Here is a 53989-nt window from a genome sequence, read left to right as displayed (position 1 = left end):
CCACCGCCACCGCCGTGCCGGTGCGTGGATTGCGGCCGGTGCGCGGGTCGCGGCGCTTGGTTGAGAAGGCGCCGAAGCCGCGCAGCTCCACCCTGTCGCCGCGCGCCAGGGCGCCGATGATCTCATCGAAGATGGTGGTGACGATCAGCTCCACATCCGGCTGCCGCAGATGCGGGTTGGCGGCAGCGAGCTGCGCGATCAGTTCCGACCTGGTCATCTTGATCCTCGGCGCCCCGACCCCTGGGCGGGGGCAGTCCGGATTCGGACGCCTGCCTGCCCGGAGGTTCTGGTTCTAGGGCGAAGGCTGCCAAAGCGCGCGCACGCGGTCAACGCCAACCCATTCATTCGCAATGCTTTTCGCGAAAAAACCCAGTGCGGCGCCAAAGGTCCGTTCCGCAAAGCCCCTGATTTCGATGTCGCGCACCGGCAGCGCCTCCGGCACCGCGCGGGTCTCGGCCAGCCAGGCACGTGCCTCGGCCTCCCCACCCAGGGCGTCCACCAGGCCGAGGGCCAGCGCCTCCCGCCCCGTGAAGACCCGGCCATCGGCCAGTTCGCGCACCCGCGCCGGGTCCATCCGCCGGCCCTCCGCCACCATCGCGACGAATTGCGCGTGCAGATCCTGCACCACGCGGGCGAGTTCGGCGCGCCCTTCCTCGGTCAGCGGGCGGAACGGGCTGGGCTGGTCCTTGAAGCGGCCGGAGGCAATGGTCTCCGCATTCACGCCGATCCAGGCCAGCAGGCCGGAGGCATCGAAGCTCTGCAGGATCACGCCGATGGAGCCGGTAACGGTGGCGCCGCGGGCGAAGACCCGCTGCGCCGGCAGCGCCACCATGTAGCCGGCCGAGGCCGCCGTGCCGCCCATCACGGCGACCACCGGCTTGGCTTCCGCCATGCGGGTCAGCGCCGCGTGCAGCCCCTCGCCGCCCGCCACGCTGCCGCCGGGGCTGTCGATGGCCACCACCACGGCACGCACGGCGTCGCTGCGCCGCAGGCGGTCCAGCTCCTCGATCAGTTCATGGTCGTCGCCGATGAAGCCGGAGACGTTGAGGCGCGCGACATGGGCGCCGGTCACGCCGGGCAGCAGCCCGCCGGCGCGCTGGTCGCCCAGCGTGAAGGCCAGCACCACGCCGGCCACCGCCAGCACGGCGGCGGCGCGCCACAGGGAAAGCCGGCGCTTCAGCCGGCGGCGATCGAGCAGGAGGTCGGCATCGAGGGGCATGGTGCGATCACTTGGTGGGCGCGCTGGCGCTTGGCCAGGGCGCGATGAAACCGGCGGCGAGATAGGCGGGCACCTTCGCCACCTCCCCCAGCACGCGGGCACGGGCTTCGGGGTGCAGGTGCCAGGCGCCGCGGCGAACGGGGCCGTATTCCACCGGCAGGCAGCGCTTCTCGGGCGCGGGCCAGTGGCGGTGCAGCGTCATCGCATAGCGGCGGCCGGTGCAGAACAGCCCGACGCAGACAATCTTTCCGGAATTCAACAGCCCGGCCTCGGCCAGGATGGGCAGGGAGAGGGTCACATTCTCCCCCGTATGGGTCGCCCGCCGTTCCAGCAGCAATGCTTCACGTGGAACACCCCGGGTGACGATCGCGGCCGCGATGGCGTCGGCCTCGGTGCCCGGGCCGCCCGGCGTGGCGCCGCCGGAGACGAGGAGGCGGGGCACGAGCCCCTCCAGAAACAGCGAAGCGGCCGCCGCCGCCATCTCCGGCACCGCGATGCGGTTGCCGAAGACGAAGGCAAGGTCGGCCGCTTCACGCGGATGATGCAGGCAATGGTCGCGCTCGATCCCGCCGGGATCGAGCGCAGCCAAGGCTGGATTACTCCTCGCCGGTCTGGGCCCGGCGGCGGATCGCCGCACCCAGGATGTCGCCGAGCGAGGCGCCGCTGTCGGTGGTGCCGTATTCACGGACCGCCTCGCGCTCCTCCTCCACTTCCTTGCCCTTGATGGTCAGGGCCAGGCGGCGGCCGGCGCGGTCGACTGCGGTGATCTTCGCATCGACCTTCTCGCCCACGGCGAAGCGGTCGGGGCGCTGGTCGCCACGGTCACGGGCCAGCTCGGCGCGGCGGATGAAGCCGATCAGGACCTCGTCGACCTTCACCTCGATGCCGTTCGGCTCGATCTTCGTCACGGTGCAGGTGACGACATCGCCCTTCTTGATCCGGTCCAGCACTTCGGCGGCCGGATCGGCCTCGAGCTGCTTGACGCCAAGCGAGATGCGCTCCTTCTCGACGTCGACATCAAGCACCTTGGCCTTGACGGTCGAGCCCTTCTCGAAGCTGGCCATCGCCTGCTCGCCCGGGAGATCCCAGGAGAGGTCGGACATGTGGACCATGCCATCCAGATCCGGACCCAGGCCGACGAACAGCCCGAACTCGGTGATGTTGCGGATCTCGCCCTCGATGACGGTGCCCGGGGGATTCGCTTCCGCGAACAGCTCCCACGGATTGCCCTGCGCCTGCTTGAGGCCCAGCGAAATCCGGCGCTTCGGACCGTCCACGTCCAGGATCATCACGTCGACTTCCTGCGAAGTGGCGACGATCTTGCCCGGATGGACGTTCTTCTTGGTCCAGGACATCTCGGACACGTGCACGAGGCCCTCGACGCCCGGCTCCAGCTCCACGAAGGCGCCGTAGTCGGTGATGTTCGTCACGCGGCCGCTGAACTTGCCACCCACCGGGTACTTGATGGCGACACCTTCCCAGGGGTCGGACATCAGCTGCTTCATGCCGAGGCTGATGCGCTGCGTCTCCGGGTTGAACCGGATGACCTGCACCTTCACGGCCTGGCCGATGGTCAGGGCCTCGCTCGGGTGGTTGATGCGGCGCCAGGCGATGTCGGTGACATGCAGCAGGCCGTCCACGCCGCCGAGGTCCACGAAGGCACCGTAGTCGGTGATGTTCTTGACCACGCCGTCGAGAACCATGCCTTCCTTGAGGCCCTGGATCAGCTCGGAACGCTGCTCCGCCCGGGTCTCCTCGAGCACCGCACGGCGGCTGACGACGATGTTGCCGCGGGCGCGGTCCATCTTGAGGATCTGGAAGGGCTGCGGGCTGCCCATCAGCGGAGTCACGTCGCGCACCGGGCGGATGTCCACCTGGCTGCCCGGCAGGAAGGCCACGGCGCCGCCGAGGTCGACGGTGAAGCCGCCCTTCACGCGCCCGAAGATCACGCCGTTGACGCGCTGCTGCGCGGTGAACGACTTCTCCAGGTTGGTCCAGGCTTCCTCGCGGCGGGCCTTCTCACGCGACAGGATGATCGCGCCGTCGCGGTCCTCGTAGCGTTCGACGAACAGCTCGATGATGTCGCCGACCTTGATTTCCGGCTTCTGGCCCTGCGGGGCGAATTCCTTGAGGGGGACGCGGCCCTCGGACTTCAGGCCGACATCGACGACCGCGAAGTCGTCATCGATGCGGATGACCTTCCCGGAGATGACGGATCCGTGGAAGGAGGTGTTCTCACCCAGCGTGGCGTCGAGGAGGGCGGCGAAATCTTCGCCCGGATCAGCGAAGGCGGTGGCGCTTGCCATGTAACGGTTGTTTCCCGATCAGATGCCCCGATCGTGGGGCATGGGGTGTGCGCCCCCGCGGCCCGGGATCATCCCGGTCGCGGACACGACGTGGCCGGAATGCAGCGCCGGCCGTCCCTCGGGATCGGTTCCGGATGCACAGCCGACCCTCGGCTTGCGAACGACATGACGGAGCGTCCATTCCGGCCCCGGCTTGGCGGTGGCCTGCGGTGCGGGGCAAGCGCCCCGGATTCCGCCACCATTCCCCCGGGCAAGGGCACCGCCACCGTTTCGGGCGCGCGGATCACGGGGCAGCGGGTAGGCCCGTCCACCCTGTCGAGTCAAGCGGATTCCAAGCCCTACAAGGACGGGAGGCGCGCACGAACCAGGGAAAGCGCGGCCTGGAATGCCGCTTCCGCATCCAGCGCGGTGGTGTCCAGCCAGCAGGCATCCTCCGCCGGTTTCAGTGGCGCCACGCTGCGCGCGCTGTCCTGTGCGTCACGCGCACGCAACTCGGCCTCCACCTGCGCCAGCTTCGCCGCTTGGCCGCGACCGCGCATCTCCAGCCAGCGGCGGCGGGCGCGTTCCTCCGGGCTGGCACTGACGAACAGCTTCACGGGCGCTTCCGGGAAGACCACCGTGCCGATGTCGCGTCCATCCAGCACCGCGCCGTGGCGGCGGCCGAAATCGCGCTGCCAGTCCAGCAGCGCCGCGCGCACGGCCGGGATGGCGGCGACCGCGCTGGCCGCCATATCCGCCGCCGGGCCACGCAGGTCGCCGCGGGACAGGTCGGCGGCGGTCAGGGCCTGGGCCTGCTCGGTGGCCGCGGCCGCATCGGCCGGGTCGGCGCCGGCATCCAGCAGCCGCCGGCCGACGGCGCGGTACAGCAGGCCGGTATCCAGGTAGGGCAGCCCCAGCTCCGCCGCCAGGCGGCGGGCCAGCGTTCCCTTGCCGGCCGCGGCCGGCCCATCCACCGCAATGACCAGAAGATCGGTCATGCCACGCCTGCCGGTGCGCCGATCAGCGCGCGGAGGCCTGGGAAGGCGGCCTCCATGCAGCCGCCGTCGTCGATCCGCACCGGCCGGCGCGTGGCCAGGCCGAGCACCAGGGCGGACAGGGCAATGCAAGCGTTCATCTGTGTCTCCACCAGGCCGCCGCCCTCGGGCGGGGCTCCGGTACCATGCACCAGCAGATCATTCCCCTCCATCTCATGCCCTATTCCATTGGCGGCGAGCAGCGCGGCGATCGGGGCCGGGTGTTCCACTCCGCGCAGCCGCGTGGTGCCGCGCGCACAGGCGGCGGCGACGGCCAGCAGCGGGATATCCGCCTCGCGGCAGGTGCCCGTCGGCAGGTCGATGGCGGAGAGCGTCGAGGCACGGACCAGGAGATCGGCGACCACCTGTCCGACCGCCTTCGATGGGCCTTGCTCAAGGATCTGCGCGCCCATGGCGCGCAGCGCCGCGAAGATGGCGCTGCGTAGCGGGTCCAGGCCAACCTGGCGGAGGGTGAGGACCGAGCCCGGCACCAGCAGCGCCGCCACGGCCAGGAAGGCGGCGGCAGCGGGATCGCCGGGCACCGCGACGCTGCCGGCGACCAGCTCCGGCTGGCCATCCAGTTCCACCAGCTGGCCCTCGCCCTCGGGCGAGACCCGCACGGTGGCGCCGAAATGCCGCAGCAGGTGTTCCGCATGGCCGGGGGTGGCCACCGCCTCCCACACCCGGGTGGTGCCGCGGGCGCAGAGCCCGGCCAGCAGGCAGGCGGCCTTCAAATCGGCGGCCTTCAATTCGGCGGAAGGCAGCGTCAGGCGGCAATCCAGTGGCAGGGGTTCCGCCATGCCTTCCACCACCAGCGGCGGCCGGCCGCCGGCGCGGCTGGCGAAGCGGGCGCCGGTGCCGGCGAGCGGGTCCGTCAGCCACCGCATCGGCTGCTGCCGCAGGGCCGCATCGCCGGTCACCACGGCCAGCATGGGGTGCCCGGCGAGCAGCCCGCAGAACAGCGGCGCGGCGCCGTCGGCATGGCCCAGGTCCAGCACATCCGCCGGCTCGACCAGCCCGCCGATGCCGCGCCCGGCGACGCGCCAGGACCCGTCGCCCGCCTTTTCAACCCGGGCGCCCAGCGCCCGCAGCGCGGCGGCGCTGCGCAGCACGTCCGGGGCTTCCAGCAGGCCGGTGATGGTGGTGGTGCCCGCGGCCAGCGCGCCCAGGATCAGCGCCAGGTGGCTGATCGCGCGGTCCCCCGGCACCGCCACGGCGCCCGACAATGGCGCCGCCGCGCGCGGCGGCTTCGGGGCGGTTTCGGATGGGGCCTGCATGACGCGGCGTTTGACATGCAGGGCGGTAAGTGGCAATCGCGCGCACCCTTTACGCCCCGGCTGCTCGCGGACCTCTGCGTGTCGCCGTGGCCTGGCACGAGGCTCTTCTTCCCCATGGCGAAGCCCGAACTTGGACTGAAGCGCGTCTGCGTGTCCTGCGGCACGAAGTTCTATGACCTGACGCGTCAGCCTGCGATCTGCCCGAAATGCGGCACCGAACAGCCGGCCGAGCAGCCGCGCCTGAAGCGCGCCGCGCCGCTGCCGGATGAGCGTGTGAAGAAGCGTGCCGCGGTGTCCGAGAGCGAGGTCGAGGACGGCGTCGAGGTCGAGGCCGATGACGGCGACGAGGCGATCGAGGACGCCGAGGAGCTGGAAGACGCGGACGAGGAACTGGGCGACGACCTGGTTGTCGAGAGCGACCGCGAAGAGGAAGTCTGAGAGCATCCCCGGGCCGGGCGGACTCGCCCGGCCCGGGGATGCCGCGTAGCAGCGGGCCGGAGGCCGCTCTCAGCGAGCGGCCAGGGCCAGGCCCGAAACCGCCCCCACCGGGTCCGTTTCTGTCGGAAAGCTGAAGCTGAACCGCGTTTCCTCCACGCCGGAGGCGACGCGGAGTGTGCCGCCATGCGCCCGGGCGATCTCCGCCGCGATGAACAGCCCGAGACCCAGCCCTTCTGGCCCCAGCCCTTCCGGCCCCAGCCCTTCCGGCCCCGGCCTCTGCCGGGACTGCGCGACGCGGGCGCGGAAATAGGGCTGGAACAGCTTGTCCAGCGCCGCCGGCGGTATCGGCTCGCCGGCATTGCTGACCTCCAGCGTGAATTTGCCGCCGCCGGAGCAGGCCTGCAGCCGGATCGGCGCCGCGCCGGAGCCATGCTCGATGGCGTTGGCCAGCAGGTTGCTGCACAGCTGCATGATCCGGTCCACGTCGCAGCGCACCGGCTCGCACAGTTCGATCTGCGCCTCCACGTGGCGGTTCGGCGCGCCGGATGCGGCCTCCGCGACCACCTGGCGCAGACCGGCCTCCAGGCCCTCCCCACTGCCGCGGGCCACGGGGATGCCGCTGCGCAGCCGGGATTGGGCCAGGTCCATCATGTCGCCGACCAGCCTGGCCATGCGGCGCACGCTGCGCTGGGCGTGGTGGATCAGGGCGAGCGGCTTCTCCTCCAGCCCGGTGCGCGCCAGCAGCCGCATGCTGGCATCGACCGAAGCCAGCGGGCTTCGCAGGTCGTGGCTCAGCACGGCGATGAACTGTTCCCGCAGCACCGCTTCCTTCCGCTCCTCGCCAAGCTCCGCCTGGCTGCTGGCGAGGCGTTCCTGCGACTCGATCTGGAAGCCGATCATCTCCGCGAACAGGCGGAACATGCCGATCGTCGCCGGCGTGTTCAGCAGGCGCGGGGCGGGGTCGATGGCGCAGAGCGTGCCGAAGAAGCGCCCGTCGGGCAGCAGGATGGGCACGGAGATGTAGCTGCGGAAGCCGTACAGCGCCGGCGTGTGGTGGCCCCGGAAGACGGAATCGGCGACGGCGTCATCAATCACCACCGTGCGGCCGTGCTGGCGGATCTCGTGGCAGATGGTGGTTTCCGCCTTCAACTCGTCGCCCGGCATCAGGCCGAAGCGGATGCTGTCGCGGGTCCGGCAGGTGATCCAGCGGTCTTCCGTCACCCGCGCCACGGCGGCGAAGCCCATGCCTGTGGCTTCGCAGACCACGTCGAGGATGCGCGGTACCGCCGGCAGCGCCGAGATGATGTCGATATCCGTCTGGAAGGGGTGGCGCATGAGCCAATCCGAAAGGGTTTTCCAGGATAGCGGCACTCGCGCCGCCACGCGGGGCGGATGGCGGCGAATTAACCCGCCGGCCATGCGGCCATGGCGCCCAGCGCCTGGATGCGTCAGCGTTTCCGGCGCAGCCTCTGCCAGAGCATCAGCGCGGCGTCGTAGGGCAGCGCCGGCACTTCCCGCATCCGCCAGAACCAGCGCCGCCTTTCGCCGGTCTCGGCGGGGCCGGCCGGGGGCGGCACCGCCCGTGCCGGCACGCCGGCCAGGCGGAACAGCAGCAGGCTGCGCGGCAGGTGGTAGCGATGCGTCGCCACCCGCACCTCCCCCACATGGCCGATGCGCCGCAGCAGCGCGACGCAGGCCAGCACCGAGGAGAAGGTATCGGTGCCGGTCGGTTCCTGGTGGATCCGGTCCTCCGGCACGCCGGCCTGCATCAGCATGGCGGCCATGGCCACGCATTCGGCCGGCGGATGGCGGCCGATGGCGCCGGTCGGGATGTAGATGGCCGGCGGCATCTGCCGCTCGCCCCAGGCGCGGGCCGCCTGCACGCGGGCGCGCAGCGCCGGGCTCGGCGTGCCGTCCGGCCGCACCGCGGCGCCCAGGATGACGATGGCGGCTGGCATGTTGGGCTGCTGCCTCAGGCGGAGGCCGCGATCAGCAGCCGGTTCATCCGCTCCATCGCCTGCACCAGCGCATCGCGGTCGCGCAGCGCCTGGTCGCGGCTGGCGCCGGCCGCGACAACGCCGTCCAGGATCTCGCCCCAGCCGGTGCGTCCATCGATGCGCGCCAGCAGCGCGGCCGCCAGACGAGGCAGCGGCACCGCCACGCGCAGCCCGTCGAAGGTCACCGGCAGGACGCCATCCGGCCGCAGGGCGCGGGCCAGGGTGGGGCCGTCCAGTTCCCGCAGCACCGGGATGGTGGCGTCGTCCTGCCAGGGGCGGGGCGGCACCGGCTCCGCCGCGCGGGTCAGGTAGGCGATGTGGATGCCCATGTTGCCACAGATCGCCTCCGCCAGCGCGGCGCGGGCGACCGGGTCCAGGCCCCGCGCCCGGGCGCGCAGCTTCGGGTCGGCCAGGTAGCTGTCCGGGTCGTAGCGCAGCGGCTCCACCAGGCATTCGATGCGCAGGCCGGCGCCGGCGACCAGCTCGGCCAGTTGCGGCACGGAATAGGCACGGTCGCGCGGGTTCAGCAGCAGGTCGTAGAGCCCGGCATCGCCGCCCTTGATGTGGTCGTCGATCCAGGGGTTCTTCCGCAGCCAGGCCGTCTCCGGCACCTGTTTCCACAGCCGCTTGGCGATCTCCACCCGATCCGGGGGCGCGTCCTCGGGCGGGGCCAGCAGGCGCAGCGCGTCCTGCAGCATGTAGACGCCGGTGCGGCCATGCGGCGCATAGACCATGATGCCCAGCCCGCCGCCCGGCGCCAGCACCGATGCCAGCGCCGCCAGCCCCGCCGCCGGGTCCGGCAGGTGGTGCAGCACGCCGCAGCAGTCGATGTAGTCGAATGGCCCGAGGCCGGAGCCCGGCAGGTCGAGCAGCGAACCATCCTCGAAGCGGATATTCTCCAGCCCCCGCGCCGCCGCGCGCGCCTGGGCCACCCGCTTCGCCTGGGCGGAACGGTCCAGCCAGGTGACCCGCCCCGGCCTTCCGAGGCTTTGCATCTGCTGCGCCAGCATGATGGTGCCGTCGCCGGACCCGCCGCCGGCCATCAGCACGCGCAGCGCCTGCCCGGCAGGTCGCCGGCCGCCGAAGATCCAGTGGTCGATCTCCCGCAGGTGTGAGGGGCTGCCGATCACCAGGCGCTTCGCCTCGTCCCGCGCATCGCGCGCGGGATAGGGATAGGCCTCGTACTGGGCGGCGAGTTGGGTGTCGGCGGCGTCGCGTGCGGTCATCGCGTCCTGCATAGAGCATGCGCGGGCCGCGCGGAACGCAAGCTAGCGTAACCCGGGGCGCGGGTCCGGGGGCGTCATGCCGGGTTGCCGCAGCGGATGCCGCGCCGTATCTATCAGGGCATGGTCCGTATCGCTCTTCCCCTTCTCGCCGCGCTGGTCATCCCCGTTGCCGCGGAGGCGCAGCGCGCGCAGCCGCAGCGCCTGGGCACACATCAGGCCTGGACGGCGGCGACGCATCAGGAAGGCGGCCAGAAGGTCTGCTACGCCTTCACCCGCGCCCAGCGTGGCGAAGGCGCGGCGGCGCAGGCACGCCAGAACGTCACCCTGACCGTGACGCACCGCCCGGCGGGGCGCGACCAGGTTGCCGTGTCCCTCGGCACGCCGCTGCCGCGCCAGGCGACGGTGGAGATGACGGTCGGCAGCAACGAATTCCGCAGCTACGGCACGGTGCAGTCCAGCGCCTTCTTCCAGAGCAGCCCCGGCCTGATCAGCGCCTTCCGCGGCGGGCTGGAAGCGGTGGTGCAGAGCCCGGGCCCGGGCCGCGCCGCCGTGACCGATACCTTCTCCCTGTCCGGCTTCACCGCGGCCTATGAGGCGATCTCCCGCGAATGCCCGGCCGGGCGCCGCTGATACTGTGAACCAGACCGCCCCCCAGCCGGCGGGATCAGACCTGTCCGAGGGTGAGCGCGCACGCATCCTGGCCAAGGCCGCGATCTTCGCCCCGCCCCCCGCCACCCTGGCCGATGGCCGCCGCGACCTGGTGGGCCTGACGCGCGAGGAACTGGCGGCGGAGATGGTGGCGATCGGCGAGAAGCCGTTCCGCGCCAAGCAGCTCTGGCACTGGATCTACCACCAGGGCGTCACCGATTTTTCGCAGATGCCGTCCATTGCCAAGCCGATGCAGGGCAGGCTGGCGGAGCGCTTCGTGGTGGGGCGGCCGGAGGCGACGGCGGTGCAGACCAGCACCGACGGCACCCGCAAGTTCCTGTTCCGCTACCGCGACGGCCAGCAGGTCGAGACCGTCTACATCCCCTCGATGGATGAGGATCGTGGCGCCGTCTGCATCTCCACCCAGGTCGGCTGCACCCTTTCCTGCACCTTCTGCCACACCGGCACGCAGAAGCTGGTGCGCAACCTGGGCGCGGCCGAGATCGTCGGCCAGTTCATGGCAGCGCGGGACAGCTACGCCGAATGGCCGAGCCCGAAGGACGGCACGGCGCGGCATCTGTCCAACATCGTCGTCATGGGCATGGGCGAGCCGCTCTATAACTACGAGAACACCGCCAAGGCGATGCGCATCGTCATGGACAATGAGGGCATCGCCCTGTCCCGCCGGCGCATCACGCTGTCCACCTCCGGCGTCGTGCCGATGATGGACAAATGCGGGGCGGAGCTGAACGTGAACCTCGCGGTCAGCCTGCACGCCGTGACCAACGAGCTGCGCGACCAGATCGTGCCGCTGAACCGGAAATACCCGATCGAGGAGCTGATGGCGGCCTGCCGGCGCTATCCCGGCGCCTCCAACGCGCGGCGGATCACCTTCGAATACGTCATGCTGCGCGGCGTGAATGACAGCCCGGCCGAGGCGCGGGAGCTGGTGCGGCTGTTGAAGGGCCTGCCGGCCAAGGTGAACCTGATCCCGTTCAACCCCTGGCCCGGCAGCCCCTACAAGACCAGCACCGGCGACGCGGTGCGCGCCTTCGCCGAGATTGTGGAAGCCGCCGGCTATTCCAGCCCGGTGCGCCGCCCGCGCGGCCGGGACATCTCGGCCGCCTGCGGGCAGTTGAAGACGGATAGCGAGCGGGCGCGTCGCGTGAAGGCCGACGCGGCGTGACCATCCCGCCGCGGATTCGGGCCTGAGCACCGCTCCGCGGCAGGGCGCGGCGCCCGCCATCAATCCCCCCATCTGGCTGATGGCGCTGGCCGCCTTCACCATCGGCTGCGGCATGCGGATGCTGGACCCGCTGCTGCCCATGCTGGCACGCGAATTCAACGTCGGCCTCGGCGCGGTGGCGCCGCTGATCGGCGGCTTCGCGCTGGCCTATGGGGTCGGCCAGCTGGTCATGGGGCCGCTCGGCGACCGCTTCGGCAAGATGCCGATCGTGGCTGTCTCCATGGCGCTGTATGCCGGCACCCAGGTCGCCGCCGCCTTCGCCGGGGAACTTGGCACGCTGCTGACGGTGCGGGTGCTGGGTGGCTTTGCCTGTGCGGCCGTGATCCCCCTGCTGATGGCGCATATCGGCGACCAGGTGGCCTATGAGCACCGCCAGGCGATGATCGGCCAGCTGCTGACCGGCATGGTGGTGTCGCAGCTTCTGGCCGCGCCGCTTTCCGGCGCGGTGGCCGAATATGCCGGCTGGCGCAGCGCCTTCCTCGCGCTGGGCGTGATGACGGCGGGGATGACGGTGTTCTTCGCGCTGCGCCTCGGCCCGGCGCTGTGGCGCGCGCCGGAGGGGGCGGGCCGCACCATCGGGCTGTCCGGCTTCCTGCGCATCCTGGAACGCAAGCCGGGGCGGCGGCTGCTGCTGGCGGCCGCCACCAACGGCTTCCTGCTGTTCGGCGGCGCCTTCCCCTTCCTGGCGTCCCTGCTGATCGAGCGCTTCGAATTGTCGGCGGCCGGCGCCGGGGCGGTGGCGGCCAGCTTCGGGCTTGGCTCGCTCCTCTACACCCAGAACGCCGCGCGGCTGCTGCGCTGGCTGGGGGAGCGGCGGCTGGTGCTGTGGGGTGGCATCGGCATCGCCGTGGCTCTGTGCGTCTTCGCCCTGGCCACGGCCTGGTGGATGGTGGCGGTGGCGCAATGCGCGGTGGGGCTGCTGTTCTTCATGCTGCACGGCGTGCTGCAGGCGCGCGCGACGGAGGCGCTGCCGGAAGCCCGCGGCACCGCGGTGGCCGCCTTCGCCATGGCGCTGTTCCTGGGGCAGAGCCTGGGGTCGGTGGTGTTCGGCGGCATCATCGTCGCCGCCGGCTTCACCGTGGCCTTCCTGCTGGCAGCATGCGGGGTGGTGGCGATGGCGATTTGGATCCGCGCCGCGCTCATTCCGCCGGGGTGAGGGCCGGGATCGCCATGCCGGCCAGCTCCGCCGCCACCAGCGATTCCATCGCCAGCTCCAGCCCCTCCAGCGCCGCGGCGCCATCGGCGCCGTCCATCACGCGATGGTCGAAAGACAGGAACACCTCCACCCCGCCATCGGCGCCGATCGGACCGTAGGACAGGAAGCAGGGCAGCACGCTGACGCTGTCCACGATCGCCGCCTGGCGGCTGCCGAGCGAGGAAACGGCGAAGGTGCCACCATAGCGCAGCAGCGGCGTGCCGCTGGCCAGCGCCCAGCGCAGCATCAGCCGGCGCAGCGGCCAGGGCAGGCGGGCGAAGCGCAGCAGGCGGTGGAAGTGGCGCCATTCCGTGGGCGGCGCCGTCTTGGCGTGGTGCAGCTGCGCCGCCAGCCGCGCCAGGGGCGTGGCATGCGGTTCGGTGAAGCGCGCCAGGGCAAGCGTCGCCTGCCCTTCATGCTCGCGCTCCAGCACGATGCAGCCGATGGCGTGCGGAGCCTCCAGCAGCACCGGGCGGGGCAGGGTCGCGTGCAGGCGGCGCAGCGCCGGCTGGCTCTCCGCCGCCAGGGCGAAGGCCTTGGTGAACAGGATGGTCCAGGGTGGCCGCGGCGCCGGCAGCGCCGCCCGCGCCGCCAGGGCGCGTGGGATGGCGAGCCGCGCCGTCAGCGTGCAGCGCGGCACGCGCAGCGACGCCCAGGACAGATCCGCGATCATCTGCCGCCCGGGCGGAAGTCGCAGGCGCCGCGGCTTCACGGTGCTGCTCTCGACCTCACCGGCCTAACCACACCGGCCTAACCACACCGGCCCACCCACACCGGCCCAACCACATCGCCCCAACCTCATCGGGCAACCCGCGCCTGCCACCAGCCGCGCAGGCGCTGCGCGGTCTCGGCGTTGACGGCGCCATCCGGCATACGGCCGGCGGCAATGGCGGCCACCTGGCGGACCGTGTCCATCGCCTGGTGCTCCGCGGCCTCCGGCGTCAGCCCGCCGATATGCGGGGTGGCCACCACATTGGGCCGCGCGGCCAGCGCCGGGTCCGGCCGCTGGTCCGGTGCGCTGCCGACATCCATGGCGGCGCCGCGCAGGCGCCCGCCATCCAGCGCGGCGGCCAGCGCCGCCTCATCCACCAATTCGCCGCGCGACAGGTTCACCAGGAAGGCGCCGTCCTTCAGCGCGGCGAAGGCGGCGGGGCCGACGATATGGCGGGTTTCCGGCGTGGAGACGGCCAGGGGGACCAGGAAATCCGCCTCGGCCAGAAGCTGCTGCAGCGGCACGGCCTGCACGCCCTCCGTCGCCCCGGGCGGGTTGTAGGGGTCGTGCACCAGCACCCGCATCCGGAAGGCCAGCGCCAGCGCTGCCAGCCGCCGCGCGATGCGGCCCCAGCCGATGACGCCCAGCGTCTTCTCGGACAGTTGCGTGCCCATGCGGGACCCGGGCGGATGGCCCTGGTGATAGGCGCCGGCCAGCGGCGAAACCCCGCGCGCCAGGTCAATCATCATGCCGATGGCGAGTTCCGCGACGCTGTCCACGAAGCCCGGCGTTGCCTGCGTCACCAGCACCCCGGCGACGGAGGCGGCGGGGACATCGATGGTGGAGATGTCCACCGCCACCCGCAGGAAGGCCAGCAGGTCCGGCGCATTGGCAAATGTCTCCGCGGTGCCGGCGGTGGCGCGGTCCGCCACGATGCAGTGGCAGCCGGCGGCGGCACGTGCCAGGGCGGCGCCGGACAGCGGCGTGTCGCCGGTGTGCAGCGTCACCTCCGCCACCTGGCGGAGCGCGGCCAAGGGGGCGTCGGCGTAGTAGCCGCCGCGCATTTCCGGCGTATGCGTCAGGAATACCCGCAGCACGATGTTCCGTTCCTCCGTTCAGCCAAGACTTCGGGCCCGCCAAGACTTCCGGCGTCCGGTCTTGTGGCTGTAGCCTATGCGGCATGGATCATGCCGAGAAAATTCTCTTTACCGCAGCCACGGCCCCGCCGCGTCTGGCGGTGCCGCCCGGCGCGGTGGATTGCCACCACCATGTCTACGACGTGGCGGCGCCGGTGGTGCCGGGTGGCCGTGAACATGGCAGCGCCACGCTGGAAGACCATGCCAGGCTGCTGGCGCGGCTCGGCGTGCAGCGGCAGGTGCTGGTGCAGCCTTCCAGCTATGGCCTGGACAACAGCCTGCATCTGGCGGCGCTGCGCGAGGCCGGCCCGGACCGCGCCCGCATGGTGGCGGTTGTGCGGCCCGATTTCGAGCCTGCGGCGGCGCGGGAAATGGCGGCGGCCGGCGTGGTCGGCGCGCGGGCCAACCTGGTGCAGGGCATCCCCCTGGGGCTGGCGGATGTCGCGCCGCTGGCCCGGCGCATGGCGGATCTCGGCTGGCACATGCAGGTTTTCGCCAGCGCCGGTCAGATCGCCGAACTCGCGCCGGTGCTGCGCGCCGCGCCCTGCCCGGTGGTGTTCGACCATTTCGCGCAGCTGCCGCTGGTGGATTGGGCGGCGCATCCGGCCTGGGGCGTGGTGATGGACCTGGTGCAGGCCGGGCGTGGCTGGGTGAAGCTGTCCTCCCCCTATAGCCTGGACCAGGCGCGGCCGCAGGCGGTGGCGCCGCTTGCGCGTGCATTGGCGGCGGCGGCGCCGGAGCGGATGGTCTGGGGTACCAACTGGCCACATCCCAACGCCACCACCATCCCGGACGATTCCGCGCTGCTCGACCTGCTGGCCGACTGGGCACCGGATGCTGCGCAGCGGCGGGCGATCCTGGTGGACAACCCGGCGCGGCTCTACGGCTTCGCCTGAGCCGGGCCGATCCAGTTCAGCTGCGGAACGCGCAGTTCCGCCACCAGCCCAGCCGGTGCCCAGTCCAGCGCCAGCGTGCCGCCCAGCCGGCGGATCTGGGAATGGATCACGGCCATGCCGGTTCCCCGGCGCTGCGGCGGTGCCGAGATCGGTGGCCCAGCCTCTTCCACCCAGTGCAGCACCACCTCCGCCCCCCGCGCGGCCGCGTCGATTCGCACCTGGCCCGCGGCCGTGGCGAAGGCGCCGTGCTTGGCGGCATTGGTTGCCATTTCGTACAAAATCATCGCCACGGGCTGCACCGCGCTGGCCGTGAGGTCCGGCACTTGGTCGGCGTCCACGATGATGTGGTCGCGATAGGCGGCGAGTTCGGAGGCGATCAGCAGCGCGAAGGCGGCGGAGTTCTGCGCCGCCTGGTCCACCAGCGACTGGGTGCGGGCCAGGGACAGGATGCGGCTTTCCAGCCGCTGCTTGTAGTCCGGTACGTCCTGCGCCTGGGTCAGCCGCAGCAGGGACTGCACGACGGACAGCGTGTTGTTGGCGCGGTGATTCACCTCCCGCACCAGCAGGCAGCGGCGGGCCTCGGCCTCGGCCTGCTCTGTCACGTCGCGCAGCATGCCGACGATGTGGGTGCGCGCGCCGGGCGGGCCGAACATGCGGCCGAGGAACTCGATCCAGCGGATCGCGCGATCCGTCTGGCGGATGATGCGGACGCGCTCGCAATAGATGTCGCGATCCCGCTCGCCCCGCAGATCGGACTCGAAGGTGGCGCGTGCGACCTCCAGATCCTCGGGGTGGTAGCATTCCCAGAAGCCGGTGCGCCGCACCGGCATCTGCGGCGGCACCGGCAGGCCGAACATGGCGAAGGCGTTGGGGGTGACCACCACCAGCCCACTGGCCATGCTGGATTCGAAGAAGGCGATGCCGAAATTTTCCATCGCCAGCCGCGCGCGTTCGCGCCCGGCCTCGGAGCCCAGGTCGAAGCCGATCATTCGGGCGCCGTCTGTTGCAGCCTGGTGCCTTCCCCGCCACTTCACGATTTAGTGTATCATCCTGTCCAGTTCCGGGCCAAGGACAGTGCGGCCAGCCCAACTGCCATGGCCGGTAGCAGGCGGCCGCGCAGCAGCCAGAAGGCCAGGCCACCCCCGGCCAGCCCCGCCAGCCGCGCCGCCAGCGGCACGGTGGCCAGCAGCCCGGCCGGCGCCGCGATGGCGAGGGTGACGAAGGCGGCCAGCGTGGCGACGGAAACGGCGGAGGCCCAGGCGATGCCCGGATGGTCCGGCCGCAACGCTCCACCCAGCAGCAGCCCGAGCCCGCGCAGCGCCACGCCAATGCCGATGGTGAGCGCCAGCGCCCAATCCGCCTGGCTCATCCGCGAGGCAGGCGAGCAGGGCGGCGAAGCCACAGGAAGGCGAGGCTGCCGCCCAGCAGCCCGGCCAGCGGCAGACCCCAGGCGCCACCCACCACATAGGCCAGCGGCGCCGCCAGCACGCCCGCCAGCAGTGCCGGTGCAACGCCGGGCCGCGCCGCATCGGCGGCCAGCAGCAGGGCGAAATACAGCGGGTTGGCGAATAGCAACGCGGCGCGGAAGGCGGGCGGCAGCAGCGGCGCGGCCAGGTGCCCGGCGGCCGTCGTCAGCATGGCGGCGGACCAGGTCGCCACGGCGAAGCCCATGAACCAGGGCAGCCGCGCCGCCTCCGGCAGGGATGGCAGCACCCGCATGCCGGCGGCCCAGGGGGTGATGGCGATGAAGGGCAGCGCCCACCAGCGCCGGCCGGCCCGCCCGAGCAGCGGCGCGATGGCCACCGCCATCGGCAGGAAGCGTGCATTGGCGGCGGTCGCGGCGATGGTGGCCGGCATCGCGGCGCCGCCCCCCGCCGCCACCTGCAGCAGGACGAGTTGCCCGGCCATGCCATAGACCGCGCCGGTGCACAGCAGGGCCCAGGGCAGGCTCAACCCGGCTTCCGCCACCGCGGCGCCGAAGGCCAGGAAGGTGGCGCCCATGGCCAGCGCCGGGGCGCCGAGCGCCTGTGCGAATCCCTGCCGTGAAGCGCCCGCTGCCATGCCGGCACAGTGGCGCGTCAGGCCCTCCAGGTCACCCCATGAAGCGGGCGTCGCGCTGCGTGGCCAGTTCCTGATAGGCCGCCTTCACCGCCACCTTGCCGTGCAGCCGCTCCAGCCGGCGAACCGTGAAGTGGCCCTCGGCGATGCCGCGGAAATGCTCGAGGAAGGCGATGTTCACCGCGGCGCCGGCCGCCGCGCCGATCACCGGCGCCGCCTGGGCCGAGAGCTTCAACGCCACCGGCCCGCCGAAGCGTGCCGCGATGGTGCCGAGGAAGCCGGGCAGCAGCGCGCCGGCCATGCCCTTGCCGACGGCGCCTTTCAGCGCCTCCGCCAGTGCCAGGCGCACGGCGAAATAGCCGGATTCGGCGGCGTCATCCCGCTTGTCCCGGCCGCCGAGGGCGAAGACCTTCAGGCATTCCGCGGCGATCAGCGGGTCGCCCAGTGTTTCTCCATTCGCTTCCGCGACGGCCGCGATCTGGCGCAGCAGCAGCGTGGTGGAAACCGGCAGTTCCACCAGCGTGCCGGGCAGCCCGAAGGCGCCCCCCGCCGCGCCGGCCGCCGCGGCCAGTCCGCGATGGAACCAGGTGGCGGAAAGGGGCGTGGGATTGGCCGAGGGCTGCGCCTTCAGCGCCGCCTGCATGGCGGAGGCCAAAGCGCGCTTCACCGCGCCATCCAGCATGACCTGGGCGGCGCCGGGCAGCCGGTTCTTCAGCGCCTCGATCGGCGTGCCGATGGCGGCCGAGAAGCGCGCGGCGAGGGACACATCCTCCAGCTGCGCCACGGCGCGCGCCAACTCGGCGCGGGCGTCGGGCGGAAGGATATCGGGGGGCGGGGGGGCGATTGTGACGGACATGGAGGGGGATATGGGGTGTCAGGGCCGCGCTTCGGTATGGGCACGCAGCCAAATCGCGAAGTCACCCTCGGACATGTCACCCGCTGCGACTGACAACACGGTGAGGACGCAGTTTGCGTCATCCGCTGTCAGGTCCAATCCATTGAGTCCGAGAAAAGTCTCGACGGCCACAAATGCGGTGCGCTTGTTGCCATCGACGAAGGGATGGTTGCGGGCGATGCCGTAGCCAAGCGCCGCGGCAAGGGCAGGAAGGTCCGCCGCCTCATAGGCCGCAAGGTTCAGCGGTCGGGCGAGCGCGCTTTCGAGCAGGCCGGGATCCCGGAGGCCTTCCCCACCACCATGTTCCGCGATCTGTTCCTCATGGACGGCGAGGGCGACGTCGAGGGTGATCCAGGTGATGTCCGCCATCACCTGGACCCAATCACTTGGCGAGTTCGCGCAGCACCGCACGCCGGCGGCGCATCACCGCGCGGGCTTCTTCCATCTGCCTTTCGAACTCCGGATCGGCGCGCTTCAGGCGAATGCCGTCCGGGCTGTCCACCACGTGCAGCGTGTCGCCCTCCCGAAGGTCGAGCTTCGAGAGCACGTCCTTCGGCAGGACGACGCCGACCGAATTGCCGATCGCCCGCAGCTTGAGGGTTGCCATGCATGCCTCCATCGTCCGCCAGCGGAGCTGGCGTGTCAACGGAAGTTATAACTCACCGTATCCAGCAATTCCAGCAAATGCATATGCGTTTGCGATATTTTGCCGCCGTCCCCTACAGGATGAACTTCGACAGATCCGCATTCCCCGCCAGCGGCGCCACGCGGGTTCGTACCAGCTCGGCATCCACCGAGATGCTCTCCCCGCCCCGGTCCGAAGCGGTGAAGGAGATCTCGTCCAGCAGCCGCTCCATCACCGTCGCCAGCCGCCTGGCGCCGATGTTTTCGACGGTTGCGTTGATTTCGGCGGCCAGGTCCGCGATCGCGTCCGTCGCGCCCTCGGTGATGTCGAGCGTCACGCCCTCCGTCCCCAGCAGCGCGATGTACTGCTTGACCAGCGAGTGCTCCGGCTCCGTCAGGATCCGCCGGAAATCCTCCCGCGTCAGGGCGGAGAGCTCCACGCGGATCGGCAGGCGGCCCTGCAATTCGGGCAGCAGGTCGCTCGGCTTGGCCTGGTGGAAGGCGCCGGAGGTGATGAACAGGATGTGGTCCGTCTTCACCGGCCCATGCTTGGTGGTGACGGTGGTGCCCTCGATCAGCGGCAGCAGGTCCCGCTGCACGCCTTCGCGGGACACGTCGCCGCCGCGCACGCCGCCTTCGCCGGTACGGGCGCACACCTTGTCGATCTCGTCGATGAAGACGATGCCGTTGTTCTCGGCGTTCGAGATCGCCTCACGGTTCAGCGCCTCCTGGTCCAGCAGCTTGTCGGCCTCGTCCTTGATCAGGTGCTGGCGCGCCTCCGCCACCTGCATCTTGCGCGGCTTCGTCCGCCCGCCGAACATTTTTCCTAACATCTCCTGCATGTTGCCCATCTGCGGGGGCATGCCGGGCATGTCCATCATGCCGATGGCGGCGGGCTGCTCGGCCACCTGCACCTCGATCTCCCGCGTCTCCAGGCTGCCTTCGCGCAGCATGCGGCGGAATTTCTGTCGCGTTTCGCCGGCCGCGCCCTCGCCGACCAGCGCGGTCACCAGCCGCTCCTCCGCGTTCAGCTCGGCCTTCGCCTGCACGGCCTTGCGGGACTGGTCGCGGGTCTGAGTGATCGAAACCTCGATGAGGTCGCGAATGATGCTTTCCACGTCGCGGCCGACATAGCCGACCTCGGTGAACTTCGTGGCCTCCACCTTCAGGAAGGGGGCGTTGGCGAGCCGCGCCAGGCGGCGGGCGATTTCCGTCTTGCCGCAGCCGGTCGGGCCGATCATCAGGATGTTCTTCGGCACCACCTCTTCCCGCAGGCCACTGGGAAGCTGCTGGCGCCGCCAGCGGTTGCGGAGTGCGATGGCCACGGCGCGCTTGGCGTCATTCTGGCCGACGATGTGGCGGTCCAGCTCCGAGACGATTTCCCGGGGGGACAGGTTTACCGTTTCCGTCACGATTCAATCATTTCAAGAACGATGTTGCCATTGGTGTAGACGCAGATGCCGGCGGCGATAGCCATGGACCGCCGCGCGATCTCCTCGGCGGACAGCCCATCTACCGGCAGCAGGGCGCGGGCCGAGGCCAGCGCGTAGTTGCCGCCGGAGCCGATGCCGATGATGGCGTCCTCCGGCTCCAGCACATCGCCCTGGCCGGTCAGCAGCAGGCTGCGCTTGCCGTCGGCGACGGCCAGCAGCGCCTCCAGCCGCCGCAGGTAGCGATCCGTGCGCCAATCCTTGGCGAGCTCAACGCAGGCGCGTTCGAGCTGGTCCGGGAAGCGCTCCAGCTTGGCTTCCAGGCGTTCGAGCAGGGTGAAGGCATCCGCCGTGGCGCCGGCGAAACCGGCCAGGACCTTGCCCTGGGCGATGCGGCGGACCTTGCGGGCATTGCCCTTGACCACGGTCTGCCCGAGCGAGACCTGGCCATCGCCGGCCATGGCGACGCGTCCGTCCTTGCGGACGCAGAGAATGGTGGTGCCGTGCCAGCCCAATGGGTCGTGACCGGATGAATTCGGTGCGTGTGTCGCGTGCATGCCGCCCAGATGGCGCGCGGCATGGCCCGCGGCAAGCGGGGGCGACCGGCGCCTGTTGCAACCCTGCCTCGGCGCCCCCCGCCGAAGCCCCGTGCTGAAGCTGCGCGCCGAAGCCGCGTGCCGAAGGCCCGCGCCGAAGACGTGGACCCCGCCGGCCCTATCGGCTAGTGCAGCGCCCATGACGCGCCAAGCCACAATCGCCCGCGCCACCTCGGAAACGAATATCCGCCTGACGCTGGACCTGGATGGCCGCGGCAGCGCCGATGTCGCGACCGGAGTCGGCTTCTTCGACCACATGCTGAACGCCCTCGCGCGCCATTCGCTGATGGACCTGATGGTGGCGGCGAAGGGCGACCTGCATATCGACGACCACCACACGGTCGAGGATGTGGGCATCGTATTGGGCCAGGCGCTACGCCAGGCGCTGGGCGACAAGCGCGGCATCCGCCGCTACGGCCAATGCCTGCTGCCGATGGATGAGGCGCTGGCCGAAGCCGCGATCGACATCTCCGGCCGCCCCTTCCTGGCCTGGTCCGTGCCCTTCCAGCGTCCCAAGATCGGCACCTTCGACACCGAACTGGTCGAGGAATTCTTTCGCGCCTTCGCCTTCAACGCCGGCATCACCCTGCATGTCACCTTGAAAGCCGGCAGCAACGCGCACCATGTCGCCGAGGCCTGTTTCAAGTCCGTGGCTCGTGCGCTCCGTATGGCGATTGAGGCGGATCCGCGGACACTCGGGGAAATTCCGTCCACCAAGGGCTCCCTGGAGGGCTGAGATGAGGCTCTTCACCGTCCACGCCGAAGCCCCCCCGCCGCCGGGCCCCGAAGGCTGGCCGGAGCCGAAGGCCCGCCCGCCGGTGCTGGTGAAGGAGGGTTTCTCCTTCTGGGCCACCGTGCTCGGCCCGCTCTGGTTCGCCTGGCATCGCCTGTGGTGGGAGGCCGCGGGCTTCCTGGTGCTGACCGTCGCCGCCAGCCTGCTGCTGCCGGAATCGCTCGCCGCCATCGCCGTGCCCGCCCTGCATGTGCTGGCCGGCTTTGAGGCGCGGGACCGGCTGCGTGCCCGCCTGGCCCGCGGTGGCCAGCCCATGGCGGCCGTGGTGGCGGCACCGGATGCCGAGATCGCCTGGTTCCGCCTGATGCAGCAGCGGCCCGACCTGATCCGGACGGCGCCATGAAGATCGCGATCGTCGATCCAGGCTCGGGCAACCTCGCCTCCGTGCTGCGGGCGCTGGAGCGGGTGATTGCCGAATCCGGCCGGCAGGCGCAGGCCGTCGTGACCACGGATGCCGCCGAGGTGCGGGACGCCGACCGTATCGTGCTGCCCGGCCAGGGCGCCTTCGCCGCCTGCCGACGGGGCCTCGACGCCTTGCCGGGCATGGTAGACGCCCTGCAGGACGCGGTGATCGAGTCGGGAAAACCCTTCCTCGGTATCTGCGTCGGCATGCAGCTGATGGCCGAGCGCGGCCTGGAGCATGGCACCACCCCCGGCCTCGGCTGGATCAGGGGCGAGATCGCGCCGATGGACCCGCGCGGGCCGGATGGCGCCGCGCTGCCGCTGCCGCAGATGGGCTGGAACGGGCTGGAGCTGGCGCAGCCCTCGCATCCGTTGCTGGAGGGGCTGCGCCCCGGCCTGCATGCCTATTTCGTGCATTCCTACGCGCTGGCCGGCGGCGACCCGGCGCAGCTTCTGGCCAGCACGACCTATGGTGGCCCGGTCGCCGCCATCGTCGGGCGGGACAACATGGCCGGCACGCAGTTCCATGTGGAGAAAAGCAGCCTGGTCGGGCTGCGCATCCTGGCCAATTTCCTGCGCTGGAAGCCGGAGACGGCGGCATGAGCACGCTGCGCGCCGGCAAGCCCGCCATGGCGGTGGAGGTGGCGACCGCGCTCACCCCGCATGACCTGGCCGATCTGTGCGAGGCGACCAACGCCGCCATCATCGAGGGTGGCGGCTTCGGCTGGGTGACAAGCCAGGATCGCGCCGCGCTGGCGCGGCATTTCAAGGGCGTGCTGCTGGTGCCGGACCGCACCCTGTTCATCGCCCGGCTCGACGGCACCGTGGTCGGCAGCGCGCAGCTGGTCCGCCCACCCCGCAACAACGAGGCGCAGGCCTTCGCCGCCCAGCTGACCCATGCCTACATCGCCCCCTATGCGCGTGGCTTCGGCCTGGCGCGCATGCTGGTGGACAGGGTGGAGGAACAGGCCGCCGCCACCGGGCTGCGCGTGCTGAACCTGGACGTGCGGGAGACGCAGGAAAGCGCCATCGCGCTGTTCGAGGCGCTGGGCTACACGCGCTGGGGCACCCACCCGGCCTATGCGCGGGTCGATGGCCGCACCGTCGCCGGGCATTTCTACCACAAGCTGCTGGAGCCCGGCCGCGGCCGCTCCACGGGCAGCCTGATCGGCGCCAGATAAGGGACTTCCCATGGGACTGACATTGTACCCGGCCATCGACCTGAAGGCCGGGCAGGTGGTTCGGCTGAAGCGCGGCGACATGGCGCAGGCCACCATCTACAATGCGGACCCGGCGGCGCAGGCCGCGGATTTCGCCCGTGCCGGCTTCGGCTGGGTGCATGTGGTGGACCTTGACGGTGCCTTCGCCGGCAAGCCCGCCAATGCCAGCGCGGTGCAGGCCATCATCGCGGCGGTGCCGGGGCTTTCGGTACAGCTGGGCGGCGGCATCCGGGACATGGCGACGGCGGAAGCCTGGCTCTCGGCCGGCGTCACCCGCATCATCCTGGGTTCGGCCGCGGTGAAGGACCCGGATTTCGCCCGCGCCGCCTGCCGCGCCTTTCCGGGCCGCGTCGCGCTCGGCATCGATGCGCGGGACGGCTTCGTGGCGACCGAGGGCTGGGCCGAGACCAGCGGCACCACCGCGACGGACCTCGCCACCAGCTTCGCCGATAGCGGCGCCTGCGCCATCATCTACACCGACATCGCCCGCGACGGCATGCTGACCGGCGTGAATGTAGCGGCGACGGCGGCGCTGGCGCGCGCGGTGCCGATTCCGGTCATCGCCTCGGGCGGCGTGGCGTCCACCGACGACATCGTGGCGCTGAAGGCGGATGGCGTGGTGGCCGGCGCCATCCTGGGGCGGGCGCTGTATGATGGCCGGGTGGACCCGGCCGTGGCGCTGCAACTGGCGATCTAGCGCGGCGTGCTGGTCACGGCGCTGGAACTGGCCTGGGCGGGTTGCGCCGTGCTCGCCGCCTGGCTCGGCGTCCGGCTCGGCCTGCGCCTGCTGCGGCGGCAGCCGCCCTGGACGGGCGATGCGGGTCCGGCGGCGCTGCTGCGGAACCCGGACGTGCAGGGCCTGCTGGGCTTCGGCCTCGCCGCCTGGCTGCTGGCGGAACTGCTGCACCGCATCACCATGACTTGACCGCAGCGCCCTCGCGCCGCAATCACAGGTCTCGCGCCGCCGCAGCCACCGGCCGGTGCGGCAAGCGACATGTCGGGAATTTGTCCCCCGTCCCCCTCCGGAGTGCTGCCGGTGCTGGCCCTGCGTGTGATCCCCTGCCTGGACGTGAAGGACGGCCGCGTCGTCAAGGGCGTCAATTTCCTCGAACTGCGTGATGCCGGCGACCCGGTCGAGCAGGCCCGCATCTACGACCGGGAAGGCGCGGATGAGGTCACCTTCCTCGACATCGGCGCCTCGCATGAGGGGCGGGACACCATCCTCGATGTCGTCTCCCGTACCGCGGCGCAGGTGTTCATCCCGCTGACCGTCGGCGGCGGTGTCCGCAGCGTGGAGGATATGCGCCGCCTTCTGCTGGCCGGGGCCGACAAGATCTCCATCAATTCCTCCGCCGTCGCCGATCCGGCGCTGGTGACGCGGGGCGCGGAGGCCTTCGGCAGCCAGGCGATCGTCGTCGCGGTGGATGCGCGGGGCGACGGCAAGGGCGGCTGGGAGGTCTTCACCCATGGCGGCCGCCGCGGCACCGGCATCGATGCGGTGCAATGGTGCCGGCAGGCGGAGCAGCGCGGCGCCGGGGAGATCCTGCTGACCTCGATGGACCGCGACGGCACCCGGGCCGGCTTCGACCTGGACCTGCTGCGCGCGGTGCGGGCGGCGGTGCGGCTGCCCCTCGTCGCCTCCGGCGGGGTGGGGGAGGCGCAGCATTTCGTCGATGGCGCACGGGCCGGTGCAACCGGGCTGCTGGCGGCCAGTGTTTTTCATTACGGCCAGATGCGGATCGGCGAGGCGAAGGCGGCACTGGAAGCCGCCGGGCTGCCCGTGCGGCCCCTGGCGGAGGCGGTTTGATGGTCAAGACGGTGAAGCGGCAGGCAGCGCGGCCGGCGGCGAAGGGTAGCAAGGCCAAGGGCGTGAAGCCCAAGGATGCCAAGGCCAAGCCGGCCCCGAAGGCGGAGGCCAAGCCGAAGGTGGACCCGAAGCTGCAGCCCAAGGCGGAGCCGAAGTTGAAGCCCAAGGCGGAGCCGAAGCTGAAAGCCGACAAGGCGCGGCGCAAATCCGCCCGCCTTGCCGCCACGCTGCCGCTGCCCCAGTCCATCCCGGCGCCGCAGATGCTGGCCCGGCCGCGTGCGATGGCCGCCGGCGCCGGCGCGCTGGAGCCGTTCCGGGTGGCGGGCGCCGAGGCCGCGATCCTGGATGCGCTGTGGCAGACGGTGGAAGCCCGCCGCGCCGCCGGCGATGTCGCCATCTCCCACTCCGCCCGGCTGCTGGCGCGCGGCACCGCCAAGGTGGCGCAGAAGCTGGGCGAGGAGGCGGTGGAGTGCGTCATCGAGGCGACGCTGGGCAACCGCGCCGCCACCGTGCTGGAAAGCGCCGATCTGCTGTATCACTTGGTCGTCGTCTGGGTGGATGCGGGGATCGCACCGGAGGAGGTCTGGGCCGAACTGGCCCGCCGCCAGGGCATCTCCGGCATCGCGGAAAAGGCGGCGCGGCCGAAGTCGCTGGTGCGGGCGGCGAACACCACCAAGCTGCCGTGACGCGCCGCCGCTACTGCACCGCGTCGCGGATGTCGTTGTTCCGCCAGGGCGCCGGCAGGTTGCGCTGGGGGCAGAAGCGGGCGGCATAGGCGAAGCCGCTGGGGCTGATCCGGCGGAAGCGGGTGCGGCCCGTGACTTCGTAGATCACCGTCACGGCCTCGGAATCCTCGGGCACGCCCAGCGCGCCGCAGGCCTGCGTCACGCTGTAGCGGCTGGGCCCGGCGGGGGTGATGGAGCGGAATTCGCAGAAGTCGCGCGCGCCGCCGATGCCGTTGCGGCGCAGCAGCAGCAGCGTGGCGTTGGAGGCGCGGCTGCAGGGTGTGTCCGCGCTGACATAGAAGCCGCGCTGCAGCGGCAGGCCGCCCGATCCCGGTTCGGCGCCCGGCGCCGGATTGGCCTGCGGCGGCTGGCTGGCCTGCGGCGGCTGGCTGGCCTGCGGCGCCGGGCTGGCCTGCGCCGGCTGGCTGGCCTGTGGTGGCTCGGCCCGTGCGTTCCGCTTGGCGCCGCCCTCGGCGACCGGCTGCTTTCCCTGCGCCAGGGCCGCCCCCTGCGCCAGCACCACCCCCTGCGCCAGCACCACCAGGGCGCTGAGCAGGGTGAGGCCCCGGATCAAGCTCAGGATCATCCGTCGCGACATGGCGGCAAGCTCCAATGGGGAGACGCAACCTATCCGGCGACGACGCACGGCCGCACCTCACGACCCGGCGCGCGGCGTGGCGCGGCTGCTTGCGCCGGCGCCGCCGCCTCGCCAGAACAGGGGCACGAAGCCTCGGGAGCCTGACGGAAATGCGCGTGACCGGCCTGCCGCCCTACGACCCCGCCAATATCTTCGCCCGCATCCTGCGCGGCGAGATTCCGGCCAAGGCGGTGCATGAGGATGACTTCGCGCTCGCCTTCCACGACATCAACCCGCAGGCGCCGGTGCATGTGCTGGTGATCCCCAAGGGGGCCTATGTCAGCCAGGCGGATTTCGCCGCGAATGCCAGCGATGCGGAGATTGCGGGCTTCTGGCGTGCCGTCGGGACCGTCGCCAAGGCGTTGGGGCTGGAGGAGAAGGGCTACCGCATCCTGTCCAACATGGGCGAGGATGCCGGGCAGGAGGTGCCGCATTTCCATGTCCATATCTTTGCCGGCAGGCGCCTCGGCCGCATGGTCCCGGCCGCGGCGGGCTGAGGCGTGAGCCTGGCGGAGGCGCGCGCGGCGCTGGTCGCGGTGGGCAGCCTGCCCGATCTCGAAATCGACATCGCCGCGGCGGCGCTGCAGCTCGCGCGGCTGGATGCGCCGGAGCTCGACTGGCGGGCCGGCGCCGAGCACCTCACCGCCTTGGCGCGGGAGGCAGTGCAGGCCGCCGCCGCGGACCGGGACGCCGATGCCGGCGATGTCGCCCGCCGCCGCGCGGTGCTGGCCGAGGTGATCCATGGCCGCTTCGGCTATGGCGGCGATGGCGACACCTATGACGACCTGGCCAATGCCAATCTGCTGCGGGTGATGGATCGTCGCCGCGGCCTGCCCGTGGCGCTCGGCATCCTCTGGCTGCACGCGGCGGAAGCGGCGGGGTGGGAGGCGCATGGCGTGGATTTCCCGGGCCATTTCCTGATTGCGCTGGCCGGCCGGGGCAAGGTGGTGGTGGATGTCTTCGCCGGCGGCCAGGCGATGGAGGCGCGGGAGCTGCGCGCCACCCTGAAGCGCTTCGCGGGCGAGCAGGCGGAACTCGGCCCAGCCACCCTGGCGCCGATGGACAAGCGCGCCGTGCTGCTGCGGCTGCAGAACAACATCAAGGTGCGCCGCCTGCGTGACGGCGACCTGCCCGGCGCGGTGGCCTGTACCGAGGACATGCTGCGCATCGCCCCCGATGCCGCGCCGCTATGGCGGGAGGCCGGGCTGATGCACCAGCGCCTGGACCGGATCGGTGCGGCCATCGCGGCGCTGGAGCGATTCCTGGAACTGGTGCCGCAGGGGCTGCAGGCCACGCGGGTGCGCGGCCTGCTGGAGGAGCTGCGCCAGCGCCTGAATTGAGGGCGCCTGCTCAGGCGGGCGCGCAGCTGGTGAAGGTCACCCGCAGCGTCGTGCCGTCCCGCGTCGAGCCGCCCGGCGTCATGGTCTGGATCGAGGCCTGGCCGCCGGCCGGGATCACGCCGGAGCTGATGGGGCCGGATTTGCGGCTGTTGTTGCCCGACAGCTCCACATTGGCGGTGATGCGGACCGGGTGCTGGCCGTCGTTGCGGACGGTCAGGAAGATGTTGCTCAGCCCCAGGCTGCCGGAATGGGTGGCCAGCGGCGTCCGCAGGCGGCAGCCATTCATGGTGTTGCCGGCGGAGAGCAGGGTCGGGCCCTGCCAGGTGTAGGCGGCCTGGGCGGAGGCCATGCCAGGCGCGAGGGTGGCGAGGCTGCCGATCAGCAGGCCGGTCATCGTGATCTTACGCATGATCTGGTTTCTTCCTCGGTGGTCAGGGTTGCCTTGCCTGCACAGTCTGTCCGGTCGCTGCGGCACGGTCGATGTAGCAGTTTCGATCGCGAACATAGGGGCTGCCTGGGTCCGCGGCGGCAGGCCGATCCGGGCGGGCGCCGTCAGCCCAGCAGATGCAGGTCGGCGGCGGTGCTGGCGGCGAGCCGGGCGGTATCGTCGTCCAGGATCAGGCCCGTCGCGCTGACGCCCGGCAGGCGCAGCAGGAAGCCCTCATCCGCCTCCGCCAGCGCATCGCGCAGCACGCGCAGCTTGACCGTCTGGCTGGTCTCGCCGGCCGCGAAGACCAGCCGGCCGCCCGGCAGCACCCCGCCGAGGAAATCCGCCGCATCGGCCGGGTTGGCGCCGCTGCCGGCGGCGGACCAGGTGAGGCTGGAAGCGGCCGAGGCGTCGCCCAGCCGCGTGACCGTGAAGACATGGACGCTGACGCCGACGCCGGTGCCTTCCGCAAGCGCGGTGCTGGTTGGCGTGATCCGGTAGCCGGTGTCGTCGTCGATCAGCGTGATGGCGCCGCCACCCGTATCCGGCGACAGGACGGCGCCGGTATCGAGGTTCCGCAATTGCAGGGTGAAGCTTTCATCCGCCTCCACCTCCCGGTCGCGGAGGGTGCGGATCCTGACCGACTGGCTGGCTTCGCCCGGGGCGAAGACGAAGATGCCCGAAGGCATCACGCCGTTCTGGAAATCCGCGGCCTCCACCGGTGCCGCGCCATGTCCCGCCGCGCTCCAGGCGATGCGGGCGGGCTGGTCCAGCCCCGCATCGCGCGTCAGGGTCGCGGTATGCACTACCACGCCGTTGCCCGTGCCCTCCCGCACCGCGGCGGACAGCGCCAGGTCGAAGCGGGGCACCGGGGCCGCCGGCTGCGGCTCGTCATTGCGGATGGTTGCGGTGGCCGTGGCGCCGGGCAGGCCATTGCCGGGGGCCAGGGTGACGGCGAAGCCCTCATCGGCCTCCGCCACCAGGTCGCGCAGCACCCGTACCTTCAGCGTCTGCTCCGACTGGCCGGCGGCGAAAAGGATGCGCCCGCCGGGCAGCACGCCATTCTGGAAATCCGCCGCATCCGCCGGATTGGCGCCATGGCCCCGCGCCGACCAGGCGATCTCGTCGGCCTCGGAAAGGTCGCCCTGGCGGGTCACGGTGAAGACATGCACGCTGACACCCGAGCCGGAACCCTCGGCCAGGGCGCTGGTGGCCGGGCTGATCGTGTAGGTCGTGGCCGGCGTGTCGTCGTCGGTGATCCAGAGCCAGGCCTGGTCCATCTCGACGCCGGTATCGAGGTCCTGCAGCACGAGCTGATACGTCTCGTCCTGCTCCGGCGTCGCATCCCGCAGGGTGCGGATCGTCACGGTCCTGCTGGTCTCGCCCGGCGCGAAGACGACGACGCCGGAGGGCAGGATACCGTTCAGGAAGTCGGCGGCATCGGCCAGATGCGGGGCGCTGCCGCCCAGCACGGACCATCCGACCCGGCTTTGCGTGTCGAGTGGCGATTCACGCGTCAGGGTGATGCGCCGCGCAACCACGCCGGACCCCGTGCCTTCGCGGAGGGCGTCGCCGAAATCGGCCGTGACCCGCGCGGGCTGCCTGTCGTCGTTGAGGACCGTGCCCAGGACCACGCCATCCTGGATCGTGCTGCCGGCGGGCGCCTCGCCGAGGCTGAGGAGGAACTGCTCATCCGCCTCCCACACCCGGTCCTGGCGGATGCCGAGCGTGATGGGCTTCCAGGTTTCGCCCGGCGCGAAGGTGACGCTGCCGGAGGGCAGCACGCCGGCCTCGAAATCCCCGGCGTCGAGGGAGGGGTAGTCATGGGACCAGGGCGCGAGGGTCCAGGTGACGGTCTGCGTGGCGGAGGCGTCGCCCCCGCGCCGGATGCCGAAGCGGGGCGCGTCGCCGCCGCCATTGCCTTCCCGAATCATCGTATCGCCGACCAGGCTGAAGCTGGGCGGCGGCGCATCGTCATTGGCGATGATGGCCTCGCGGATCACCTCGCCCCGGTGCACGCCGGTCGGCAGGGACCACAGCCAGATGGCCACGGTCTCGTCCGGCTCATGGTCCCGGTCGGCCCGCACCTGCACCGTGACGCGCTGCGTCGTTTCACCCGGCGCGAAGCTCAGGATGCCCTCGGGCGCCACGCCGCCCACGAAATCTGCGGCGTCGAGGCTGCCGATCGTGGTCCATGGTACCGTCACCGCCCGGTCCAGCCCGCCGCTGCGCTGGATGGTGAAGCTGATCGCCGTCACGCCATCCGCGCTGCCCTCCGGCTGCCGGGGAACGTCCGGGAAGACGTCCAGCAGGATCGCGTTGGCATCGTCATCGAAGATGGTGCCCTGGACCGTGGCGTTCAGCAGCAGGAAGCCGGGGGTCAGGTCGCTGAGCGTGACCGTGAAGGTCTCATCCGCCTCGACCGCGATGTCGGCCTTGATCCGCAGCGTGATGATCCTGCTGCTCTCGCCAGCGGCGAAGCGGACCGTGCCGAAGGTGCTTTCGAAATCGCCGGCATCGGCGGGGTTGTCGCCGCGGCCGGTGATCCGCCAGGTGGCGGCGACGCTGCCACTGAGGTCGCCGCTGCGGTCGACGGTGACGTGGAAATCGGTCCAGCCGTAGTCGCCCTCGCTCCGCTGCGTCGGCACCGGATTGACGGTCAGCGCCTTTGGCGGGCCGTTGAAGCCATCCGCATGGAGATCCTCGGTCGCGATGACCTCGTAGCTGCCCCCGCCCCCGCCGAGATAGCCGATGGCGAGGTAGTGGGTGCCGGTGTAGCTCGGCAGGAAGTCCAGGATCGTGTCGATGCCGCCGCTCAGGCCGTAATCATCGGAATCGAAGGACAGCAGCAGGTATCCAGACGAATCGAAGATGGCGAGCTCGGTCGCTGCGTTGCCGAAGGAGCGGAAATCATAGGCCGCGCCAAGCTCCAGCCGCACGTGCATCATGTCGAAGCCCATCGTGGCGTTGATGGCATCGCGCGCCACGGCCTCCCCCTCATGGGTGGACTGCCAGGGGGTGGGGCTGAAGGTCAGGAAGGTGTTGGTGGTATCGAAGGCGGCCCGCGCCGACAGGGCCTGGAGGGGTGTCCAGTAGGGATTGCGTTGCGACACGACCGAACCGTTCCCGGAAATTTACGAAATGATAACGGGCTCGTTCGACGGCGGCAATCCAGACGGATGCCGACTAAAGGTTTGATTTTATTGTGTAAAGTGCATCAGGCCAGGGCGGCCCCGGCCGATTGATGCGCCGCCCGCAGATCGGCTACGAAGGCGACGAAGCCATCCGCCTGCGCCTGTGGATCCGGTAGCCGCAGCAGGTAGCTGGGATGGACGGTGACGAAGACCGGGTGGCCCGTGAGGCCCGTCACCACCTGCCCCCGCGTCTTCAGCACCGGCAGCTTCTTGCCCGTCAGCGCCGCCAGCGCCGAGGCACCCAGCGAGACCACCAGCTGTGGCGCCACCGCCGCCACCTCCCGCGCCAGGAAGGGGCGGTAATAGGTGATGTCGCCGGCATCCGGCGACTGGTGGATGCGGCGCTTGCCGGTGGGGGTGAATTTGAAGTGCTTCACGGCATTGGTCAGGTAGGCGTCCCGCCGCTCCACCCCCGCCTGCGCCAGGGCGCGGTCCAGCAGCCGCCCGGCGGGGCCGACAAAGGGGCGGCCGGCGATATCCTCCTCGTCGCCCGGCTGTTCGCCGACGAACATCAGGCTGGCGCCGAGCGGGCCCTCGCCGAAGACCGGCTGGGTGGCGCGGGCGGCGAATTCGGGCAGGTCGGGCCGGGAAAGCAGTTCCTCCCGCAGCGCGGCCAGGGCGAGAGCGGGATCTGAAGGGGCGTCGATCGGGGTTGGCATGTCCCGGGCAACGTGCGGCGGCGCGGAAAGATGCCCGGCGTCCCGAGGGAAGGCCTGCAGGTGGCGGGGCTTCTGCGGGCGGGGATTGGGGGCCGCGGCGGCGCGTTCCACCATCTCCGCCACCCGCCGAGGGGCTTCCGCCATCAGGCGCGGGATCTCCGCCGCCTCGGGCAGGTTGCGCCAGTATTTGCGCGGCATCTCGGCGCGCATGGCGCCTGGCTTCAGCCGTGCCGGGTTGAAGATGCTGGCGTAGTAGGCACGCCACAGCGGCTCCATCGCATCATCCGGCGGCACATCCGCCCGCCGGCCGCCGGGGCCGAAGGACAGTGCCCGCCCGTCCCAGGCGACGCTGCGGCGCGGCGTGACGATGGACCAGCGCAGGCTGGCGAAGCGGCGGAGGAAGAACTCCGCTTCCGCCTCCTCGATGTGATGGTCGGGTTCGAACCAGGCGATGTGGCGCGGGCCGTCCTCGGCCTGGACCTCCCGGAAGCGGACGAAGGCGTGCATCTTGTGGGCGTCGCGGCGCACCGCCTTGGCCAGGGTGGACAGGCGGATCACCGCCGGGTCCGTCGCCGCCTGCATCAGGTGGCGCTCGCCATGCACCAGGCGCCAGAGCAGGCCGTACAGCAGCGCGAAGCGCTCCGGGTCGCTGTGGCGGATGGCGATCTCCGCCTGGTCGAGGAAGGCGCGCGGCACGCTGAAGGGCGCGGCCGATGGCGGTGGCGCCGGTGCCTGCGCCAGCAGGCCGGGCAATTCGCCCGCCACCACCCATTCGGCCTGCTCCGGGCGGATATCGGCCGCCACCAGCCCGCGCGCCGCCTGCCGCCAGGCAGGGAAATCCGCGGGGCCGGGCAGCGTCACCGCCACTCCGGGCCGCTGGGCCAGCGCCGGCATCAGAACAGCGTCATCTGCACGGGGCGCGCGGCGGCCGCGAAGGCGGTGGCGGGCAGCAGGCGGCTGCGCAGCCCGGCCCCATCCAGCCCGCGCGGCACATGGTCCGCCAGCACCACGAAGGGCAGCACCTTGGCCAGGCTGACGCGCAGCCGGGCGAGGTCCGCGGCGCGCAGGCGGGTGTGGCGTCGCGCGGCGATCAGGCGATCCACCGTCTTCGCCCCCAGCCCCGGCACGCGCAGCAGCGCCTCCCGCGGCGCCGTGTTCAGGTCCACCGGGAAATTTGCCCGGGATTGCAGTGCCCAGGCCGTCTTTGGATCCAGCTCGAGATCAAGCATGCCGCCCTGGCCGCCGGCCATCACCTCCTCCCGCGAGAAGCCGTAGAAGCGCAGCAGCCAATCCGCCTGGTACAGCCGGTGTTCCCGCACCAGTGGCGGCGCCGTGGGCGGCAGCAGGCGGGAAGCGTCGGGAATGGGCGAGTAGGCGGAGTAGTAGACCCGCCGCATGCGGTAGCCGGCGTAGAGGTCGGTGGCCGTGCCCAGGATGGCGCCGTCATCCGCCCCATCGGCGCCGACGATCATCTGCGTGCTCTGCCCCGCCGGCGCGAATTTTTTCGGGGAGGCCCGCCGGGCGGTCCTGGCCTCGTCCTGCGCGACCTCGATGCGCGTCCGCAGCCCGGCCATGGCGTGGCGGATCCGGCGAAAGTCCTTCTCCGGCGCCAGGGATTCCAGGCCGGCGATGGTAGGCAGCTCCATGTTGATGGACAGCCGGTCGGCATAGAGCCCGGCCTCCGCCAGCAATTCCGGCGACGCATCCGGGATGGTCTTCAGATGGATGTAGCCGCGGAAGCCGTGCTCCAGCCGCAGCACGCGGGCCACGCGCACCACCTGCTCCATCGTGTAGTCCGGCGAGCGGATGATGCCCGAGGACAGGAACAGCCCCTCGATGGTGTTGCGCCGGTAGAAGCCCAGCGTGAGCTGCACCACCTCCTCCACCGTGAAGCGGGCGCGCTGCGTGTTGGAGGAAGCGCGGTTGATGCAATAGGCGCAGTCGAAGACGCAGGCATTGGTCAGCAGCAGCTTGAGCAGCGAGATGCAGCGCCCGTCCGGCGCATAGGCATGGCAGATGCCGCTGCCCTCGGTGCTGCCCAGCCCGCCCTTCAGGCTGTTGCGCTTCGTGGTGCCGGAGGAGGCGCAGGAGGCATCGTATTTCGCCGCATCGGCCAGGATCTCAAGCTTTCGGAGCAACTCCATGGGGCAACTCCATCAGCCATACATCCTGATCGGATTTAGTTCATGTTATGTTCTTTTGGCGATACCGCAAGCGGGCGGCTGATCGCGTTTTTGTGAACAACGCTTCCTGCGGCGGTGGAAAGGTTCGCCTGTGCGTCCGCCCCGGGCCGCGTCAATATACGAAAATGTCTCTACCCCCGGATCGTGATGAGGTCGAAGCGCTCCCGCGAACGGGTGGTGGGCGCGGCCTCGCCTCAATCCTGACGGCGCTGCGGCAATTGGCGGTGGAAGCGCTGGATTCTGGCCACCCGCTTGCCGCCGCGCAGATCGCGGGCACCGCCGATCGGCTGGAGGCGCAGGCCTGGCCGCTGCCGCCGCGCCCCGACTACCCGCCGCGCTGAACCCTTGAACCCCTCGCGGCCTAGGCGCCGCCGCGCCGGATCCCGGCCGCCGCATTGCTGATGTGGTGCTGCATCGCCAGCAGCGGGCGGTTGTCCGCCAGGCTGTAGAGGAAGGCGTTTTCCGCGAAGGCGTCGCGCAGGTAGTGCCCCGTGGGGGGCGGGCAGCCGGCATAGGTCAGGCGCAGGAACTGCACCAGCAGCAGGGACCGCACCATATGCACCGCCACCAGGTCGCGCAGCAGGATGGTCGTTTCCATCTCCCGCTCCAGATGCGTCAGCAGGTTCACGGCGGTGAACCAGGGGCCGTGCCGCAGCAGCCGGATGCGATCCGGGTACAGCAGCAGGTGCCCGCCCATGCCGTGCAGCCGGGCGATCGGCGGCGCGGCGCCCGGCTCCTCCGCCACCGCTCAGCTCCCGAGCGGCGCCACCTGGCATTCCAGGCGGCCGCGCCCGGCCCATTCGCCGACCAGCAGCCCGCCGGCGGCGGGCACCGGCAGCATGCCCGTCTGGCTGCCGAGGGTGATGATCTCGCCGGCCTTCGGCAGGTGCCCGATGGCGAGGCAGCGGTCGCGCCAGGCGGCCACCAGCTCGGCCAGCGGCATGGCGCGGTGCGGGCCGGCGTGGCGCGCCACCTCGATCCCGTCCACCGTCAGGCGCATCTCCAGCGTCTCGATATCCGCCCAGGTCCAGGCGCCGGTGGCGGGGCTGAAGACGCAGCTTCCATTGGTGACGCAATCCGCCAGCTTCTCCAGGTCGCTCGCCTTGCGCCCGTTGCTGAAGCGGCTCTCGCAGAATTCGAACAGGATCACCGCCTCGGCGATCGTCGGCAGGTCGGCCGGCTGCAGGGCGGCCAGCAGCGTGGCGTCCAGCCCCTGGCGCAGCTGCAGCGCCACTTCCAGCTCCATCGCGCAGCCGATCGGCAGGTGCAGCGTGGCGTCTGCGGCGGGCGCCACCGTGGCGTCGGGCAGCGGGCAGGCGATGGCCTGGTCCCGGGTACGGCCGACCTTCCAGCCGGCGATGTTCCAGCCGAGCGCGGCATATGTCGCGAGCTGGATGGCCTCGGCCTCGGCGATGCTGGTGGGGCCGAGGCCTTCGGGCAGGCCGGGGCAGGGCTGCCGCCGGCCGCGGCGGATATCCGCCAGCAAGGCGGCGGCGCCGGCGATGCGGGAATCGGGGGTTGCGTCGGTCTGGAACATCCTGGCTCTCCTGCCCCGCCTGGTGCGCGCGGATACTGCGGCGGAGGGTAGGGCCAGTCGGGTCGTCCTGCCCATACGCGAGAAAATTGGGCCCGGTCTGCTCAAGCCGGTCTGCTCAAGCCGAGCTGCTCAAGCCGGGCTGTTCAAACCGGGCTGCCGTTCCACACCGGGAAGCTGCCGCTGGCCACCGGCAGGCCGGGGCGGCGCCAGGCGGCGCGCCAGGCGACCTGGTCGAACACCATGCCCATATGGACGAACTGGCCACCGCCGCTCACCTCGATCTCGGCAACCGCGTTGCGCAGGGACGGGGCGATCTGGCCCAGCGCATGCGCGACCAGTTCATGCCGCGGCACGCCAAGGATGGTGCCGGCATCCACGGGGCGGACATCCATGTGCCGGACATCCATGTGCCGGGCATCGGGGGGGAAGCTGGACAGGTCGGCGGGTGCGGCGAAATCGAAGGGCATGGGAAGGCTCCGCTGGGTTCGGGAAGCCGCTGGCCCGTTCTGGGGCGGAGGGTGGCGTTCCTGGCCACTGGCTCTGTCCCCATTAAGCGCACCGGGGATTGAGACGGGGTTAATTCCATGGCCCCTTTCCGCACCCGCCGCGACGGGCCATCTGATGCGACATGAAACGTCGCCTGATCCTCGCGGCCGGCCTTGCCGCGCCCTTCCTGGTCCCTGCCGCCGCCGGCACCGCGCGGGCGCAATCCATCGACCGTACGGCGGTGGCGCGGGTCGAGGCCTATCTCAACACCCTGCGGACGCTGCGGGCGCGCTTCCTGCAGGTGGCGCAGAACGGCGCCTCCGCCCAGGGCACGGCGCTGATCAGCCGCCCCGGCCGGATGCGCTTCGACTACGACCCGCCGGAGCCGCTGCTGCTGGTGGCCTCCGGCGGCCAGGTGCTGATGTATGACCGGGAATTGCGCCAGCCCACCGCGGTGCCGGCTTCCTCCACCCCGCTCGGCCTGCTGCTGACGCCGGAGATCCGGCTTGCCGGCGACATCACCGTGGTTGGTACCGACCGCACCGGTGGCTTCCTGCGTATCGGGCTGTACCGCACGGGGGCGCGGGCGGAGGGGTTGCTGACGCTGGCCTTCGCCGAACAGCCGATGGAATTGCGGCAATGGACCGTGCTGGACGCCCAGGGGCGGGAGACGCGGGTGACGCTGTACGAGGTGGAAACCGGCATCGCGCTGGAGAACCGCCTGTTCGACTTCAACGACCCGCGCTTCCTGGAGGCGGAGGCGGCGCGCCGCTGATCCAGGGTTTACCTGTTTCTGCTGGTCTTTCACCGCCTGCCATGCCATAGGGCCGCCCGGGTTTACCCTGGTGCTGGCCTGATCGGGTCCTGCCGGGAAAGACCTTCGCTGCGATGGCAGCGGAAGCCTTGCGGACCAGCCGCGCCCGGATGGGGCGATGACGGCGCCTCCGGCCACATGGGCGGCCCTACCTATGCCGTCCCCATCGCGTCGTACCCTACGGGGGACAGGTCGCGGTGGGACCCATGCCGCCCGAGTCGCCGCGCATCTCCAGGGCTCGGCCATTCGATCAGTCCCCTGGTTTCCGCCTTCGTCGCGTTCCGACCGCCCGTGCGCGCCGCGCGCGGGTGGCCTTTCGCTGTGGCCCCGCATCCGGCGGGTCCAAGAAGGACGATCCATGTTCGACAAGTATTTCCGCAAGGACATCTCCTGGGGCGGCCAGCTTCTGACGCTGGAGACGGGCAAGATCGCCCGCCAGGCAGATGGCGCCGTGCTGGCCCGCCTGGGCGACACCATCGTGCTCTGCACCGTGGTCGGCGCGCGGTCCGTGAAGCCGGGCCAGGATTTCTTCCCGCTGACGGTGAACTACCAGGAAAAGGCCTTCGCGGCCGGCAAGATCCCGGGCGGCTTCTTCAAGCGCGAGGGCCGTCCCTCCGAGAACGAGACCCTGGTCTCCCGCCTCATCGACCGCCCGCTGCGCCCGCTGTTCCCGGACGGATTCCGCAACGAGGTCCAGGTGGTCGCGACCGTGCTGTCGCATGACCTGGAGAACAACCCGGATGTCGTGGCGCTGGTCGGCTGCTCCGCCGCGCTGACGCTGTCCGGCATTCCCTTCTTCGGCCCGGTCGCGGGCGCCCGCGTCGCCTATATCGATGGCGGCTACGTGCTGAACCCGACCGCCGCCCAGCTGCAGCAGTCGCAGCTCGACCTGATGGTCGCCGGCACCGCCGAGGGCGTGCTGATGGTGGAATCCGAAGCGCAGGAGCTGTCCGAGGACGTCATGCTCGGCGCCGTGGAATTCGGCCACAAGTCGTTCCAGGCGGTGATCCAGGGGATCATCGAGCTGGCCGAGGTGGCCGCCAAGGAGCCTTGGGCGCTGCCCGAGGAAGCCGACAGCGTGAAGACGCTGAAGGCCCGCATCTCCGAGCTCGGCCGCGCGCCGATGGTCGAAGCCTACAAGACCACGGAAAAGCTGGCCCGCCAGACCCAGGTCGGCGCGGTGAAGAAGCAGGTCATCGCGGCGCTGGAGGCCGAGGGCCTTGATGCCGGCGCGGCCAAGGGCCTGATGAAGGCGCTCGAGGCCGATGTGGTCCGCAACGCCATCCTCGACACCGGCATGCGCATCGACGGCCGCGACACCAAGACGGTCCGCCCGATCCTGGCCGAGGTCGGCATCCTGCCGCGCGCCCATGGTTCCGCCCTGTTCACCCGCGGCGAGACGCAGGCGCTATGCGTCGCCACGCTGGGCACCGGGCAGGATGAGCAGATCATCGATGCGCTCGCGGGCGAGTACCGCGAGAACTTCATGCTGCACTACAACTTCCCTCCCTACTCGGTGAACGAGACCGGGCGGATGGGCAGCCCGGGCCGTCGCGAGATCGGGCACGGCAAGCTGGCCTGGCGCGCGCTGCACCCGCTGCTGCCGGAGAAGGACAAGTTCCCCTACACGATGCGGGTGGTGTCCGAGATCACGGAGTCCAACGGTTCGTCCTCGATGGCGACCGTTTGCGGCACCTCGCTCGCGCTGATGGATGCGGGTGCGCCGCTGAAGCGCCCCTGCGCCGGCATCGCCATGGGCCTGATCAAGGAAGACCGCGGCTTCGCCGTGCTGTCCGACATCCTGGGTGACGAAGACCACCTGGGCGACATGGACTTCAAGGTGGCGGGTTCGGAGAACGGCATCACCGCGCTCCAGATGGACATCAAGATCACGTCCATCACCTTCGACATCATGAAGATCGCGCTCGGCCAGGCCAAGGACGGCCGCCTGCACATCCTGGGCGAGATGGCCAAGGGCCTTTCGGGCGCCCGCGGCGATGTGGCCGCGACCGCGCCGCGCATCACCGTGATCAACATCAACAAGGACAAGATCCGTGATGTGATCGGGTCCGGCGGCAAGGTGATCCGCGAGATCACGGAGCAGACCGGCACCAAGATCGACATCGACGACGACGGCACCATCAAGGTGGCGGCGACGACGGTGGAGGCCGCGCAGAAGGCCATCGACCGGATCATGGGCATCGTCGCCGAGCCGGAAGTGGGCAAGATCTACAACGGCAAGGTGGTGAAGACCGCCGAGTTCGGCGCCTTCGTGAACTTCCTCGGCGCCAAGGACGGCCTGGTCCACATCTCCGAACTGCAGAACGAGCGCGTCCAGAAGACCACCGACGTGGTCAAGGACGGCGATGCGGTGAAGGTGAAGGTCATCGGCTTCGACGACCGCGGCAAGGTGAAGCTCTCCATGCGCGTGGTCGACCAGACGACCGGCGCCGACATCTCCGAGCAGGTCGGCGCCCGCCGCCCGCGCGAGGATGGCGAGGGTGGCGGTGGCGGTGGCGAGCGGGCCGAGCGCGCGCCGCGCGGCGACCGTCCGCCGCGGCGTGACGGCGAGCGCAGCTTCCGCCCGCGCAGCAACGAGGGTTGATCTTCTCGCGCCGCGAGCAAGGCTGACACAAAGTAATCCGCAGGGGGGGCCTCCCCCTGCGGCGATGGAAACGCCATATCCCGGTCACGCGCACGTCATCGGCGCGCGCGCGACGGTCCCAAAAATTGCCCGGAGCCTGACATCTTGAAGGCCATCAACCCGATCCGCATGGGTGGCGTGGACGTTCTTCCGCTGGTGGAAGGCGGCAAGGGCGTCGCCGTCTCCAACGGCGCGACCTGTGGCGGCTGGGCCTCCGGCGGTGGCGTCGGCACCTTTTCCGCAGTGAACGCCGACAGCTACGACGCGGATGGCAACCTCATCCGCCAGACCTATTCCGGCCGCACCCGCCGGGAACGGCATGAGGAACTGGTCGCCTACGGCATTGCCGGCGGCATCGCCCAGGCGAAGGAAGCGCATGAGCGTTCCAACGGCCAGGGCCGCATCCACGCCAACATCCTGTGGGAGATGGGCGGGGCGGAGCGCGTTGCCCGGGGCATGCTGGAAGGCGCCCGCGGCCTGATCCATGGCATCACCTGTGGCGCCGGCATGCCGTATCGCCTGGCGGATATCGCCCGCGACTACGGGGTGCACTACTACCCCATCATCTCCTCCGCCCGCGCCTTCTCCGCGCTGTGGAAGCGCGCCTATTCGAAGACCCGGGAATGGCTGGGCGGCGTGGTCTATGAGGACCCCTGGCTGGCCGGCGGCCATAACGGCCTGTCCAATTCCGAGGATCCCAAGCGGCCGGAAGACCCCTTCCCCCGCGTGCTGAAGCTGCGCCAGCAGATGCGCGAATTCGGCCTGGGCGACGTGCCGATCATCATGGCCGGCGGCGTCTGGTGGCTGGAGGAGTGGGAGGACTGGATCGACAATCCCGACCTCGGCCCGATCGCCTTCCAGTTCGGCACCCGCCCGTTGCTGACCAAGGAAAGCCCGATCAGCGAGGCCTGGAAGCAGCGCCTGCTGACGCTGCAGCCGGGCGATGTCTCGCTGCAGCCCTTCTCGCCGACCGGCTTCTATTCCAGCGCGATTCGCAACGAATTCCTGCGCGAGCTGGAAGACCGCAACGAGCGGCAGGTGGCCTACACGATGGAGCCGGTGGGCGACCATATCTCGGAATACGGCGTCGGCCCGCGCAAGCGGCTGGTCTACCTGACGCCGCATGACCGCGCCCGCGTGCATCACTGGGAGGCCGAGGGCTTCATCGAGGCGATGCGCACGCCGGACAACACTCTGATCTTCGTGACCCCGGAAAATTCGCGGGAGATCGTCAAGGACCAGATCGATTGCATGGGCTGCCTCAGCCATTGCCGCTTCTCGAACTGGGCGCAGACGGAGCCGGATTTCTCCACCGGGAAGAAGGCGGACCCGCGCAGCTTCTGCATCCAGAAGACGTTGCAGGACGTGGCGCATGATGGGGCGCTGGACCGCAACCTGATGTTCGCCGGCCACAACGCCTACCGCTTCGCCAGCGACCCGTTCTATTCGAACGGCTTCGTGCCGACGGCGAAGCAGCTGGTCGAGCGGATCATGACCGGTCGCTGAGACCTTTGGGGCGCGCCTGGTTTGCGCGCCCTTCACGTAACGGCCCCGAAGACGGTATCCTGCCGCAAGTCTCGGGGAGACTTCCGCACGCCATGCGAAACCTTCTGCACGCTGCCGATCGCGACCGGCTGATCGCCCATCTCCGCGGCACCCTGCTGCGCGAGGTGACGGTCGATGGCCGTCGCCTGATGGCCCTGGCCGAAGGCGCCGCGGCGGATGGCGGCTTCTGCGCCATGCCGGCCAACGCCCAGGCCGCTGAATTGCTGGCCCAGCCGGACATCCGCGACGCCGACCCGGCCTTCGCCGATGGCGTGCTGGATTTCGTCATGGCCATGGCCGATGCACCCGTGCCCTGCCGTCGCGCCGCCGTGGGCGGAATCGAATTGCTGCGCGACGACCCGCGCGACTTCGAGATCCTGACGCCGTTCCACCGCTTCACCGGCGATCTCTCGGCGGGGCTGCTGCGCCAGCAATTGCGCGGCGATGCCAGCGCGCCCCTGCTGCATACCGGCAACCTCGCGGAATTCCGCCTCGGCCGCTACCGCAACGGCGTGGATGTCGAGGACAACATCCGCGACTGCGCCATCGCCCGGCGCAGCGGCGGCATCGTGCTGAGCCACGAAAGCCGCATCGGCGGCAAGGCCGGATGGCTGCGCCCGCGCCAGGTGGAAGCCGGCACGCTGCGCTACGAATACGAGATCACCGCCGGATCGCCGCTTCTGCGGCTGACCGTGACCTTCACCGCCGCCGCCGGCCAGCGCCTGTCCCGCCTGCGGGTCAGCACGGCGCTGGATCAACTGGGCACCGCGGGGCTGGAGATGGCGGAGGGCCGGCTGGCAGGCCAGCAAGGCTGGCGCGATTTCGCCGCGCCACAGGCCGCCGGGCTGGCGCTGTGGGCGGAGGCCACGCCGGTGCCGCATGTGGCGATCGGCCTTGCTGGCTGGCCGGCAGGCACGCCCACGCTGCACATCCGGCCCCAGGCGCCGGAGCGGGTGATGAGCGTCAAGGCGATCGCCGCGCGCCCCGCCGCGCTGCATTGGCTGATCCTGCGGCACGGCCCGGTCGCCCTGGCGCCCGGCGCGACGCTGGTGCTGCGGGAGGACCGGCTGCTGGCCGCCGGCACCACGGCGGAGGATGCGGCGCGGGTGATGGTCGCCAGCGGCGACCAGGTCGCCGGGCTGGACCTGGACCCGCTGCCGCCGCAAGGCGCCGCGCTGAATGCGGTGGCGACGCAGCTTCTGTTCGCCACGCGCCAGGCCTACCGGGTGATCCTGCCGGCGGAGCGCAAGGCGGTGCTGGAGGGCTGGTTCGACCGCCAGATGGCGGCGCTGCTGGCCGGCAGCCCCGGCGTGCCGGACCTGGCCTGGGCGATCGTCGCGGCGGAAGCCCGGCGGCGTTCCGGCGCCACCGCGCCGGTCGAGGCCCTGGTGCAGCGGCTGCTCGCCCTGCAGGCGGAGGATGGCGCCTTCCCCGGCGACCTCGCCGGCCATGCCACGGCGCTGCTGGCCCTGGCGCGGGTGCTGGCGCAGGACCCTCCGCAGCCGCTCGATGGCCCGATCGGCCGGGCGCTGGCCGCGGTGAAGCCCGGCCCGGCGGAACTGCGGGAAGCCGGCCGGCTGGTGGTGGTGGAAGGGCTGACATTGCAGGGCGGCACGCCCGGGCCGTTGCGCGGCCATGCCGAGACGCTCGGGCTGGTGGCGCGCGCCGCCGGCACCCTGGCGCTGGTCGCGGAACAGCGGCCGGGGGCGCTGCCGGCGGAGGCCGCCGCCCAGGCCCAGGCGCTGCACCGCCAGGCGGTGGCACTGCTCCGCACGCTGGTGCGGCCGCGTGGCACGACGCTGGAGGTGCTGGCCTCCCCGCTCGGCGGCTCGACCCATCCGGCGGCACAGGCGGCGGCGGCGCTGGCGCTGATGGCGCCGGATGCCGCGATCCTGCGGCTGCCGGTTTCGGCATGAGGCTCGCATCGCTGGCCTTGGTGGCGCTGCTGGCGCTGGCGGGCTGCGCCGCGCCGGTGCGCCCGGCGCCGCCTTCGCCGCCGCTGGTCTATCCGCCCGCCGCCGCGGAACGGGTGGTGCGGCTGGCGCTGGGGGAATGGCGCGACTGGGGCGGCGTGGTGCGGGATGCCTGGCCGGATCCCGGGACCAATGCGGCGGACAGCGCGCCGGCCGAATCCAGCCCGGCCAATTTCCCGCGCGTGCTGGCCTATTGGCGCGCGGTCGAGGATGACGAGGGCGCGATCCGCGACAACCGGCCGATCTACGCCGCATCCCTGTCCGGCATGACCACCACCTCGCTCTGGTCGGAGCCGGCCTGGTCGGCGGCGTTCATCTCCTGGGTGTTCCGCGGCGCCGGGGTGGATGCGCGGGAGTTTCCGCCGAATGCCACGCATTCCCTGTACCTGGATGCGCTGATCGCCGATGCCGATGCCTTCCCGGCCACCGCACCGTTTCGGCCGCATGCGCCGGGCGAATACGCACCGCGTCCGGCCGACCTGGTCTGCTTCGACCGCAGCCGCGCGCGCCTCGCCCACTGGTCGGAGCGGCGGGCGGAGGCCGGGGTGCCGCGGCCGATGCATTGCGACATTGTCACCGGCGTGGCACCCGGTGTCGTGGAGGTCGTCGGCGGCAATGTCGGCGACACCGTGACCCTCACCCGCTACCCGGCGGATGCCGCCGGGCTTCTGGCCCCGGCCCCGCCGGGCCGGCTGCCCATCCTGCTCGTGATGGAAAGCCGCCTCGGCCGCCTGCCGCCTTTCGCACCCTGAACGGAATTTCCGCCGACATGACCGATCTGTTCTCCCCGCTGACCATCCGTGGCGTGACGCTGGCCAACCGCATCGGCATCTCGCCAATGTGCCAGTATTGCTGCGACGATGATGGCCGCCCGACCGACTGGCACATGGCGCATCTGCTGCAGCGTGCCCTCGGCGGCGCCGGCCTGGTGATGGTCGAGGCCACCGCGGTGCTGCCGGAAGGCCGGATCACGCCGGGCGATGTCGGGTTGTGGGAGGATGCGCAGATCCCCGCCCATGCGCGCCTGGCCGCCGCCATCGCCCATGCCGGCGCGGTGCCGGCGATCCAGATCGGCCATGCCGGCCGCAAGGCCAGCCGGGCGCCGGCCTGGGTCGATGAGCCGGCCAAGCCGGGCTGGGAGATCGTGTCCTCCAGCAACCTGCCGATGGGCCATTTCGCCGCGCCGCGCCCGATGACCGAGGCCGAGATCGAGGACCTGCCCGCCGCCTTCGCCGCCACCGCCAGGCGCGCGCTTGCCGCCGGCTACAAGGTGATCGAGCTGCACGGCGCGCATGGCTACCTGCTGCACCAGTTCATGTCGCCGATCTCCAACAAGCGCAACGACCGCTGGGGCGGCGATTTCGAGGGCCGCACCCGGCTGCCGCTGGCCGTCGCCAAGGCGGTGCGCGAAGCGGTGGGGGAGGAGGTGCCGCTGCTGCTCCGGATCTCCCACACCGATTGGATCGAGGGCGGCTGGAGCACGGCGGAGAGCGTGGAGCTGGCGAAGCGCATGTCCGCGCTCGGCATCGACATGATCGACGTGTCCTCCGGCGGCATCGATCCGGCCCAGAAGATCGTGCTCGGCCCGGGCTACCAGGTGCCGGGGGCGGAGGCGGTGAAGCAGGGTGCCGGCGTGCTGGTGGCCGCCGTCGGTCTGATCACGGAGCCGGAGCAGGCGCAGGCGATCATCACCGAGGGCCGCGCCGACCTGGTGCTGCTGGCCCGCGCCACGCTGCGCGACCCCTATTGGCCGATGCGCGCCGCCGTGGCGCTGGGCCGGGTGGACGCGATCCGCACCCCGCCGCAATACGACCGCGCCTGGGGCTCCATCGCGCGCATGGCGATGCGCGCCGAGACCGGCGACCCGATGCCGCCGCTGGGCTGACCCGAAAGCCCTCCCCCGCGTTTGCGGGGGAGGTTGGGTGGGGGCTCCGGCGCCCACGACCGCCGAAGAAAGCTGCCAGGCTCGCCTCAATCCACCTTGATGTCGCCGTCCTTGATCACCCGCTCCCACTGGGTGATCTGCGCCAGCAGCTGCGCTGACGCCTCCGCCGCCGTACCGCCCACGGGCTCGAAGCCGAGCTGGGTCAGCCTTGCCCGCATCGCCGCGCTGGTGACGGCGCGCTGCGATGCCTCCGCCAGCCGCGCCACCACGGCCTCCGGCAGCCCCGCCGGGCCGACCAGTGCGTTCAGCAGCGCCGCATCCACCGCCCGGAAACCCGCTTCCGCCATGCTCGGCACCTCCGGCAGCAGGCTGGTCCGCGTGCTGCCGGTGATCGCCAGTGCCCGCAGCCGGCCGGCGCGGACATGTTCCGCCATGGCCGGGATGGTGCCGAAGGCCATGTGGACGCGACCGGCGATGAGGTCCGTGATCATCGGCCCGCCGCCGCGATAGGGCACATGCAGGAAGGTGAAGTCGGCCGCCAGGCGGAACTGCTCGCCCGCCATATGCACCGCCGTGCCGTTGCCGGCGGAGCCGAAGGTCAGCTCGTTCGGCTTCGCCTTGGCATCGCGCACCAGCGCCGCGAGATCCTGCCAGGGGGCGGAGGCCGGCACCACCAGCACCAGCGGCGACCGCACCAGGACCGAGACGAAGCTGAAATCCCGCCTGGTGTCATAGGGCAGCCGGCTGCCGAGCAGGCCGGGATTGACCACGAAGGCGGTGTCGATGACCCCCAGCGTGTGCCCATCCGTCGGCGCCGTGGCGATCGCCTGGGTGCCGGTGACGCTGGCGCCGCCGCCGCGATTCTCCACCGCGAAGGACTGGCCGAGCGACTGCGACAATTCCTGCGCCAGCAGCCGCGCGGTGATGTCCGTGGCGCCGCCGGGCGGATAGGGCACCACCAGCCGCACCGGGCGGCTGGGATAGGTCTGGGCCAAGGCGGGCGCGGCCAGCCCGGTGGCGAGGGCCGCACCCAGCAGGCTGCGGCGGCGAAGCGTGATGGTCATCGGCTGCTTCCTTCCCGTTCTTCTTGTTTCTATTCGCGGCCCAGGGTCCAGCTCTCGGTCAGCCAGGGCGCCAGACGTTCCGGGTCCAGCTCCAGCCCGATGCCCGGCCCCTCCGGCAGCGCCACCATGCCGGCCGAATCCAGCTCCGGCGTGCCGAGCACCGTCAGCAGCGGATTGGGCGTCGCGTCGTATTCGATGAAGGGGTAGGGCGCCGGCCCGCCGCCGCGGCGCGCCGGCAGCAGCGCCGCCATCTGCAAGGCGGCGTGGAAATTGACCAGCGTGCCGAAGACATGCGGCATCACCGGCAGGTCGTAGGCGTCCGCCAGGGCCGCGACGCGGCGAAATCCCGTAAAACCGCCACACACCGTCAGGTCCGGCTGCAACACGGAGAAGGTGCGGGCGGCGAGGAAATCGCGGAAGGCGGCGAGGCTGGCCAGCGCCTCGCCCCCCGCGATGGCGCAGGGCACGGAGCGGGCGACGGTCTGGTAGCCGGGGATGTCCTCGGGCTGCAGCGGCTCCTCGATCCAGAGCAGCCCGGCTTCCTCCATCCGCCGCGCGGATTCGATGGCGGAGCCGACGCCGTAGCCCTGGTTGATGTCGACCATCAGCGCGACATCCTCCCCCACCTGCCGGCGCAGCGCCTTGGTCATCACGCCATCGGCGCGCGGGTCGAAACCGGCGCGGGGCTTGATGGCGCGGAAGCCGCGGCGCAGCAGGGCGTCCACCTGTTCGGGATAGGCGCCGTAGGGGGAGCCACCCTCGGCGATGAAGGGGCCGCTGGCATAGGCCAGCGCGCGGTCGCGCAGCGCCCCGCCCAGCATCGCCGCCACGCTGATGCCCTGGCAACGCGCCGCCGCATCATGCAGCGCCATGTCGATCGCGGAGGCCGCCATCATCGCCGGGCCGCGCCGGTCATAGCCCAGCGTGCCGAGCATCGCGTGGTACAGGCGCCCATAGTCGCGCACCGGTTGGCCCAGCAGCAGCGGCGCCAGCTTCGTCTTGATCAGCGCCGCGGCGGCGAATGGGGAGGCAAAGACCTCGCCCCAGCCGACAACGCCGGATTCCGTCACCACGCGGACCAGCAGGAAGTCGCGGCGGCGGATGAAGGTGGAGGCGTTGCCGAGTGCCGGTGTCGGGCTGAAGCCGGCGTGGAAGCCCTGGATGCTGGCGATCTTCATGCGTTTCCCCGGCGCCTTTTTCGCTGTGTGCCTGGCGGGCAGGCTGCGGCGCGGCGGGTCATGCTGTCAAATAGCGAACCATGCTGACATCATGGCCGGATGGCTATGAACCTCAATCTGCGCGAGCTGCAGGTGTTCCGCGCCGTGATGGAGCAGGGCGGCGTCACCGCGGCCGCCGCATCGCTCGGCATGTCCCAGCCCAGCGCCAGCAAGATGCTGCAGCAGGCGGAGGAACGGCTGGGCTTCGCGCTGTTCGTGCGCCAGCGGAAGCGCCTGGTGCCGACGGCGGAGGCGCATGCGCTGCTGCCGGAGCTGGTCGGCGCCTTCACCGCGCTGGATGACCTCGGCCGGCTGGCGGAGGATCTGCGCGGCGGACGTTCCGGCCTGCTGACGCTGGTCGCGGTGCCGGCGCTGACCACCACGCTGCTGCCGCGCGCCATCGCCCGCTTCCGTCGTAGCCGGCCCGAGGTGGCGCTGGCGCTGCGGGCGGTGACGGCGATCGAGGCGGTGAACCTGGTGGCGGACCACCGCGCCGATCTGGCGCTGATCCTCGGCACCACGGTGGATGGGCGGACGGAGGCGCGCAGCCTGTTCACCTCCGAGATCGGCTGCGCCCTGCCGCCCGGGCACGCGCTGGCGGCGAAGCGGGCGCTGCACCTGGCGGATATCCTGGACCAGCCGCTGATCTCGCTGGGCCCGCAGCAGCCGGTGGGTGCCGTGCTGCACCGTGCGCTGGCAGAGGCCGGGCGCAGCGGGCGGATCGCGATGGAGGTCTCCCAATCCGCCATCGCCTGCGCCCTGGTGCGGGAGGGGGCCGGGGTGGCGGTGCTGGATGGGGTGGGGTTGCAGGAGGCGCGTTCGCAGGGCTTGCCGGTGCGCCGGCTGCTGCCGCGCACGCGGCTCGCCGTCAGCCTGCTGCGGCCACGGCACCGCGCGCCATCCCGGCTGGAACAGGATTTCGTGGCGGTGCTGGATCAGGTGGTGGCGGAGGAGGGGCGCGCGCCGTGACGCGCGCCCTGGCGGTCACGCCCGGCCGGCGGCCTTGTCGGCCTCGTAGCGGGCCTTGGTCTCGGCGTTCGCCGGGTACAGGCCGGGCAGGGCGACGCCCTTGCCGACCTCGACCATGATCCAGGCCTCCAGCCGTTCCTGCTCCACCGCGGCGTCCACCACGGCATCGAGCAGCGCGGCCGGAATCACCACGGCGCCGTCCTGGTCGGCCACCACAATATCGCCCGGCACCACGGTGACGCCGCCGCAGCCGATGGTTTCCTGCCAGCCGACGAAGTTCAGCGCGGCGACGGAGGCCGGCGCCACATAGCCCTGGCAGAACACCGGCAGGCCGGTGCCGATCACGCCGGCGCCGTCGCGCACCATGCCATCCGTCACCAGCCCGGCGACGCCCTTCTTGGCCATGCGGGCGCACAGGATGTCGCCGAAGATGCCGGCGGCGGTGCTGCCCATGGCATCCGCCACCGCGACGGCGCCTTCCGGCATCGCCTCGATCGCCGCGCGGGTGGAGGTGGGGGAGGCCCAGCTATCGACGGTGGCCAGATCCTCGCGCGTCGGCGTGAAGCGGAGCGTGAAGGCGGGGCCGACGATGCGCTTGGTCGGGCCCGGCTCCAGCGGACGGCTGCCGGCGATGTAGCAGAAGCGCACGCCCTTCTTCAGCAGGACCGTGGTCAGGGTGGCGGTGGTCACGCCCATCAGGGCGTCGCGCTGTGCGGGGGTCATTCTCGGGGCGGCTCCGTGCTTCGATGGCGAAGCTTGAAGCGCGATGCGGGCCGCCCGTCCAGGGTGCCCCCCGCCTACGGCATCCGCGCCAGCGCCACGCCCCAGGGCGGCAGCGTGCCCTGCGGATCCGGCAGGATCGCATCGGCCAGCGGATGCGCCCCTTGCAGCAGGGCGGGCGGCACCGGCGCGGCCTGGCCGGAGAGGTTGAACAGGCAGCGCAGCCGGGCACCGCTTGCCGTATCCACCCGGTCGTAGCCGAGCAGCGGCGCCGGCAAATCCAGCGGCACCAGGTCGCCGGTGATCATCGCCGGGTGGCCGTGGCGCAGCTTCAGCAGGGCGCGGGTGAAGTGCAGCGGGCTTTCGGGATCGGCCTCCTGCACGTCGATCGCCAGCGGCAGATGCGCGTCGGGCACCGGCAGCCAGGGCGTGCCGGTCGTGAAGCCGGCATGCGCGGCGTCCCGGCGCCAGGGCATTGGGGTGCGGGACCCGTCGCGGCCGGCGAAATCCGGCCAGAAGGCGATGCCGAAGGGGTCGCGCAGCGCCTCGAAGGGCAATTCCGCCTCGGGCAGGCCCAGCTCCTCCCCCTGGTATAGGCAGATGCTGCCGCGCAGGGTCAGCAGCAGCGCCAGCAGCAGGCGGGTGACGCGCGCATCCGGCACCTGGCCGGGCGCCCAGCGGGTGGCGGTGCGGACCACGTCATGGTTGCTGAAGCACCAGCAGGCCCAGCCATCCGGGTTCGCGGCCGCCTGCACCAAAGCGGTGGCGATCGGGTGATCGAAGACGCCGCGCAGCGGGGCCAGCGTATAGGCCATGTGCAGCAGCCCCGGCCCGGTGGACCGCGCCACGCGGGCATGCGCGCCGGGCTGGGAGGACAGCTCGCCCAGCAGCGCGCGGTCCGGGAAGGCATCCGCCGTGGCGCGGAAATGCCGCAGGATGGTGGGCGTCTCCGGCCCCATCATGTCGAACTGGTGCAGCTGCATGCCGAACAGTTTTGACGGGATTTCCGGCTTCGGCGGCGCGGCGGGATTGTCCCGCAGCTGCGGGTCGCGATGCATGAAGTCCAGCGCGTCGATCCGGAAGCCGTCCACGCCGCGCGACATCCAGAAGCGCATGATCTCCGCCACCGCGTCGCGCGTGGCGGGCTCCGCCAGGTTCAGCGCCGGCTGGTCGGCCAGGAAATGGTGCAGGTAGTATTGCCGGCGCCGCGTCTCCCAGCGCCAGGCCGGGCCGCCGAAGACCGAGAGCCAGTTGTTCGGCGGCGTGCCGTCCGGCCGCGGATCGGCCCAGATGTAGCGATCCGCAAGCGGCCCGGTACGGCGGGCGCGGCTTTCGATGAACCAGGGGTGCTGCACGCTGGTATGGCCGACCACCAGGTCCAGCATCACCTTCAGCCCGCGGGCATGGGCAGCCTCGACCAGCGCATCGAAATCCGCCTGGGTGCCATAGGCCGGGTCGATGGCGCAGTGGTCGGCGATGTCGTAGCCAAAATCGGCCTGCGGCGAGACATAGATGGGCGAGAGCCAGATCGCGTCCACGCCGAGGCTGGCGATGTGGTCGATCCCCGCCAGCAGGCCGCGCAGATCGCCCACGCCGTCGCCATCCGCGTCGCGGAACGACCTCGGGTAGATCTGGTAGATCACCGCGCCCTGCCACCATGAACTCATGCATCCGCTCCAATCTGTTCGGAGTCAGAAAAGCCTGGATCGGGCGCGGGTTGCATCGGCGGGCAACCGGCCACCGGCCTCGGACGTTCCTGGCCCTCCGTAGTGAGGAGCCGCTGGTATGGACGACAAGGACCGTTTGGACGAAGCAAAAGGCGCGGAGGACGCGCTGCGCCCGACCCTGCCGGGTGGTGAGCGCGTGCGGGAAGGCGAGAGCGGCGAGGATGCCGGCGAGAACGATGCCGCCGGCACCGTGGACAACCCGATCCAGCCCGGCGCGACCCAGCCGGGGGAGACGATGGAGCAGGCGCAGCTGCGCGGCGGCCCCATCGATGTCTCGCCCGCCCGTCCCAAGCGGGGCTGAACTCAGGCAGTCGCCAGCACGGCTGCGGCCAGATCCTCGCCGGCCCAGCCGACCGATTTGAACACGGTGATTTCCCGGGCATCGCGGCGTCCGGGATGCGTGCCGCGGCACAGGTCGAACAGGTCGGCGGCCACCTGGGCCTCGGTGATCGCGCCTTCCGCGATGGCCTGCACCACGTCGCCGGCCTCCGCCAGCCCGCCGGCACGGGTGTCCAGCACCAGGGTGGCGCGGGCCAGCAGGGCGCCGTCGCTTTCCCGCATCGTCGGCCGGAAGGCGCCGACCAGGTCCACATGCGTGCCGGGCGAGACCGCCGCGCCGTGCACCAGCGGCGCCTCGGACAGGGTGGCGGCGGAGACGATATCGAAGCCGGCGGGATCGGCACTGGCCGTGGCCACCGCCGGCAGGCCATGCGCCGCCAGCCTCGCGGCCAGCGCCTCCGCCTGCGCCGGCTTACGCGCCCAGATGGCCACATGCTCGATCGGCAGGCGGTCGCACCAGGCTTCCGCCAGCGCGGCGGCCACGCGGCCGGCGCCGAGCACCAGCAGCCGGCGGCTGTCCGGCCGCGCCAGGAAGCGGCCGGCGAGGGTGCTGGCGGCGGCGGTGCGGCGGTCGGTCAGCTCGCCGCCATCCAGCATGGCGAGCGGCTGGCCGGTCTCGGCATCGGACAGCAGGTATACGGCCTGCACCGCCGGCAGGCCGCGGGCGCCGTTGGCAGGCAGCACATGCACGGTCTTCACCCCGGTATGCCGCGCGGTCCAGGCGGGCATCAGCAGCAGCATGCCGGCTTCGGGCAGTGCATGGCGGTGCCGCAGGGGGGCCTGGCAGCCATCACGGAACATCGCATGCAGCGCTGTTTCCAGCCCGGCCCAGGGCAAGGCGCCGCGAACCTGCTCCGCCGTCATGATCCGCATCGCGTTCCTTCTCCCAACCCGACAGTATCTCTGACGCAGCTTGGCGCCGGCGCAGGTTAACCGGAAGATGGACCGTTTGACACGCGCAGGCGCGCCGCCTAGCGAAGCTGAAGGGCGCGCGGAAACGCGCGTTGATCCCCGCCCGGCGCTGGCGCAGCATGAATCCTGGGCGTTCCCCCAGGGGGCATGCCGCCGGAAGAACCGGACGGCTCAGAGGCTTCGTAGTCGAGATTTAGGGAGTTGACGGAATGAAGGCACTTCGCCTGACCCTGGCCGCCGCCATGGGGGCCGCCGCCATCGGGGCCGCCGCGATGATGGTCGCACCCGCGATGGCCCAGGCGCCCGCGACCGGCGCCGCCACCTTGGATGCGATCCGCGCCCGCGGCACGCTGATCTGCGGCGTGAACACCGGCCTGGCCGGCTTCGCACAGCCCGACAGCCAGGGCGTCTGGCGCGGCTTCGACGTGGATTACTGCCGCGCCGTCGCCGTGGCGCTGTGGAACGACCCGGGCAAGGTCCGCTACGTGCCCACCACGGCGCAGAACCGCTTTACCGCGCTGCAGTCCGGCGAGGTGGACCTGCTGGTCCGCAACACGACCTGGACCCTGTCCCGCGACACCTCGCTGGGCTTCGACTTCACCGGCATCAATTTCTACGACGGCCAGGGCTTCATGGTGAAGACCTCCGCCGGCGTCCGCACCGCGCGCGACCTGAACGGCGCGACCATCTGCGTGCAGCCCGGCACCACCACCGAGCAGAACCTGACCGACTGGGCGCGCGCCAACCGCATCCGCTTCACCCCGGTGGTGATCGAGCGGCTTGAGGAAGTGGTCGGCGCCTATGTCTCCGGCCGCTGCGATGCCTATACCACGGACGTCTCCGGCCTGGCCTCCACCCGCTCGGCCCAGCCGCGCCCGGCGGAGCACATGATCCTGCCGGACGTGATCAGCAAGGAACCGCTTGGCCCGGCAGTGCGCCACGGCGACCAGCGCTTCGCCGACCTGGTGAAGTGGATCCATTTCGGCCTGGTGGGTGCCGAGGAACTGGGCATCACGGCCGCCAATGTGCAGCAGGCGGCGCAGTCCGATGCGCGGCCGGACGTGCAGCGCATGCTCGGCCGCAGCGGCGATCTGGGACAGATGCTGAGCGTCGACAACGCGTGGATGGTGAACATCATCCGCACCCTGGGCAATTACGGCGAGATCTTCGAGCGCAACCTGGCGCCGATCGGCCTGCAGCGCGGCCCGAACGCGCTGTGGACCAATGGCGGCCTGCAATACGCGCCGCCGCTGCGCTGACCTTCGAACACCTGACCCGGGCCGGCATGGCCCTGGCCGGGTGAAGCCTGATCCGGGCGGCCCGCGTGCCGCCCGGCCTTCTGGACCAGCGATCCTGCCCGCAGCACCGGGATTGCGTGCCACCGGCCCACCTTTTGCATGGACCTTGGCCTCGACGCCCCTTTTGCACCGGCTGGACCCTGGCTCCGCCACCTTTCGACCCAAAGACCTTACATAGCCGGTGGGAGCCAACCTGCCGGAGCCTATCCGCAACAGGGATGCTGCATGTCCTCCTCGACCGCCGACCCGCGCCTTGCCAAGGCCGGGCCGCCCCGACGCCCGATCCGCCTGTCCTGGTCCGATGAACGCCTGCGCGGCATCGTCTGGCAGGTTCTGGTCGTGGGCATCGTGGGCCTGATCGTCTACTGGCTGTGGTCCAACACGGTCCACAACCTGGCAGTGCGCCGGATCGCCACCGGCTTCGGCTTCCTCGACCGCGAGGCGGGGCTGCCGATCGGCGAGAGCCTGATCGACTACGACCCGACGGACACCTATCGGCGCGCGCTGACGGTCGGCGTGCTCAACACGCTGAAGGTGGCGGTGGTGGGGGTGGTGCTGGC

General features: G+C 71.2%; 58 protein-coding genes (2 of these 58 running past the window's edge). 26 read left to right on the top strand and 32 right to left on the bottom strand.

Translation table 11 applies throughout. The features are described 5' to 3' along the window. The 6 genes from ihfB to HB662_RS08680 form a co-directional block, all read right to left on the bottom strand. Positions 1–217, bottom strand: partial view of an integration host factor subunit beta gene (gene ihfB, locus HB662_RS08705; protein WP_168049231.1) — the 5' portion only. It extends 119 nt beyond the left edge of the window; 217 of the gene's 336 nt are visible here — the first part of the coding sequence; its start codon is at positions 215–217; the stop codon falls past the left edge of the window. Positions 218–292: 75 nt separating this feature from the next. Next, a complete protein-coding gene (gene sppA / locus HB662_RS08700) occupies positions 293–1219 on the bottom strand; it encodes a signal peptide peptidase SppA (protein WP_168049229.1) in 927 nt (308 codons plus the stop codon). A 7-nt stretch (positions 1220–1226) separates the two neighbouring features. Next, complete coding sequence (locus HB662_RS08695) at positions 1227–1808, bottom strand: YdcF family protein (protein WP_168049227.1); 582 nt, start codon at positions 1806–1808, stop codon at positions 1227–1229. A 7-nt stretch (positions 1809–1815) separates the two neighbouring features. Then, positions 1816–3525, bottom strand: coding sequence for a 30S ribosomal protein S1 (gene rpsA, locus HB662_RS08690; RefSeq protein ID WP_168049225.1), 1710 nt, complete (start codon positions 3523–3525; stop codon positions 1816–1818). A 338-nt stretch (positions 3526–3863) separates the two neighbouring features. After that, positions 3864–4502, bottom strand: coding sequence for a (d)CMP kinase (cmk, locus tag HB662_RS08685; RefSeq protein WP_168049223.1), 639 nt, complete (start codon positions 4500–4502; stop codon positions 3864–3866). After that, positions 4499–5815, bottom strand: coding sequence for a 3-phosphoshikimate 1-carboxyvinyltransferase (locus HB662_RS08680; protein WP_168049221.1), 1317 nt, complete (start codon positions 5813–5815; stop codon positions 4499–4501). The genes cmk and HB662_RS08680 overlap by 4 nt, the downstream gene beginning before the upstream one ends. A 114-nt stretch (positions 5816–5929) precedes the next feature. Between HB662_RS08680 and HB662_RS08675 the strand changes: the two genes are divergently transcribed. Then, positions 5930–6253 (top strand): TIGR02300 family protein, encoded by a 324-nt coding sequence (locus HB662_RS08675; RefSeq protein ID WP_168049219.1) that lies wholly within the window; start codon positions 5930–5932, stop codon positions 6251–6253. A 69-nt stretch (positions 6254–6322) separates the two neighbouring features. Here HB662_RS08675 and HB662_RS08670 read toward each other — a convergent pair whose 3' ends face one another. From HB662_RS08670 to HB662_RS08660, 3 genes are all read right to left on the bottom strand, one after another. Next, positions 6323–7588 carry a GAF domain-containing sensor histidine kinase gene (locus HB662_RS08670; protein ID WP_168049217.1) on the bottom strand — a complete coding sequence of 422 codons (1266 nt, stop codon included), beginning with the start codon at positions 7586–7588 and terminating at the stop codon, positions 6323–6325. A 113-nt stretch (positions 7589–7701) separates the two neighbouring features. Next, positions 7702–8211, bottom strand: coding sequence for a YdcF family protein (locus HB662_RS08665; RefSeq protein ID WP_168049215.1), 510 nt, complete (start codon positions 8209–8211; stop codon positions 7702–7704). 14 nt (positions 8212–8225) lie between these two features. After that, the gene (locus HB662_RS08660; protein ID WP_168049213.1) at positions 8226–9476 is read right to left on the bottom strand and encodes a class I SAM-dependent methyltransferase; all 1251 of its coding nucleotides are present in this window, start codon (positions 9474–9476) and stop codon (positions 8226–8228) included. 96 nt (positions 9477–9572) lie between these two features. Between HB662_RS08660 and HB662_RS08655 the strand changes: the two genes are divergently transcribed. The 3 genes from HB662_RS08655 (at position 9573) to HB662_RS08645 (ending at position 12526) form a co-directional block, all read left to right on the top strand. Continuing rightward, positions 9573–10106, top strand: a complete 534-nt coding sequence (locus HB662_RS08655) for an invasion associated locus B family protein (RefSeq protein WP_245185492.1) — start codon at positions 9573–9575, stop codon at positions 10104–10106. A 4-nt stretch (positions 10107–10110) separates the two neighbouring features. After that, on the top strand, positions 10111–11310 hold the full coding sequence (rlmN, locus tag HB662_RS08650; RefSeq protein WP_342449469.1) for a 23S rRNA (adenine(2503)-C(2))-methyltransferase RlmN: 1200 nt from the start codon (positions 10111–10113) through the stop codon (positions 11308–11310). Positions 11311–11389: 79 nt separating this feature from the next. Then, positions 11390–12526, top strand: a complete 1137-nt coding sequence (locus HB662_RS08645) for an MFS transporter (RefSeq protein ID WP_168049209.1) — start codon at positions 11390–11392, stop codon at positions 12524–12526. Here HB662_RS08645 and HB662_RS08640 read toward each other — a convergent pair. Next, on the bottom strand, positions 12510–13238 hold the full coding sequence (locus tag HB662_RS08640) for a 2-oxo acid dehydrogenase subunit E2 (RefSeq protein WP_168049207.1): 729 nt from the start codon (positions 13236–13238) through the stop codon (positions 12510–12512). The two genes, HB662_RS08645 and HB662_RS08640, sit on opposite strands and share 17 nt — an antisense overlap. Positions 13239–13363: 125 nt before the next feature. Next, the gene (locus HB662_RS08635) at positions 13364–14374 is read right to left on the bottom strand and encodes an NAD(P)-dependent oxidoreductase (RefSeq protein WP_342449468.1); all 1011 of its coding nucleotides are present in this window, start codon (positions 14372–14374) and stop codon (positions 13364–13366) included. Positions 14375–14457: 83 nt separating this feature from the next. Here HB662_RS08635 and HB662_RS08630 point away from each other — a divergent pair, with 83 nt between their 5' ends. After that, positions 14458–15309 (top strand): amidohydrolase family protein, encoded by an 852-nt coding sequence (locus tag HB662_RS08630; protein ID WP_168049205.1) that lies wholly within the window; start codon positions 14458–14460, stop codon positions 15307–15309. Here HB662_RS08630 and HB662_RS08625 read toward each other — a convergent pair. The 8 genes from HB662_RS08625 to hslV form a co-directional block, all read right to left on the bottom strand. Continuing rightward, positions 15294–16298, bottom strand: a complete 1005-nt coding sequence (locus HB662_RS08625) for a PAS domain-containing sensor histidine kinase (RefSeq protein ID WP_168049203.1) — start codon at positions 16296–16298, stop codon at positions 15294–15296. The two genes, HB662_RS08630 and HB662_RS08625, sit on opposite strands and share 16 nt — an antisense overlap. Before the next feature lie 56 nt (positions 16299–16354). Next, entirely contained in the window at positions 16355–16678 is a 324-nt protein-coding gene (locus HB662_RS08620; RefSeq protein ID WP_168049201.1) for a hypothetical protein, read from the bottom strand. Then, positions 16675–17310 carry an AzlC family ABC transporter permease gene (locus tag HB662_RS08615; protein ID WP_168049199.1) on the bottom strand — a complete coding sequence of 212 codons (636 nt, stop codon included), beginning with the start codon at positions 17308–17310 and terminating at the stop codon, positions 16675–16677. Before HB662_RS08615 ends, HB662_RS08620 begins: the two co-directional genes overlap by 4 nt. A 91-nt stretch (positions 17311–17401) precedes the next feature. Further along, positions 17402–18223, bottom strand: a complete 822-nt coding sequence (locus HB662_RS08610) for an EcsC family protein (RefSeq protein ID WP_168049197.1) — start codon at positions 18221–18223, stop codon at positions 17402–17404. Between the two features lie 18 nt (positions 18224–18241). Beyond that, positions 18242–18631 carry a type II toxin-antitoxin system death-on-curing family toxin gene (locus HB662_RS08605; protein WP_168049195.1) on the bottom strand — a complete coding sequence of 130 codons (390 nt, stop codon included), beginning with the start codon at positions 18629–18631 and terminating at the stop codon, positions 18242–18244. A 13-nt stretch (positions 18632–18644) separates the two neighbouring features. Beyond that, entirely contained in the window at positions 18645–18869 is a 225-nt protein-coding gene (locus HB662_RS08600; RefSeq protein WP_168049193.1) for an AbrB/MazE/SpoVT family DNA-binding domain-containing protein, read from the bottom strand. A gap of 112 nt (positions 18870–18981) precedes the next feature. Beyond that, positions 18982–20298 (bottom strand): ATP-dependent protease ATPase subunit HslU, encoded by a 1317-nt coding sequence (gene hslU / locus HB662_RS08595; RefSeq protein ID WP_168049191.1) that lies wholly within the window; start codon positions 20296–20298, stop codon positions 18982–18984. After that, positions 20295–20873 carry an ATP-dependent protease subunit HslV gene (hslV, locus tag HB662_RS08590; RefSeq protein WP_168049189.1) on the bottom strand — a complete coding sequence of 193 codons (579 nt, stop codon included), beginning with the start codon at positions 20871–20873 and terminating at the stop codon, positions 20295–20297. The genes hslU and hslV overlap by 4 nt, the downstream gene beginning before the upstream one ends. A 178-nt stretch (positions 20874–21051) precedes the next feature. Here hslV and hisB point away from each other — a divergent pair, with 178 nt between their 5' ends. From hisB to HB662_RS30050, 8 genes are all read left to right on the top strand, one after another. Then, on the top strand, positions 21052–21648 hold the full coding sequence (gene hisB / locus HB662_RS08585) for an imidazoleglycerol-phosphate dehydratase HisB (RefSeq protein WP_168049187.1): 597 nt from the start codon (positions 21052–21054) through the stop codon (positions 21646–21648). A gap of 1 nt (position 21649) precedes the next feature. Beyond that, positions 21650–22048 (top strand): DUF2628 domain-containing protein, encoded by a 399-nt coding sequence (locus tag HB662_RS08580; RefSeq protein ID WP_168049185.1) that lies wholly within the window; start codon positions 21650–21652, stop codon positions 22046–22048. Next, positions 22045–22710, top strand: coding sequence for an imidazole glycerol phosphate synthase subunit HisH (hisH, locus tag HB662_RS08575; RefSeq protein WP_168049183.1), 666 nt, complete (start codon positions 22045–22047; stop codon positions 22708–22710). Before HB662_RS08580 ends, hisH begins: the two co-directional genes overlap by 4 nt. After that, entirely contained in the window at positions 22707–23288 is a 582-nt protein-coding gene (locus HB662_RS08570) for a GNAT family N-acetyltransferase (protein WP_168049181.1), read from the top strand. The genes hisH and HB662_RS08570 overlap by 4 nt, the downstream gene beginning before the upstream one ends. Before the next feature lie 10 nt (positions 23289–23298). Continuing rightward, positions 23299–24024, top strand: coding sequence for a 1-(5-phosphoribosyl)-5-[(5-phosphoribosylamino)methylideneamino]imidazole-4-carboxamide isomerase (hisA, locus tag HB662_RS08565; RefSeq protein ID WP_171970229.1), 726 nt, complete (start codon positions 23299–23301; stop codon positions 24022–24024). A 6-nt stretch (positions 24025–24030) separates the two neighbouring features. Next, a complete protein-coding gene (locus HB662_RS08560) occupies positions 24031–24252 on the top strand; it encodes a hypothetical protein (protein WP_168049179.1) in 222 nt (73 codons plus the stop codon). Positions 24253–24363: 111 nt separating this feature from the next. Next, positions 24364–25134, top strand: coding sequence for an imidazole glycerol phosphate synthase subunit HisF (gene hisF / locus HB662_RS08555; protein ID WP_168049177.1), 771 nt, complete (start codon positions 24364–24366; stop codon positions 25132–25134). After that, the gene (locus HB662_RS30050; protein ID WP_168049175.1) at positions 25134–25820 is read left to right on the top strand and encodes a phosphoribosyl-ATP diphosphatase; all 687 of its coding nucleotides are present in this window, start codon (positions 25134–25136) and stop codon (positions 25818–25820) included. The genes hisF and HB662_RS30050 overlap by 1 nt, the downstream gene beginning before the upstream one ends. Positions 25821–25830: 10 nt before the next feature. Here HB662_RS30050 and HB662_RS08545 read toward each other — a convergent pair whose 3' ends face one another. Further along, entirely contained in the window at positions 25831–26457 is a 627-nt protein-coding gene (locus HB662_RS08545; protein WP_168049173.1) for a hypothetical protein, read from the bottom strand. Positions 26458–26606: 149 nt separating this feature from the next. Here HB662_RS08545 and HB662_RS08540 point away from each other — a divergent pair, with 149 nt between their 5' ends. Together HB662_RS08540 and HB662_RS08535 are read left to right on the top strand one after the other, a co-directional pair. Beyond that, a complete protein-coding gene (locus HB662_RS08540; protein WP_168049171.1) occupies positions 26607–26993 on the top strand; it encodes a histidine triad nucleotide-binding protein in 387 nt (128 codons plus the stop codon). Positions 26994–26996: 3 nt separating this feature from the next. Beyond that, on the top strand, positions 26997–27836 hold the full coding sequence (locus HB662_RS08535) for a transglutaminase family protein (protein ID WP_168049169.1): 840 nt from the start codon (positions 26997–26999) through the stop codon (positions 27834–27836). 10 nt (positions 27837–27846) lie between these two features. Here the strand turns inward: HB662_RS08535 and HB662_RS08530 are convergent, their stop codons facing one another. From HB662_RS08530 to HB662_RS08515, 4 genes are all read right to left on the bottom strand, one after another. Beyond that, a complete protein-coding gene (locus HB662_RS08530) occupies positions 27847–28245 on the bottom strand; it encodes a hypothetical protein (protein WP_168049167.1) in 399 nt (132 codons plus the stop codon). Positions 28246–28388: 143 nt separating this feature from the next. Then, positions 28389–31376 (bottom strand): Calx-beta domain-containing protein, encoded by a 2988-nt coding sequence (locus HB662_RS08525; RefSeq protein ID WP_168049165.1) that lies wholly within the window; start codon positions 31374–31376, stop codon positions 28389–28391. Between the two features lie 104 nt (positions 31377–31480). Continuing rightward, positions 31481–33010, bottom strand: a complete 1530-nt coding sequence (locus HB662_RS08520; RefSeq protein WP_168049163.1) for a UdgX family uracil-DNA binding protein — start codon at positions 33008–33010, stop codon at positions 31481–31483. Further along, positions 33010–34260: a putative DNA modification/repair radical SAM protein gene (locus tag HB662_RS08515; RefSeq protein ID WP_168049161.1), complete on the bottom strand. Its 1251-nt coding sequence runs from the start codon at positions 34258–34260 to the stop codon at positions 33010–33012. Before HB662_RS08515 ends, HB662_RS08520 begins: the two co-directional genes overlap by 1 nt. Positions 34261–34424: 164 nt before the next feature. Between HB662_RS08515 and HB662_RS08510 the strand changes: the two genes are divergently transcribed. Then, positions 34425–34640 (top strand): hypothetical protein, encoded by a 216-nt coding sequence (locus HB662_RS08510; protein WP_168049159.1) that lies wholly within the window; start codon positions 34425–34427, stop codon positions 34638–34640. Positions 34641–34660: 20 nt separating this feature from the next. Here HB662_RS08510 and HB662_RS08505 read toward each other — a convergent pair whose 3' ends face one another. From HB662_RS08505 to HB662_RS08495, 3 genes are all read right to left on the bottom strand, one after another. After that, complete coding sequence (locus HB662_RS08505; protein WP_168049157.1) at positions 34661–35044, bottom strand: hypothetical protein; 384 nt, start codon at positions 35042–35044, stop codon at positions 34661–34663. A gap of 3 nt (positions 35045–35047) precedes the next feature. Continuing rightward, a complete protein-coding gene (locus HB662_RS08500) occupies positions 35048–35836 on the bottom strand; it encodes a hypothetical protein (RefSeq protein ID WP_168049155.1) in 789 nt (262 codons plus the stop codon). 143 nt (positions 35837–35979) lie between these two features. Further along, positions 35980–36303 carry a hypothetical protein gene (locus HB662_RS08495; RefSeq protein ID WP_168049153.1) on the bottom strand — a complete coding sequence of 108 codons (324 nt, stop codon included), beginning with the start codon at positions 36301–36303 and terminating at the stop codon, positions 35980–35982. 161 nt (positions 36304–36464) lie between these two features. Between HB662_RS08495 and HB662_RS08490 the strand changes: the two genes are divergently transcribed. The 6 genes from HB662_RS08490 to HB662_RS08465 all read left to right on the top strand — a co-directional run bounded on the left by HB662_RS08490 (position 36465) and on the right by HB662_RS08465 (position 45183). Next, positions 36465–37097: a LolA family protein gene (locus HB662_RS08490; RefSeq protein ID WP_168049151.1), complete on the top strand. Its 633-nt coding sequence runs from the start codon at positions 36465–36467 to the stop codon at positions 37095–37097. A 397-nt stretch (positions 37098–37494) separates the two neighbouring features. Beyond that, the gene (gene pnp / locus HB662_RS08485; protein WP_168049149.1) at positions 37495–39741 is read left to right on the top strand and encodes a polyribonucleotide nucleotidyltransferase; all 2247 of its coding nucleotides are present in this window, start codon (positions 37495–37497) and stop codon (positions 39739–39741) included. A gap of 144 nt (positions 39742–39885) precedes the next feature. Beyond that, on the top strand, positions 39886–41286 hold the full coding sequence (locus tag HB662_RS08480) for an NAD(P)H-dependent flavin oxidoreductase (protein WP_168049146.1): 1401 nt from the start codon (positions 39886–39888) through the stop codon (positions 41284–41286). A gap of 92 nt (positions 41287–41378) precedes the next feature. After that, positions 41379–43241, top strand: coding sequence for a hypothetical protein (locus HB662_RS08475; RefSeq protein WP_168049143.1), 1863 nt, complete (start codon positions 41379–41381; stop codon positions 43239–43241). After that, positions 43238–44050: a DUF2272 domain-containing protein gene (locus tag HB662_RS08470; RefSeq protein WP_168049141.1), complete on the top strand. Its 813-nt coding sequence runs from the start codon at positions 43238–43240 to the stop codon at positions 44048–44050. Before HB662_RS08475 ends, HB662_RS08470 begins: the two co-directional genes overlap by 4 nt. Before the next feature lie 17 nt (positions 44051–44067). Beyond that, positions 44068–45183, top strand: coding sequence for an NADH:flavin oxidoreductase/NADH oxidase (locus HB662_RS08465; protein ID WP_168049139.1), 1116 nt, complete (start codon positions 44068–44070; stop codon positions 45181–45183). Positions 45184–45269: 86 nt separating this feature from the next. Here HB662_RS08465 and HB662_RS08460 read toward each other — a convergent pair whose 3' ends face one another. Together HB662_RS08460 and HB662_RS08455 are read right to left on the bottom strand one after the other, a co-directional pair. Then, the gene (locus HB662_RS08460) at positions 45270–46247 is read right to left on the bottom strand and encodes a tripartite tricarboxylate transporter substrate binding protein (RefSeq protein ID WP_168049136.1); all 978 of its coding nucleotides are present in this window, start codon (positions 46245–46247) and stop codon (positions 45270–45272) included. A 29-nt stretch (positions 46248–46276) separates the two neighbouring features. Next, positions 46277–47425, bottom strand: a complete 1149-nt coding sequence (locus HB662_RS08455) for a mandelate racemase/muconate lactonizing enzyme family protein (protein WP_168049134.1) — start codon at positions 47423–47425, stop codon at positions 46277–46279. Positions 47426–47524: 99 nt separating this feature from the next. Here HB662_RS08455 and HB662_RS08450 point away from each other — a divergent pair, with 99 nt between their 5' ends. Next, complete coding sequence (locus tag HB662_RS08450) at positions 47525–48433, top strand: LysR substrate-binding domain-containing protein (protein ID WP_168049132.1); 909 nt, start codon at positions 47525–47527, stop codon at positions 48431–48433. Between the two features lie 15 nt (positions 48434–48448). On the opposite strand, the gene HB662_RS08445 is transcribed toward HB662_RS08450, so the two are convergent. Continuing rightward, complete coding sequence (locus tag HB662_RS08445) at positions 48449–49156, bottom strand: ribonuclease activity regulator RraA (protein ID WP_168049130.1); 708 nt, start codon at positions 49154–49156, stop codon at positions 48449–48451. 74 nt (positions 49157–49230) lie between these two features. Further along, positions 49231–50820: an alpha-amylase family glycosyl hydrolase gene (locus HB662_RS08440; RefSeq protein ID WP_168049128.1), complete on the bottom strand. Its 1590-nt coding sequence runs from the start codon at positions 50818–50820 to the stop codon at positions 49231–49233. Positions 50821–50938: 118 nt separating this feature from the next. Here HB662_RS08440 and HB662_RS08435 point away from each other — a divergent pair, with 118 nt between their 5' ends. Continuing rightward, entirely contained in the window at positions 50939–51181 is a 243-nt protein-coding gene (locus HB662_RS08435) for a hypothetical protein (RefSeq protein WP_168047656.1), read from the top strand. Between the two features lie 2 nt (positions 51182–51183). Here the strand turns inward: HB662_RS08435 and lhpI are convergent, their stop codons facing one another. Beyond that, positions 51184–52092, bottom strand: a complete 909-nt coding sequence (gene lhpI, locus HB662_RS08430; protein ID WP_168049126.1) for a bifunctional Delta(1)-pyrroline-2-carboxylate/Delta(1)-piperideine-2-carboxylate reductase — start codon at positions 52090–52092, stop codon at positions 51184–51186. A 248-nt stretch (positions 52093–52340) separates the two neighbouring features. Here lhpI and HB662_RS08425 point away from each other — a divergent pair, with 248 nt between their 5' ends. Next, the gene (locus HB662_RS08425; RefSeq protein ID WP_168049124.1) at positions 52341–53390 is read left to right on the top strand and encodes an amino acid ABC transporter substrate-binding protein; all 1050 of its coding nucleotides are present in this window, start codon (positions 52341–52343) and stop codon (positions 53388–53390) included. A gap of 264 nt (positions 53391–53654) precedes the next feature. Then, positions 53655–53989, top strand: partial view of an amino acid ABC transporter permease gene (locus HB662_RS08420; protein WP_168049122.1) — the start only. The gene runs 871 nt beyond the window's last position; only the first 335 of its 1206 coding nucleotides appear in the window; its start codon is at positions 53655–53657; its stop codon lies beyond the right edge, outside the window.

This window comes from Falsiroseomonas frigidaquae, assembly GCF_012163145.1.
GTDB classification, from domain to species: Bacteria; Pseudomonadota; Alphaproteobacteria; order Acetobacterales; family Acetobacteraceae; genus Falsiroseomonas; species Falsiroseomonas frigidaquae.
The sequence above is the reverse complement of the archived record's forward strand: the minus strand, read 5'-3'. Positions and strand labels throughout refer to the sequence as shown.

Excerpts from the sequence above, each read along its gene's own strand:
- HB662_RS08645 (WP_168049209.1), top strand. The coding sequence starts at position 11,390 with ATGGCGCTGGCCGCCTTCACCATCGGCTGCGGCATGCGGATGCTGGAC.
- sppA (WP_168049229.1), bottom strand. The coding sequence starts at position 1,219 with ATGCCCCTCGATGCCGACCTCCTGCTCGATCGCCGCCGGCTGAAGCGC.
- HB662_RS08620 (WP_168049201.1), bottom strand. The coding sequence starts at position 16,678 with ATGAGCCAGGCGGATTGGGCGCTGGCGCTCACCATCGGCATTGGCGTG.
- HB662_RS08610 (WP_168049197.1), bottom strand. The coding sequence starts at position 18,223 with ATGTCCGTCACAATCGCCCCCCCGCCCCCCGATATCCTTCCGCCCGAC.
- HB662_RS08665 (WP_168049215.1), bottom strand. The coding sequence starts at position 8,211 with ATGCCAGCCGCCATCGTCATCCTGGGCGCCGCGGTGCGGCCGGACGGC.
- HB662_RS08460 (WP_168049136.1), bottom strand. The coding sequence starts at position 46,247 with ATGACCATCACGCTTCGCCGCCGCAGCCTGCTGGGTGCGGCCCTCGCC.
- HB662_RS08540 (WP_168049171.1), top strand. The coding sequence starts at position 26,607 with ATGCGCGTGACCGGCCTGCCGCCCTACGACCCCGCCAATATCTTCGCC.
- HB662_RS08500 (WP_168049155.1), bottom strand. The coding sequence starts at position 35,836 with ATGTTCCAGACCGACGCAACCCCCGATTCCCGCATCGCCGGCGCCGCC.
- HB662_RS08425 (WP_168049124.1), top strand. The coding sequence starts at position 52,341 with ATGAAGGCACTTCGCCTGACCCTGGCCGCCGCCATGGGGGCCGCCGCC.
- HB662_RS08580 (WP_168049185.1), top strand. The coding sequence starts at position 21,650 with ATGAGGCTCTTCACCGTCCACGCCGAAGCCCCCCCGCCGCCGGGCCCC.
- HB662_RS08515 (WP_168049161.1), bottom strand. The coding sequence starts at position 34,260 with ATGGAGTTGCTCCGAAAGCTTGAGATCCTGGCCGATGCGGCGAAATAC.
- HB662_RS08675 (WP_168049219.1), top strand. The coding sequence starts at position 5,930 with ATGGCGAAGCCCGAACTTGGACTGAAGCGCGTCTGCGTGTCCTGCGGC.
- HB662_RS08660 (WP_168049213.1), bottom strand. The coding sequence starts at position 9,476 with ATGACCGCACGCGACGCCGCCGACACCCAACTCGCCGCCCAGTACGAG.
- HB662_RS08490 (WP_168049151.1), top strand. The coding sequence starts at position 36,465 with ATGAAACGTCGCCTGATCCTCGCGGCCGGCCTTGCCGCGCCCTTCCTG.
- HB662_RS08655 (WP_245185492.1), top strand. The coding sequence starts at position 9,573 with ATGCCGCGCCGTATCTATCAGGGCATGGTCCGTATCGCTCTTCCCCTT.
- HB662_RS08625 (WP_168049203.1), bottom strand. The coding sequence starts at position 16,298 with ATGATCGGCTTCGACCTGGGCTCCGAGGCCGGGCGCGAACGCGCGCGG.
- hisH (WP_168049183.1), top strand. The coding sequence starts at position 22,045 with ATGAAGATCGCGATCGTCGATCCAGGCTCGGGCAACCTCGCCTCCGTG.
- HB662_RS08440 (WP_168049128.1), bottom strand. The coding sequence starts at position 50,820 with ATGAGTTCATGGTGGCAGGGCGCGGTGATCTACCAGATCTACCCGAGG.
- HB662_RS08465 (WP_168049139.1), top strand. The coding sequence starts at position 44,068 with ATGACCGATCTGTTCTCCCCGCTGACCATCCGTGGCGTGACGCTGGCC.
- hisA (WP_171970229.1), top strand. The coding sequence starts at position 23,299 with ATGGGACTGACATTGTACCCGGCCATCGACCTGAAGGCCGGGCAGGTG.
- HB662_RS08445 (WP_168049130.1), bottom strand. The coding sequence starts at position 49,156 with ATGACCCCCGCACAGCGCGACGCCCTGATGGGCGTGACCACCGCCACC.
- HB662_RS08640 (WP_168049207.1), bottom strand. The coding sequence starts at position 13,238 with ATGATCGCGGATCTGTCCTGGGCGTCGCTGCGCGTGCCGCGCTGCACG.
- HB662_RS08435 (WP_168047656.1), top strand. The coding sequence starts at position 50,939 with ATGGACGACAAGGACCGTTTGGACGAAGCAAAAGGCGCGGAGGACGCG.
- HB662_RS08570 (WP_168049181.1), top strand. The coding sequence starts at position 22,707 with ATGAGCACGCTGCGCGCCGGCAAGCCCGCCATGGCGGTGGAGGTGGCG.
- HB662_RS08615 (WP_168049199.1), bottom strand. The coding sequence starts at position 17,310 with ATGGGCGCCACCTTCCTGGCCTTCGGCGCCGCGGTGGCGGAAGCCGGG.
- HB662_RS08630 (WP_168049205.1), top strand. The coding sequence starts at position 14,458 with ATGGATCATGCCGAGAAAATTCTCTTTACCGCAGCCACGGCCCCGCCG.
- HB662_RS08475 (WP_168049143.1), top strand. The coding sequence starts at position 41,379 with ATGCGAAACCTTCTGCACGCTGCCGATCGCGACCGGCTGATCGCCCAT.
- pnp (WP_168049149.1), top strand. The coding sequence starts at position 37,495 with ATGTTCGACAAGTATTTCCGCAAGGACATCTCCTGGGGCGGCCAGCTT.
- HB662_RS08510 (WP_168049159.1), top strand. The coding sequence starts at position 34,425 with ATGTCTCTACCCCCGGATCGTGATGAGGTCGAAGCGCTCCCGCGAACG.
- HB662_RS08530 (WP_168049167.1), bottom strand. The coding sequence starts at position 28,245 with ATGCGTAAGATCACGATGACCGGCCTGCTGATCGGCAGCCTCGCCACC.
- HB662_RS08495 (WP_168049153.1), bottom strand. The coding sequence starts at position 36,303 with ATGCCCTTCGATTTCGCCGCACCCGCCGACCTGTCCAGCTTCCCCCCC.
- HB662_RS30050 (WP_168049175.1), top strand. The coding sequence starts at position 25,134 with ATGGTCAAGACGGTGAAGCGGCAGGCAGCGCGGCCGGCGGCGAAGGGT.
- hisB (WP_168049187.1), top strand. The coding sequence starts at position 21,052 with ATGACGCGCCAAGCCACAATCGCCCGCGCCACCTCGGAAACGAATATC.
- HB662_RS08545 (WP_168049173.1), bottom strand. The coding sequence starts at position 26,457 with ATGTCGCGACGGATGATCCTGAGCTTGATCCGGGGCCTCACCCTGCTC.
- HB662_RS08600 (WP_168049193.1), bottom strand. The coding sequence starts at position 18,869 with ATGGCAACCCTCAAGCTGCGGGCGATCGGCAATTCGGTCGGCGTCGTC.
- HB662_RS08455 (WP_168049134.1), bottom strand. The coding sequence starts at position 47,425 with ATGAAGATCGCCAGCATCCAGGGCTTCCACGCCGGCTTCAGCCCGACA.
- hslV (WP_168049189.1), bottom strand. The coding sequence starts at position 20,873 with ATGCACGCGACACACGCACCGAATTCATCCGGTCACGACCCATTGGGC.
- HB662_RS08670 (WP_168049217.1), bottom strand. The coding sequence starts at position 7,588 with ATGCGCCACCCCTTCCAGACGGATATCGACATCATCTCGGCGCTGCCG.
- HB662_RS08450 (WP_168049132.1), top strand. The coding sequence starts at position 47,525 with ATGGCTATGAACCTCAATCTGCGCGAGCTGCAGGTGTTCCGCGCCGTG.
- HB662_RS08470 (WP_168049141.1), top strand. The coding sequence starts at position 43,238 with ATGAGGCTCGCATCGCTGGCCTTGGTGGCGCTGCTGGCGCTGGCGGGC.
- HB662_RS08605 (WP_168049195.1), bottom strand. The coding sequence starts at position 18,631 with ATGGCGGACATCACCTGGATCACCCTCGACGTCGCCCTCGCCGTCCAT.
- lhpI (WP_168049126.1), bottom strand. The coding sequence starts at position 52,092 with ATGCGGATCATGACGGCGGAGCAGGTTCGCGGCGCCTTGCCCTGGGCC.
- HB662_RS08680 (WP_168049221.1), bottom strand. The coding sequence starts at position 5,815 with ATGCAGGCCCCATCCGAAACCGCCCCGAAGCCGCCGCGCGCGGCGGCG.
- rpsA (WP_168049225.1), bottom strand. The coding sequence starts at position 3,525 with ATGGCAAGCGCCACCGCCTTCGCTGATCCGGGCGAAGATTTCGCCGCC.
- cmk (WP_168049223.1), bottom strand. The coding sequence starts at position 4,502 with ATGACCGATCTTCTGGTCATTGCGGTGGATGGGCCGGCCGCGGCCGGC.
- HB662_RS08520 (WP_168049163.1), bottom strand. The coding sequence starts at position 33,010 with ATGCCGGCGCTGGCCCAGCGGCCCGGAGTGGCGGTGACGCTGCCCGGC.